The following is a 55,322-nucleotide window of genomic DNA, read 5'->3' as shown; positions in this document are numbered from 1 at the left end:
ATGCAGCCGGACGGCAGCGTGGTGAAGCTGCCCGCGCCCTGCGTGGACACCGGCATGGGCCTGGAGCGCCTGGCGGCCATCCTGCAGCACGTGCACAGCAACTACGAGATCGACATCTTCGAGAAGCTGATCGCCGCCGCCGCGCGCGAGACCGGTGAGAAGGACCTGAACAACCCGTCGCTGCGCGTCATCGCCGACCATGTCCGCGCCACCGCCTTCCTGGTCAGCGACGGCGTGATCCCCAGCAACGAAGGCCGCGGCTACGTTCAGCGCCGCATCATCCGCCGCGCCATCCGCCACGGCTACAAGCTGGGCCGCAAGCAGCCGTTCTTCCACAAGCTGGTGCCCGACCTGGTGAAGCTGATGGGCACCGCCTACCCGCGCCTGCAGGCGGAAGAAAAGCGCGTGATGGAAACGCTGAAGGCCGAGGAAGAGCGCTTCTTCGAGACGCTGGGCACGGGGATGGAGATCCTGGACGCCGCGCTGTCCTCCGTTCGGGCTGAGCCTGTCGAAGGCCGCGCCCAGGCTTCGACAGCCCGAACGGATGAGGTTGCACAGCGCGTTGCCCTTTCCCGGACCAAGGTCCTGCCCGGCGAAGTGGCGTTCAAGCTGCACGACACCTACGGCTTTCCGCTCGACCTGACGCAGGACGTGGGCCGCGAGCGCGGCTTCACCGTCGACACCGCGGGCTTCGACGCCGCGATGGAAAAGCAGAAGGCCGCGGGCCGCGCCGCTGGCAAGTTCAAGATGGACCGCGCGCTGGAATACACCGGCTCGGGCCACCCGTTCACCGGCTACGAGAGGCTGGAAGAGCCCGCGAAGGTGGTCGCCCTGTACAAGGACGGCACGCCCGTGCAGCAGCTCACGCGCGGTGAAGCCGGCGTCGTGGTGCTGGACACCACGCCGTTCTACGCCGAGTCCGGCGGCCAGGTGGGCGACAGCGGCGCGCTGGCGGCCGAAGGCGTGCAGTTCGGCGTGGAAGACACGCAGAAGATCAAGGCCGACGTGTACGGCCACCACGGCCAGATGTCGCAGGGCACGCTGAAGGTGGGCGACGCGGTGAAGGCGCAGGTGGACGTGGCGCGCCGCCAGGCCACCATGCGCAACCACAGCGTCACGCACCTGATGCACAAGGCGCTGCGCGAGGTGCTGGGCGGCCACGTGCAGCAGAAGGGCTCGCTGGTCGATGCCGACAAGACCCGTTTCGACTTCACCCACAACAGCCCGGTGAACGAAGACCAGGTGCGCGAGATCGAGCGCCGTGTGAACGAGGAAATCCTCGCCAACCAGCCGACGCTGGCGCGCGTGATGGACATCGAGGCCGCCAAGGCCACCGGCGCGATGATGCTGTTCGGCGAGAAGTACGGCGACACCGTGCGCGTGCTGGACATCGGCACCAGCCGCGAACTTTGCGGCGGCACGCATGTGCAGCGCACCGGCGACATCGGCCTGTTCAAGATCGTGAGCGAAGGCGGCGTGGCCGCCGGCATCCGCCGCGTGGAAGCGGTCACCGGTGCCAACGCGCTGGCCTACCTGCAGCAGGTGGAAGCCACGGTGCAGAGCGCCGCCGCGTCGCTGAAGGCGCCCGTGCCCGAGCTGCAGTCGCGCATCGGCCAGGTGCTGGAGCAGGTGCGCACGCTGGAAAAGGAAGTGGCGCAGCTCAAGGGCAAGCTGGCTTCCTCGCAGGGCGACGAGCTGGTGAGCCAGGCGGTGGAGGTCAAGGGCATCAAGGTGCTGGCTGCCACGCTGCAGGGCGCCGACGCGAAGACGCTGCGCGACACCATGGACAAGCTGAAGGACAAGCTCAAGACCGCGGCCATCGTGCTGGCGGCGGTGGACGGCGGCAAGGTGCAGATCGCCGCCGGCGTCACGGCCGACCGCATGGGCCAGGTGAAGGCCGGCGAGCTGGTGAACTTCGTCGCCCAGCAGGTGGGCGGCAAGGGCGGCGGCAAGCCCGACATGGCGATGGCCGGCGGCACCGACGCCAGCAAGCTGCCGGGCGCGCTGAAGTCGGTGCAGCAATGGGTGGCGGACCGCGCATGATGCAGGGCACCGAGCGGCTGACGCGCCGCGCGCTGGTCGCTTCGGCCGTGCTCGCGCCGTTCGCCGCGCTCGCGGCGCAGATCGACACCGCCCCGGGCACGCTGGCGGCCCTGTCGGTGGCCGACGCGGAAGGCCGCAAGGTGCCGGTGCCCGCCGCGGGCCGCGCCACCATCGTCAATTTCTGGGCCACCTGGTGCCCGCCGTGCCGGGCCGAGATGCCGCTGCTGCAATCGCTGCCGGACTTCTACGGCGACAAGCTGTCGCTGCAGCTGGTGAACTTCAAGGAGCGCCTGGCCACCGTGCAGAAGTACGTGCGCGAAGCCGGCTGGGCGCCGGGCCAGCCGCTGCTGCTCGACCCCATGGGCGAGGGCGCGGCGGCCTGGGGCGTCAAGCAATTCCCCACCACCGTGGGCTTCGATGCCCGCGGCCGCGCGCGCTGGCGCGTGCGCGGCGAATACGACTGGACCAGCCCGGAAGCCGCGCGGCTGGTCGAAAGCCTCTGGAGCTGACCATGCACAACCGCCGCGATTTCCTCACCGCCACCGGCAGCATCGCCGCCGGGCTGGCCCTGCCCACGCTCGCCACCGCGCAGGAGCGCCGCTTCCAGCCGCGGCAGGGCGGCTGGCGCACGTTCGAGCTCACCACCCGCGTGGAGCCCGCGCTGGCCCAGGGGGCCAGCCGCGTGTGGGTGCCCATCCCTTCGCTGGACACCGATTGGCAGCAGTCGCTGGAGAGCAGCTTCGCCACCAACGGCAGGGCCGAGCGCGTGTCCGATGGCGTGGAAGGCGCGCGCATGCTGCGCGTCGATTTCGACACGGCGGCGGCGCAGCCTTTTGTCGAGCTCACCACGCGCGTGCGCACCCGCGACCGTGCGGTGGACTGGTCGCATCGCCAGGCGGTGAAGGAAGACCGCGACACCCTGGCCCACGCGCTGCAGCCCACGACGCTGATCCCCACCGACGGCATCGTGCGCGACACGGCGCGCAAGGCGGTCGGCGACGCGCGCACCGACGAAGACAAGGTGCGCCGCCTGTACGACTGGGTGGTGGCCAACGCCTTCCGCGAACCCGCGGTGCGCGGCTGCGGCGAAGGCGACATCAAGACCATGCTGGAGACCGGCAACCTGGGCGGCAAGTGCGCGGACATCAACGCGCTGTTCGTCGGCCTGTGCCGTTCGGTGGGCGTGCCCGCGCACGACGTGTACGGCCTGCGCCTGGCGCCTTCGGCTTTTGGCTACAAGGAACTGGGCAGCAACTCCGCCAGCCTGAAGGGCGCGCAGCACTGCCGCGCCGAGGTGTTCCTGCAGTCGCGCGGCTGGGTGGCCATGGACCCGGCCGACGTCGCCAAGGTGATGCGCCAGGAAACGCCGCAGTGGATCAAGACGGTAGACCACCCCCTGGTGGCGCCGGTGTACCGCGGCCTGTACGGCGGCTGGGAAGGCAACTGGGTGGGCTACAACCGCGCGCACGACGTGCGCCTGCCCGGCTCGCGCCTGGGCCCGCTGGGTTTCATGATGTACCCGGTGGCCGAAGACGCGCAGGGGCGCTTCGATTCGTATGCGCCGGACGACTTCAAGTACCAGATTTCGGCGCGGGAATTGAAGGCCTGAAACGCGGGGTCCGCAGCGCAGAGGACGCAGAAATTCGCAGAGAACGCAGAGGAAAACCTCCAAAAGGTTTTTCTTTGCCTTCTCTGCGTCCTCTGCGAATTTCTGCGTCCTCTGCGCTGCGGACCCCGTATTCAGCAGTGCGCGTTCAGCGCACGACCTTCCCTTCGGCCGTGATGGTCACCAGGTCGATGGACCGCACGGAATCGCGCACGCCGGCACGCAGGTTGATGCGGAAGCCGCCCACGTCGTAGTCGGTCATCGACGCCATCGCCTTCTGCAGCGCGGCCTTGTCGCCGGGCTTGCCCGAGCGGCGCACGGCTTCCGAAAGGGTCTTCGCGGCGATGAAGCCTTCCAGGCTTTCGTACGACGCTGTCTGGTCGGAGTTGTCGATGGCGGCCAGGTATTCCTTGACGATGGGCGTGGCCGAGCTGCGCGGCGACGGCACGACCTGCGACACCACCACGCCGCTGATCTCCTTGCCCAGCGCCGCGAACAGCGGGTCGATGCCCACCACCGAGAAGTTCAGGAACGAGCCCACGTAGCCCGTCTTGCGCATCTTGCGGATGAAGGCGGCGGTGGAGTTGAACAGCGACACCTGGATGATGGCCTGCGGCTGCACCTTGCCCAGCGCGGCCACCGCGGCGTCGACCTTGTCGCTGTTGACCGGCACGAAGGCCGAGCCCACCAGCGGCGCCAGCTTCAGCTCCTGGATGGCCTGGTTGACGGCGGCCAGCCCCGCGCGGCCCATGGCGTCGTCCTCGGCCACCACGGCGATGCGCGTCTGCCCGAGCGTGGCGCAGTGCCGCACCATCTTGAAAGCCTCGTCGGCCATGCTGGGGCGCACGTGGAACACGCCGGAACCGGCTTCGCCACGCAGCGCGTCGGATGCGGCGAAGGGGGCGAAGAAGATCGCGCCTTCGTGCTTGGCCACCGCGGCGCCCGCTTCGGCGCTGGCGGTGCCGACGAACCCGAACAGCAGGTCGGCGCCGTCGGCCAGCAGCTTCTTGGCGTTCTCGCCGGCCTTCGCCGGCTGGTAACCGTCGTCGACCTGCCGCAGCTCGAAGGTGTAGCCCGGGTTGTTCTTGGCGCCGTTGAAGGCGTCGAAATACAGCTTGGAGCCGCCCGCGAAGGCCAGCCCGATCTGGTCAGCCGCGCCGGTGAGGGGCACCGACTGGCCCAGCACGATCTTGCGGCTGCCCTTGGCCTGCGCCAACGCGCCGGTGGCGGGCAGCCAGGCCAGCGCGCCCGCGGCGGCGGTGCCCAGCACGAATTGGCGTCTGCTTTCCATGGTCACTCCTTCGTCCTCTACCCGACAGCAATCTTGATGCCATACGCTAACCCGCCGCAAGCCGGCTGCAAACGGCGTGCGCGGCGGCCGTGGCCGTCATGCGGCTTTTTCACATGCCCGTGCGCGTGAAAACGACGTCCCACACGCCATGCCCCAGGCGCAGCCCGCGCTGCTCGAATTTGGTGAGCGGGCGGTACGGCGGCCGCGGCGCGAAACCCGCGGCAGTGTTGCGCAGCTGCGGCTCGCCAGCAAGCACTTCCAGCATCTGCTGCGCATAAGGCTCCCAGTCCGTGGCGCAGTGCAGGTAGCCGCCCGGCGCCAGCCGCGAGGCAAGGCGCGCCACCAGCGCCGGCTGGATCAGGCGGCGCTTGTGGTGGCGCAGCTTGTGCCACGGGTCCGGGAAGAAAACGTGCACGCCGGCGAGGGACGCGGGCGCCAGCATGTGGTCCAGCACCTCCACCGCGTCGTGCTGCACGATGCGGATGTTGGCCAGGCCCTGCTCGCCGATGCGCTTGAGCAGCGCGCCCACGCCGGGTTCGTGCACCTCGCAGCACAGGAAATTGTTGCCGGGCATCAGGCCCGCGATGTGCGCCGTGGCCTCGCCCATGCCGAAGCCGATCTCCAGGATGGTGGGCGCGGCACGGCCGAACGCCGACGCCAGGTCCACCGGCTGCGCCTGGTAAGGCAGCAGGTACTTGGGGCCCAGGGCGCCGAAGGCGCGCTTCTGGCCTTCGGTGGTGCGGCCGGCGCGGCGCACGAAACTGCGGATCGCCCGCGGGTGCGCCACGCCTTCGGGCGGCTGGCCCGCGGCGGCCGGCTCGGAATCGGTGTCTCTCACGCCCCCGATTGTAGAAAGGGCCACGCCCCCGCCCATCCGGCCAATGCACCATCGAGGGTGCAGCCGGCGGCGTGGCTCCGCAGCCCGAGCACGGCGGCAGCCGCATCCAGCGCCGCCAGCGGGTCGGCCAGGTCCAGCGCCTGCGCGCCGTTCTGCTTCGACAGCTTCTCGCCGTTGGCGCCCAGCACCAGCGGCGTGTGCAGGTACGACGGCGCTGGCAGGCCCAGGGCGCGCTGCAGCACGAGCTGGCGCGCGGTGTTGTCCGCGAGGTCTTCGCCGCGGACCACGTGGGTGATGGCCTGGGCGGCGTCATCCACCACCACGGCCAGTTGGTAGGCCCACAGGCCGTCGGCGCGCCGCAGGACGAAGTCACCCACGTCATGCGCGACATCTTGCGATTGCGGCCCCAGGCGACGATCGGTCCAGTGCACCATGCCGTGAGGCACGCGCAAGCGCCACGCGCGCGCCGGACGGCCATGCAGCCCATCGCGGCAGGTGCCGGGGTAGGGCGCTTCCTCGCCGCGGCGGCGCGGGCGCCCCAGCGCGATCAGCGCTTCCTCGATGTCCTTGCGCGAGCAGGCGCAGGGATAGGCGGCGCCCTTCGCGACCAGCGAATCCAGCGCGTCCTGGTAGGCGCTGCCACGGGTGGATTGCCACACGGGCGGTTCGTCGGGCCGCAGGCCACAGGCGTCCAGCTGCCGCAGGATTTCGCGGTCGGCGCCCGGCACGCAGCGCGGCGCGTCCACGTCCTCGATGCGCACCAGCCACCGGCCACCCTTGGCGCGGGCATCCAGCCAGCTGGCCAGCGCCGCCACCAGCGAGCCCGCATGCAGCGGCCCGGTGGGGGAGGGCGCGAAGCGCCCACGGTACGGCGCCATGGCGCGCTCTTCAGCCCTCGAGGGCGGCGAGGGCCAGTTCCAGCCCGGAGGCGAATGCGTGCTCGACGCGGTGGCCCAGGCACCAGTCGCCGCACAGGCCCAGTCCCACCTGCGAATCCCACAGGTGCGAGCGGCCCAGCGGCGTGAGCGTCTTGGCGTGCCGCCAGCGGCGCGCCTGCGTGTGCGCGGGCTGGGCGCGGATGCCGGTGATCTCGGCGAAAGCCTTCAGCAGTTTGGCCGTCACGCGCGCTTCGTCGTCGCCGAAATGCTCGGCCGACCAGGCGGGGCTGGCCTGCACGGTCCAGCGTTCCACCGGCTCGCGGCCCGGCTTCGTGGATTCGCGCGCCAGCCAGGCCACTCGGTGGTGGCTGCTGAGCGCGGCGTTCCATTGCGGGCCCAGCGGCGTGGTGCCGGCCTGCGGGAAAGCGAGCATCAAGGTCCAGCACGGCGCGATGTCCACCTGCGCCAGCTTCTGCGCGAACACGGGCGCCACACGCGACCGCTCCAGCAGCGCCGCGGCATGCGGCGCGGGAATGGCCAGCAGCACCGCGTCGAAGCCCGGTTCCACGTGCACGGCGCCTTGCGGGCCGGCCGTGCGCACCTGCCAGCGGCGCGTGTCCAGCGCGTCGGGTTCGATGCGCTCGGCAAACGTGTCCAGCGAGAGGGCGTCGGCCAGCGGGCGGGCCCATTCGCGGGGCAGCGCGTCCATGACGGGCGCGCCCACCCAGCGGGTCTGCGGCGAGGGCTCGGCGGCTTCGGCGATGCGGCCCAGCGGGTCGAGCACGCGCACGGCGTTGGTGTTCCAGGGCCGCACCGCGGCGGGCGTGGTTTCGAGTGCGCGGCGGAAGCGGTCGTCGCGCACGGTGAAGTACTGCGCGCCCGAATCGAAACTGCCGAAGGGCGAGGTGGCGCCGGCCATGCGGCCGCCCACCTGCGAAGCCTGCTCGAGCACGCGCACTTCGTGCCCGGCCTGGGCCAGCGTGCGGGCGCAGGCGATGCCGGCGAGGCCGGCGCCGATCACCGCGTAACGCCGCGGATGGGAGGGAGGTTTCGGCGCGCGGGAGGAGGAGGGCATCGCGCGCATTGTGGCATCAGGCCGACAGGGGCCCGGCGTGGCGGTCCAGCAGCGCGTGCCGCGTGGCCGCGCTTTCCAGCTGCTGCAGCCACCACTGCAGGCCGCGGCCGGGGCCGAGCGGGCCCGACTCGCGCCAGGCGTAGCTGGGGCGGACGATGCGCTGCGCGCGCTGAACCTGCCTGGTCACCAGGCGGCCCGTCTCCACGTAGGGCCGCACCATCGGTTCGGGGAGGAAGCCGGCGCCGATGCCCCGCAGCTGCGCGTCCAGCTTGGCGCGCATGGTGGGCACGGTGAACACGTCCTGCCCCGCGAGCAGGCCGAACGTCATGCCGCTGCCCTGCTGCACCGAGTCGGCGACCGCGACGGCGCGGTACTTCTGCACCAGTTCGTCGGGCAGCGGTTCGGGCTGCGAAGCCAGCGGGTGATGGGGGGCGACGACGAACACGAAGGGCACGTCGCCCAGCACGCGCGCGTGCAGGCCGGACACCTGGCCTTGCTCCACCAGCGCCACGCCCAGTGCCAGATCGGCGCCGCCGCTGGTCAACGCGGCCAGCGTGCCCGAGAGCGCCTCGTCGCGGATGCGCAGGCGCGTGTGCGGCGCCACCTCGAAGAAGGCCTGCGCCAGTTCCATCACCGTGCCGCAGGAAATGATGGCGTCCACGGCGATGGTGAGCTGCGATTCCCAGCCCGTGGCCACGCGGCGCACGCGGCTGGCCACCGCGTCGACTTCGCCCAGCAGCCGCTGGCCTTCGCGCAGCAGCTCGGCGCCGGCGTCGGTCAGGCGGGCCTGGCGCGAGGCGCGGTCGAACAGCAGCGCGTCGAGCGCATCCTCGATCTGCCGCACGCGGTAGGTGACGGCGCTGGGCACCAGCCCCAGCTCGCGCGCCGCGCCCGCGAAGCTGCCGGCGCGTTCCACGGCCTGCAGCAGCGCCAGCGCATCGGGGGTGAGGACATCGCGGGGCGTGGGCATCGCGAGAACCCGCGTCATTCCCGAGAAGGCGGGAATCCATGGCGTCCGCATTCGCAGCTCAAGCGCTGGAAGCCATGGATCCCCGCCGCCGCGGGGATGACGCCATATGTGTTCAAAGTTTTTGAATGATGCCATCAAAGCCGGGCCGCCGATGGGTTGGGGTGCGGCGCCTACAGTCTTTCCATCGACGGCGCATGCGGCGCCGGTTCAACGCAGGAGAGTCACATGCTCACCCTTCGCAAGTCCCAGGAACGCGGCCATGCCAACCACGGCTGGCTGGACAGCCACCACAGCTTCTCTTTCGCCAACTACTACGACCCCGAGCACATGGGCTGGGGCAACCTGCGCGTGATCAACGAAGACCGCATCGCCCCGGGCACCGGCTTCGGCACGCACGGCCACCGCGACATGGAGATCATCAGCTACGTGCTGGAGGGCAACCTCGCGCACAAGGACAGCATGGGCAACGTCAAGGGCATCCCGCCCGGCGACGTGCAGCGCATGAGCGCCGGCAGCGGCGTGATGCACAGCGAGTTCAACCATGCGCCGCAGCAGACCACGCACTTCCTGCAGATCTGGATCGAGCCCAACGTGCGCGGCATCCCGCCCAGCTACGAGCAGAAGACGTTCGGCGAAGGCGACAAGCGCGGCAAGCTGCGCCTGGTGGCTTCGCCCGACTCGGCGGAAGGCTCGGTGAAGATCCACGCCGATGCCCGGGTGTACGCGGGCCTGCTCGACGGCGCGGAAGCGGCGCAGCTGCAGCTGGCCGACGGCCGCAAGGGCTACGTGCACCTGGTGCGCGGCGAACTCGACGTCAACGGCAAGCCGCTGAAGGCCGGCGATGCCGCCCTGCTGGACGGCGAGACCCGCGTCGAGCTGAAGAACGGCAAGCAGGCCGAGGTGCTGGTGTTCGACCTGCAGCCCTGAGCAACCCAACGGGCGGGAACCAGTTCCGCCCGGCAGTTTCCAACCCTTTTCCCTTCCCAACGGAGATCCGAAGATGAGCACCCTCACCCGCAACCGTTACGAGACCGGCGCTGTCGGCAACCCAGCCGCGCAGGACGTCGCCACCCTCGTCGGTCGCATCCTGCTGTCCTGGCTGTTCATCCCGGCCGGCTTTTCCAAGCTGATGGGCTTTTCCGGCATCGTGGGCTACATCGCGTCCAAGGGCGTGCCGATGCCCGAGGTCTGCGCGGCCATCGCCATCGTCTTCGAGCTGGGCTTCGGCATCGCGCTGCTGCTGGGCATCAAGGGCCGCTGGGCCGCGCTGGGCCTGGCGTTCTTCGTCGCGATGATCACGCCCATCTTCCACAACTTCTGGGCCGTGCCCGAAGCCCAGAAGATGATGCAGATGCAGTCGTTCTGGAAGAACATCGCCGTCGTCGGCGGCCTGCTGTTCGTGTTCGCCTTCGGGCCCGGCCGCTGGAGCATCGACGGCCGCTCCGCCCGCTAACCTGCGATTCCCGTCCCCCCACCGTCCGGGCGCGTACACGCGCGCCCGGCGGGACAACTCATCCCTGAAAAGCCTCCCGCAGAAAGAAACATGGCCTCCATCGCAGTCGTCTACCACTCGGGCTACGGCCACACGCAGCGCCAGGCGCAAGCCGTGGCCGAGGGCGCGGATGCCCACCTCATCGCCATCGACGCCGACGGCAACCTGCCCGGCGGCGCGTGGGAGCAGCTCCAGGCCGCCGACGCCATCGTCTTCGGCTCGCCCACCTACATGGGCGGCCCCAGCTGGCAGTTCAAGAAGTTCGCCGACGCTTCGTCCAGGCCCTGGTTCAGCTCGGCCTGGAAGGACAAGCTGTTCGCCGGCTTCACCAACAGCGCCAGCACCATCGGCGACAAGACGAGCACGCTGAACTACTTCATGACGCTGGCCATGCAGCACGGCGGCGTGTGGGTGGGCACCGGCATGCTGCCGTCCAACGCCAAGGCCCACACCCGCGACGACCTGAACTGGATGGGCATCTGGAGCGGCGCCGCATCGGTGTCGCATTCGGACGCGTCGCCCGCCGAGATGCATGCCGGCGACCTGAAGTTCGCCACCGAGTTCGGCAAGCGCGTGCGCGCGGTGGCGGAACGCTGGGCGCGCAAGTAAGCTCTTGGCCATGCCCGTCGTCCAGCAACTCATCGGCCAAGAGAAAGACCTGGGGGGCGGCTTCAAGGTCCGCCGCCTGCTGCCGGCCGCCCGCCGGCGCAGCGTCGGGCCTTTCGTCTTCTTCGACCACTTCGGTCCCGTGACGGAACACCCGCAGGACCAGCACGACGTGCGGCCGCACCCGCACATCGGGCTGGCCACGGTGACCTACCTGTTCGAGGGCGCGATGATGCACCGCGACAGCCTGGGCAGCGTGCAGCGCATCGAGCCGGGCGCCATCAACTGGATGACCGCGGGCCGCGGCATCGTGCACTCCGAGCGCAAGCCCGACGAGCTGCGCGGCAGCGAATTCACCAACCACGGTTTGCAGTTGTGGGTGGCGTTGCCGGAAGCGCTGGAGGAGACGGAGCCTTCGTTCCAGCACACGCCGGCGGACGCGATCCCCGAAGTGTCGTTCGGGCCGGCGCGTGTGCGCGTGCTGGTCGGCGAAGCTTTCGGGCAGCGCTCGCCCGTTGTCCCCGCGTCGCCGACGGTCTACCTCGATGTTTCCGTGCCGGGCGGCGGCGAGTTCGACCTGCCGGCGCTGGCGCCCGAGCTGGCGGTGTACCCGGTGGCCGGAGAAGTCACGATCGACGGCGAGCCGCTGGCCCCGCACCAGATGCTGGTGCTGGAGCCGGGCCGCGACGCGCGCGTGTCCGCGCGGCCCGACGCGCGCTTCGTCGTGGTGGGTGGGGAAACCGTCGGCCCACGCTTCATGTACTGGAACTTCGTCTCCAGCCGCAAGGAGCGCATCCTGGAAGCCAGCGACGAGTGGGCCGCGCAGCGGTTCCCTTCGGTGCCCGGCGACGACGTCGAGTTCATCCCCCTGCCGCCGACGCGGTTCACGCCGCCTGAGCCGATGTCCTGAAGACGGGGTCCGCAACGCAAGGGCGCAGAGCGAGCGCAGAGGATGCAGAGAAGACAAGGAATGCCTTTTTGAGGTTTCCCTCTGCGAACTCTGCGCTCGCACTGCGTTCTCTGCGCTGCGGACCCCGCTTTCATCGGCCGTATGATCCGGCGCGATGCAAGCCTTGACCATCCTCACGCTTCCCGACTGGCTGGCGCTGGTGTGGTTCGGCGCCGTGTGGACCGGCTATGCGTGGTACTCGCGCCGCGCCATCCGCTCGCATTCGACGCTGCTGGCCGTCACCAACGCGTGGCGCCGCCGCTGGATGCTGCAGGCCACGTACCGCGACCCGCGCGTGGTCGACGGCGTGATCGTGCAGAGCCTGTCGTCCAGCCCTTCGTTCTTCGCCTCGGCCACGCTGATCATCATCGGCGGCCTGCTGGCCCTGCTGGGCACCACCGACAAGGCGGCCGACTTCGTGCGCGAGATCCCGTTCGCCGCCCGCACCACCATGCTGGTGTTCGAGATCAAGCTGCTGGTGGTCATGGCGATCTTCGTGTTCGCCTTCTTCCGCTTCACCTGGTCGATGCGCCAGTACACGTTCGCGGCGCTGGTGCTGGGCTCCATGCCCGAGGCGGTGGAATTCGCGCAGGGCAAGGCGGAGCGCGAAGGCTTCGCCGAGCGCGCGGGCACGCTGGTGGGCATGGCGGCGGAGACGTTCAACGACGGCATCCGGGCCTACTACTTCTCGTTCGCCACGCTGGCCTGGTTCTTCTCGCCGCTGGCCTTCGCCATCGGGGCGGCCGTGGTCGCTTGCGTGCTGTACGCGCGCGAGTTCAATTCGCAGGTGCTGCATCTGCTGCGTGACTAAGGCTTCCGCGGCACCAGCGCGGCGTCCAGTTCCTCGCGCCCGTCGAAGACGAAACAGCGGCCGTGGAAATGTGCGCCGCCGGTTTCCTCGAAGTACTTCAGGATGCCGCCTTCCAGCTGCCACACGTGCTGCACGCCGGCGGCCTGCATTGCCAGCGCGGCTTTTTCGCAGCGGATGCCGCCGGTACAGAAGCTCACCACGGTCTTGCCGGCCAGCTCGCCCGCGTGCTCGCGCAGCGCGTTGGGGAAATCGCTGAACTTGTTCAGGCGCCAGTCGATGGCGCCTTCGAAGGTGCCGCAATCCACCTCGAAGCCATTGCGCGTGTCCAGCGTCACGACCGGACGGCCTTCGTCGTCGTGGCCTTGGTCCAGCCAGCGCTGCAGCGTGCGTGACTCGACGGCCGGCGCGCGGCCGTCATGCGGAACGATGGCCGGCTGGTCCATGCGGATGATCTCGCGCTTGGCCTTGACCACGAGCTTGCGGAAAGGCACGTGCGCCGAAGTGCTGCGCTTGACCTCGAAGCCGGTGAAACCGGGTTCGGCGCGCAACACGCCGAGGAACGATTCGACACCTTTGGGCGAGCCGGCCAGCGACAGGTTGACGCCTTCGTGCGCCAGCAGCACCGTGCCCTTGAGCGAAACCGCCGACGCGGCGGCGTGCAGGCGCCCCTGCAGCGCGGCCGGATCGGCCACGGGCGCGAACCGGTAACCGGCGACGTTCAGAACCTCTTGCACCGTGCGATTTTAGGGAAGGTCCGCAGGGCCGCTTCCCTACAATCGACACCATGTTCGTCCACCTGCGCTTGCACACCGAGTTTTCCGTCGTCGACGGCACCAACCGCATCGACGACGTCGTGGAGGCGGCGGCGAAAGACGGCCAGCCCGCGCTGGGCATCACGGACTTCAACAACCTCTTCGGCGGCATCAAGTTCTACAAGGCCGCGCGCGGCGCGGGCGTGAAGCCGCTGGTGGGCGCCGAACTGCTGGTGCAGGGCTTCGCGACCGATGCGGCCATGACGTCGCGCATCGTGGTGCTGGTGCAGAACCGCACCGGCTACCTGAACCTGTGCGAACTGCTGGCGCGCGCGTGGACGCTGAACGTGGTGCGCGCGCAGGGCGCGTGCAAGGCGGAATGGCTGCGCGAACTGGGCGAAGGCCTGATCGTGCTGTCCGGCGCGCAGGCAGGCCCCGTGGGGCAGGCGCTGGTGCAGGGCGATGCCGCGCGCGCCAGCCAGGTGGCGCTGGAGCTGGCTTCCATCTTCCCGCACCGCTTCTATCTGGAACTGCAGCGTGCGGGCCGACCTGATGACGAGACGCACGTGGCCGCGGCGGTGCAGCTGGCCGCCAACCTGAAGCTGCCCGTGGTGGCTTCGCATCCCGTTCAGTTCACCGCGCCCGACGACTACGAATCGCACGAAGCGCGCGTCTGCATCTCCGAAGGCGAGATCCTGGGCAACCCGCGCCGCGTGCGCAAGTTCACGCGCGAGCAGTACTTCAAGCCGTCCGCCGAGATGGAAGCGCTGTTCGCCGACGTACCTTCGGCCGTCGCCAACACGCTGGAGATCGCCAAGCGCTGCAACCTGGTGCTGGACCTGGGCAAGCCGCGGCTGCCCAACTTCCCCACGCCCAACGGCATGCCGATCGAGGACTACTTCCGGCACGCGTCGCATGAAGGCCTGGTGGAACGCATGGCCCACCTGTACCCCGATGCGGCGCAGCGCGGGAAGGAGATGCCGCGTTACGTGGAGCGGCTGGAGTTCGAGATCAACACCATCCTGAAGATGGGGTTCCCGGGCTACTTCCTGATCGTGGGCGACTTCATCAACTGGGCCAAGAACAACGGCTGCCCGGTGGGCCCGGGCCGCGGCTCGGGTGCCGGTTCGCTGGTGGCGTACGCGCTGAAGATCACCGACCTGGACCCGCTGCAGTACAACCTGCTGTTCGAGCGCTTCCTGAACCCGGAGCGCGTGTCGATGCCCGACTTCGACATCGACTTCTGCCAGGCCAACCGCGACCGCGTCATCGAGTACGTCAAGGACAAGTACGGGCGCGAGGCGGTGAGCCAGATCGCCACTTTCGGCACCATGGCCGCGCGCGCGGCCATCCGCGACGTGGGCCGCGTGCTGGACATGAGCTACACGTTCTGCGACGGCATCAGCAAGCTGATCCCCAACAAGCCGGGGCAGCACATCACCATCGCCGAGGCGATCAAGGTGGAGCCCATCCTGGCCGAGCGGCTGGACCGGGAAGACGAGGTCAAGACGCTGCTGGCCTTCGCGCAGAAGCTGGAGGGCATGACGCGCAACGTGGGCATGCACGCGGGCGGCGTGCTCATCGCCCCCGGCAAGCTGACCGATTTCACGCCGCTGTACCAGCAGCCGGGCAGCGACTCCGCGGTGAGCCAGTACGACAAGGACGACGTGGAGGCCGCGGGCCTGGTGAAGTTCGACTTCCTGGGCCTGGCCACGCTGACCATCCTGGAGATCGCCAAGGAGTTCATTCGCGCGCGCCACAAGGGACGGGAAGACTTCGTGTTCGAGAACGTGCCGCTGGACGACGCGCGCACGTACAAGCTCTTCGCCGACGGCAAGACCGAAGCCGTGTTCCAGTTCGAATCGCGCGGCATGCAGGGCATGCTGCGCGACGCGCGGCCCACGCGGCTGGAAGACCTGATCGCGCTGAACGCCCTGTACCGCCCGGGTCCCATGGACCTGATCCCCAGCTTCGTCGCGCGCAAGCACGGCCGCGAGGAAGTGGAGTACCCGCACCCGCTGGTGTCGGAGATGCTCTCGGAAACCTACGGGATCATGGTCTACCAGGAGCAGGTGATGCAGACGGCGCAGATCCTGGGCGGCTACACGCTGGGCGGCGCCGACCTGTTGCGCCGGGCCATGGGCAAGAAGAAGGCCGAGGAGATGGCCAAGCACCGCGAGATCTTCCGCGAGGGCGCCGCGAAGAACGGCATCGCGACGGAGAAGGCGGACGAGATCTTCGACCTGATGGAGAAGTTCGCGGGCTACGGCTTCAACAAGTCGCACGCCGCCGCGTACTCGCTGCTGGCCTACCACACGGGCTGGCTGAAGGTGCACTACACGGCCGAGTTCTTCTGCTCGAACATGACCGTGGAAATGGACAACACCGACAAGCTCAAGGTGCTGTTCGAGGACGCGATGAAGCACTTCGGGCTCTCGTTCGAGCCGCCCGACGTCAACCGCGGCGTGTACCGTTTCGAGCCGGTGTCGGACAAGGTCATCCGCTACGGCCTGGGCGCGGTGAAGGGCACCGGCCAGTTGGCCATCGAGTGCATCGTGCGCGCGCGCGAAGAAGGCGGGCCGTTCAAGAGCCTGTTCGACTTCTGTTGCCGCGTCGACCGCACGCGCATCAACAAGCGCACGGTGGAAGCGCTGATCAAGGCCGGCGCCTTCGATGCGCTGCAGCTCAATCGCGCCGCGCTGGTCGCGTCCATCGACCGCGCCTTCGACTTCGCCAACGCCGCCGAAGCCAACGCCAACCAGGGCGGCCTGTTCGACATGGGCGACTCGCATGCCGCCAGCACGCAGGAGCCGCCGCTGGTGGAAGCCATGCCCTGGGGCGTGAAGGAGAGGCTGACTTTCGAGAAGACGGCCGTCGGCTTCTACCTCTCGGGCCACCTGTTCGACGAGGTGGCGATGGAGGTGCGGCGCTTCGTGCGCACGGCCATCGACGACCTGGTGGACAGCCGCGAACCGCAGCTGCTGGCCGGCATCGTCAGCGACTTCCGCGTGATCAACGGGCAGCGCGGCAAGCTGGCCCTGTTCAAGCTGGACGACAAGTCGGGCGTGATCGAGGCCACCGCCGACGAGAACGTGATCAACGCCAACCGCAACCTGCTCAAGGACGACGAACTGGTCATCGTGCAGGGCCGCCTGCAGCCGGACCGCTTCTCCGGCGGCTACCGCCTGCAGGTGCAGCAGGCGTGGGACCTGGCGACGGCGCGCTGCCGCTTCGGCAAGTTCCTGCGCGTGGCCGTCAACGGCAAGGCGCCGGACGTGCAGCGGCTGGTGCGCGAATTCCCGGCGCGGCGCGAGCAGACGGAGCAGGGCGAACTGGTGCGCGGCCTGCCCGTGCGCCTGGCCTTGCGCCGCGACAACGCGGTGGCGGAACTGCAGCTGGGCGAGGTGGCGCGCTTCTACCCGACGGATGCCGCGCTGGCCAGCTGGATGGCGCAGGCCGACGGCGGGCAGGCGCAGATCGTTTACGACGCGGGCTGAGGCTAGCCCCGCACATACCGTGTCATTCCGGCGAACGCCGGAATCCACCTCCTGCACGTCGAGCGCGCACGTCTGAGGTGGGGAGATGGATGCCGGGCCAAGCCCGGCAAGACAGGGTTGGGGGAGGGTGCCCGCGCGTTCAGCGCTTGGGCCGCATCTTCACCGGGAAGTCCTGCTCGTAGTGTCCGTCCACGTCGGCAGGGATGCGTTCGCTGCGCTCGATGGCGCGCACGGCCGCTTCATCCCACGCAGGGTTGCCGCTGGAGCGGATGAGCCTCGCGCTGAGGATGAAGCCGGAAGGCGACACCTTCACCTGCACCTCCGCTTCCGGATTGCCGGAGATGGTTTCCACGCCGCCGGGGAACACCACGTTGCGCTGGAAGATGGCGGACAGGCGGCCGGCGTAGCTGGCGCTGGGGCCGGTGGATCGCATTGCCGTGCCGGAGGCGTCGCGTGCGCCCGTCGCGCCGGCCAGGCCCTGGATGCGGCGCAGGTTCTCTTCGCGCAGCTTGGCCACGCGCTGCTCGTCTTCCTGCTGGCGGCGCGTCTTCGCCTGGTCTTCCTTCTTCTTCGCCTCCGCAGCCAGCTTTTCCTGCTCCTTGCGGCGGGCGGCTTCTTCTTCCTTCTTCTTCTGCGCCGCGGCCTGGCGCTTCTCGGCTTCCTGCCGGCGCGCCTCTTCCTGCGCGGCGCGCTGCTTCTCGCGTTCCAGGGCGATGTCGGCTTCGCGCTGCGCGGGTGGTGGAGCGGGTGTCGGCGCGGGGGCCGGCGGCGGTGGGGGCGCGGGCGGCGGCTCCGCCGGGCGCGGCGCGGCTTGCTGCACGGTGTTGGACCACAGCTCGGCCTCGACGGCGACGGTGGCGTCGTCGCGCTTCCACTTCAGGCCCCAGCTGAGGCCCAGCACCAGCACGGCGTGCGCCAGCAGCGCCAGGCCGATGGAGCGCGGCAGCCCGCCCTCGTGGGGCGGCAGGAATTCCGGACGTCCGCTGGCGTGCATGCGGTCAGCGGGCCAGTTGCACCGACAGGCCCACGCGCTGCACGCCGGCGCGCTGCAGCGTGTCCATCACCATGACCACCGTCTCGTACTTGACGGAGCGGTCGGCGCTGATCACCACGGCCACGGAACCGGGCGGCTGGCCTGCCTGCGCGCCGACGATGGCGCCGGCCAGGCCGGCCAGCGACATCGAGCGCGATTCGGTGCCCGACTTGAGCACCAGCTTCTCGTCCTTGCCGATCACGACTTCCAGCTTGCGGTCTGGCTGGCGGTTGGCCTTGCCCACGCTGGGCAGGTCGATCAGGCTGGGCGTGATGAGCGGCGCGGTGACCATGAAGATGATCAGCAGCACCAGCATCACGTCGATGAACGGGACCATGTTGATCTCGTTGATCGTGCGGCGGCCTCGGCCGCGGGACACCACGCTGGGCATGTCAGTGCCCCGGCATCGTGCCGCCCACCGCGGCGCTGATGTTGCGCTGGAGGATGTTGGAGAACTCCTCGATGAAGGTCTCCAGCTTGATGGCCACGCGGTCGATGTCGCGCGCGAAGCGGTTGTACGCCACCACCGCGGGAATGGCCGCGAACAGGCCGATGGCCGTGGCCACCAGCGCTTCGGCGATGCCGGGTGCCACCGTGGCCAGCGTCACCTGCTGCAGGCTGGCCAGGCCGGTGAAGGCGTGCATGATGCCCCATACCGTGCCGAACAGGCCGACGTAAGGTGACACCGAGCCCACGGAGGCCAGGAACGACAGGTGCGATTCCACCGCGTCCACCTCGCGCTGGTAGCTGGCGCGCATGGCGCGCCGCGCGCCGTCCAGCAGCGTGCCGGGGTCGGCGATGCGCCTTTCGCGCAGCTTCTGGTATTCGCGCATGCCGCTGGCGAAGATGCGTTCCATGGGGCCGGCGGTCCTGGCGTTCTGCGCCGCGCTGGCGAACAGCTCGTTCAGGCTGGTGCCCGACCAGAACTCGCGTTCGAAGTCTTCGTTGAGCGACTTCACTCGCTTCAGGGAGAACAGCTTGCCGAAGATGGCGGCCCAGCTGGCGACGGAAACCGCCACCAGCAGCGCCATGACGAGCTGCACCACCCAGCTGGCGCCCAGCACGAGCTGGACGATGGAGAGGTCCTGGTTCATCGGTTGAGTGCTTCTAGGATCATCGGGGGGATTCTGGCAGGCCTCAGCGTGGCGGCTTCGACCCAGCCGATGCGGATGGTGCCCTCGGCCAGGACCTGGCCGCCAGGCTGTTGCAGAGCTTGCTGTTCGATCGTCATGGACGCCCGTCCAGCCGATTGGAGCTGGGCCGTGGCCAGAAGTTCGTCGTCCAGCATGGCCGGGCGAAGATAGCGCACCGCCGTTTCGGCGACGACGAAGATGCCGCCGGTGGCTTCCCGCAGCTTCGACTGCTCCAGGCCCAGCGAGCGCAGCCATTCGGTGCGCGCCCGCTCGAAGAATTTCAGGTAGTTGGCGTAGAAGACGATGCCGCCCGCGTCGGTGTCTTCCCAGTACACCCGGATGGGGAACGCGAACGCGCGGCCCGCCATCAGGGCGCCATCTCCTTGAGCCGCTGGACCGCTTCGCGCAGGTGTTCCATGCTGCTGGCGGTGGAGAATCGGATGAAGTTCGCGGTCTGCGCCGTGCCGAAGTCGCGGCCCGGCGTGACGGCCACGTGGGCACGCTTCATGATTTCGAACGCCATCTCCCAGCTGCTGCCGATGCCCAGCTTGCGGCACCACGAGGAGCAGTCGGCCCAGGCGTAGAGCGCGCCATCGGGCACCACCGGCACCGTCAGGCCCAATTCGTTCAGCGCCGGGATGAAGAAGTCGCGGCGCGCCTTGAATTCCGCGCGGCGCCGCTCGTACTCGGCGATGCTTTCCGGCTCGAAGCAGGCGAGGGCCGCGTGCTGCGACACCGTGCTGGGGCAGATGAACAGGTTCTGCGCCAGGCGCTCCAGCACCGGCACCAGCGCGGGCGGCACCACCAGCCAGCCCAGGCGCCAGCCGGTCATGTTGAAGTACTTGGAAAAGCTGTTGACGCTGACCACGTCGTCGCCCAGCGCCAGCGCCGACTGGCCGAAGCGCTCGTCGTACGACAGGCCCAGGTAGATCTCGTCCAGCAGCGTGATGCCGCCTCGCGCCTTCACCACTTCATGGATGCGGCGCAGTTCCGCCGGATCGATGGACGTGCCGGTGGGGTTGGAAGGCGAGGCCAGCAGCACGCCGCGCGTGCGCTCGTTCCAGTGCGACTCGACCTGCGCGGCCGAAAGCTGGAAGCGGTCCTGCGCGGTGGTCGGGACCAGCACCGCCGTGCCTTCCGCGGCGCTGACGAAGTGCCGGTTGCAGGGGTAGCTGGGATCCGGCATCAGGATCTCGTCGCCGGCTTCCACCAGCGCCAGGCAGGCGAGCTGCAGCGCGGCGGAAGCGCCTGCGGTGACCACGATGCGCGATGCGGGCACGTCGAGGTGGAAGCGCTGGCGGTACCAGCCGCCGATGCGCTCGCGCAGCGAATCCAGGCCCATCGCGTTGGTGTACTGCGTGTGGCCGGCGCTCACCGCGCGGGCCGCGGCTTCGCGCACCAGCGGGGGCGCGGTGAAGTCGGGTTCGCCGATGTTCAGGAAGATCATCGGCCTGTCGCTGCGGGCGACGTCGCGCGCCAGCTGCTGCGCGGCCTTGGCCACTTCCATCACGTAGAACGGCTCGATGCGCTCGGCGCGGCGGGCGATGCGCAGGTTCACGGTCGCGCCTTTCCGGCCGCCTTGTCGGCTTCGACTTCCGCCGCGCGCAGCTTCGGGGCCAGGCCGTTGAGCACGCCGTTGACGTACTTGTGGCCGTCGGTGCCGCCGAACTCCTTGGCGAGTTCCACGCACTCGTTGATGACCACGCGCCAGGGCACGTCGGCCGCGTGCTGGAATTCCCACACGCCGATCCACATCACCGCGTGCTCGATGGGCGAGATCTCGGCCAGTTTGCGATCGAGCAAGGGGACGATGAGTTCGTCCAGCGCCTGCGCGTTTTCGATGCAGCCGTGCAGCAGCGCGTCGTAGTGCGCCGAGTCGGCCTTGTGGAAGCCGGCCAGGTCGCGCGTGAAATGGTCGATGGCGGTGGCGTCGTTGCGGCCCACCAGGTGCTGGTACAGCGCCTGCAGCGCGAATTCGCGCGCGCGCGTGCGGCCCGACTTGGCCGATGCCTTGCGCGCGCCGGTGGCGGTGCGGCCGGGCGCGCGGGGCGGCAGCTTGCGTTCTTCTTCCATCACAGCCCGTCCAGCAGGTTGGCCATCTCCACCACCACGCGCGCGGCGTCCACGCCCTTTTCGGTCTGGCGCGCGATGGCCTGCTCGAGGTTCTCGGTGGTGAGGATGACGTTGGCGACGGGCAGCTGGTAGTCCAGGCTGACGCGCGTGACGCCGGCGGCCGATTCGTTGGCCACCAGCTCGAAGTGGTAGGTCTCGCCGCGGATCACGCAGCCCAGCGCCACCAGGGCGTCGTACTTGCCCTTCTCGGCCAGCGCCTGCAGCGCCACCGGCACTTCCAGCGCGCCGGGGACCCGCACGTGGTCGATGTCACGCGGTGCCACGCCCAGGCGGGCGAGTTCGTCCTTGCAGGCCTGCGCCAGCGCGTTGGTGATGCTCTCGTTCCAGCGGGCCTGGACGATGCCGATGCACAGGCCTTCGCCCTGCAGGTGATCGGCCTTGCCTTTTTCGGCGCCAAACATTCGTTCGTTCTTTCCTTGTTTATTTCGCGTCCGGCGCCAGGTGGCCGGTGATCTCGAGGCCGTAGCCCGCCATGCTGGGCAGGCGGCGCGGCGTGCCCAGCAGCGTCATGCGGTGCACGCCGCAATCGCGCAGGATCTGCGCGCCTATGCCGTAGGTGCGCAGGTCCATGCGGCCGCGCTCGGGCGCCTGCGCGGCGCGCGCGGTGCCTTCGAACTGCGCCAGCAGCTGGCCGGCCGACTCGCCGCAATTGAGCAGCACCGCGACCCCGCGGCCCGCCCTGGCGATGTGCTGCAGGCTGGCGTCCAGGCTCCACGAATGCATGGCGCGGCCGGTTTCCAGCGCGTCCAGCACCGACAGCGGCTCGTGCACGCGCACGGGGATGGATTCGCCGGCGCCCCATTCGCCCTTCACCAGCGCCAGGTGCAGGCCCTGGCTGGGCTGGTCGTGCCAGGCGTGCGCGGTGAAGGTGCCGTAGGCCGTCTGCAGCGTGCGCGTGCCGACCTTCTTCACCAGCGATTCGTTGCGGCTGCGGTACTCGATCAGGTCGGCGATGGTGCCGATCTTCAGGCCGTGTCCGGCGGCGAACACCTGCAGGTCCGGCAGGCGGGCCATGGTGCCGTCGTCCTTCATCACCTCGCAGATCACGGCCGCGGGCGTCAGGCCCGCCATGGTGGCCAGGTCGCAGCCGGCTTCGGTGTGGCCGGCTCGCATCAGCACGCCGCCGTCCACCGCCTGCAGCGGAAAGATGTGGCCCGGCTGCACCAGGTCTTCGGCCTTCGCGTCGCGCGCGACGGCGGCCTGCACGGTGCGGGCGCGGTCGGCGGCGGAGATGCCGGTGGTGACGCCTTCGGCGGCCTCGATGGAGACCGTGAACGCGGTGCCCATCTTCGTGCCGTTGCGCGCCACCATGGGCGGCAGGCGCAGGCGCTCGCAGCGTTCGCGCGACAGCGTCAGGCAGATCAGGCCGCGGCCGAAGCGGGCCATGAAGTTGATGGCTTCGGGCGTGACGTGGTCGGCGGCCAGGACCAGGTCGCCTTCGTTCTCGCGGTCTTCTTCGTCGACCAGGATGACCATGCGGCCGGCCTTGATCTCGGCGACGACCTCCTCGACGGGCGAGATGCCCACGGTGGGCGCGCTCATGCGGCTTCCTTCGCGGCGGCGGGCGCCAGCATGCGCTCGACGTAGCGCGCAATGAGGTCGATCTCCAGGTTCACGCGGCTGCCGGCGCGCAGCGCGTGCAGCGCGGTGTTCTGCACGGTGTGGGGGACGAGGTTGATGCTGAGCTCGCAGCCTTCGGCGAGGTCCTTCACCTGGTTCACGGTGAGGCTGACGCCGTTGACGGTGACCGAGCCCTTGTAGGCCAGGTACTTCGCGAGGAAGGCGGGCGCGAGGATGCGCAGCTCGTGGCTTTCGCCCACGGGCTCGAACCGCGTGACGGTGCCGATGCCGTCCACGTGGCCGGACACGATGTGGCCGCCCAGGCGGTCGTGCGCGCGCAGCGCCTTTTCCAGGTTGATGGGGCCGGGTTCGGCCAGGCCGCTGGTCTTGTCCAGCGATTCGGCGGAGACGTCGACGGTGAAGGCGTTGCGGGACGGATCGAGGGTGGTGACGGTCATGCAGGCGCCGTTGAGCGCGATGCTGTCCCCCAGGCCCACGTCCTCCAGGTAGCCGGCGGGTGCCTCGACCGTCAGGCGCTTGCCGTGCGAGGCCGAGCCGCCGAGGCCGTGGACGGCGGCGATGCGCCCCACGCCGGTGATGATTCCGGTGAACATCCCCGCATTTTCGCAGGGATCGGAACCGGGCCTCCGCGTGACGGTCCGGCAGCCCTGCGGCAGGCCGGGCACGGGTGGCACTAGAAGGCGTCGCGGCCGCGCACGCGCGCGAGGATGCGCAGGTCCGGGCCGATGGGCTCGACGGACGTGAAATCGAGCATGGTCGCGTCGTCCAGCTTCGCCAGCGGGCCGAACGCCGCCATCTCCCGGCCCGCCCCCAGCAGCCTGGGCGCCAGGTACACCAGGAATTCGTCGACCAGTCCTTCGCGGACCAGCGAGCCATTCAGCTTGTGGCCGGCCTCGACGTGCAGTTCGTTCACTCCGCGCTTGCCCAGGTCGCGCAAGAGGGCCGCGAGGTCCACCTTGCCGTTCGGGCCGGGCAGGGCGATCACTTCGGCACCGAGCGCGCGCACCTTGTCCGCGCGGGCCGCATCGGCCTGCGCCGTGTAGATCCAGAGGCGCCGTCCGGGCTGGAACAGGCGCGCGCTGGCGGGCAGTTCCAGCCGGCTGTCGACCAGCACGACGTCGGGCTGGCGCGGCGCCGGCGCCATGCGCACGTCCAGCCGGGGATCGTCTTCCAGCACCGTGCCGATGCCGGTGAGCACGGCGCCCGCGCGGGCGCGCCAGGCGTGGCCGTCGGCGCGCGCGGGCTCCTGCGTGATCCACTGGCTGGTGCCGTCGGGCAGGGCGGTGCGGCCATCCAGCGAGGCCGCGACCTTCAGCCGCACCCAGGGCGTGCCGCGCACCATGCGGCTGAAGAAGCCGAGGTTCAGCTCGCGCGTTTCGGCGGCGCCGCCGCCCACGTCCACTTGCACGCCGGCAGCACGAAGGCGTTCGAAGCCCTGGCCGGCCACCAGCGGGTTGGGGTCCTGGCAGGAGGCGACCACGCGTGCGATGCCCGCGGCCACCAGCGCATCGCAGCAGGGGCCGGTGCGGCCGTGGTGCGAGCACGGTTCGAGCGTCACGTAGGCGGTGGCGCCCGCCACGTCGTGGCCGGCGGCCTTCGCCGCGCGCAGGGCGACGATCTCGGCGTGCGGTCCGCCTGCCTGCTGCGTGTGGCCTTCGCCCAGCACCGTGCCGTCGGACCGCGCGATGACGCAGCCCACGCGCGGGTTGGGCTCGCTCAGGCCGATGGACTTGCGGGCCAGCTCAAGCGCCCGGCGGATGAAGGGATGGGTTTCGGGAGGCATCGCTCGGCGCGATGCTACCGCCCCGCGCCGGGCCCGAACTCGACTTCGATGCGGATGAACGCGGGCACCGGCACCGCTTCGCGCTGGCCCGGCGAGAACCTGGCGGCCAGGAACGCCTTCTGGATCTCGGCTTCGAAGGGTTTCGGCACGTCGGCGCTGTCCATGCGCACGCGGCGAACCTGGCCGCCCGCGTCGATGAACAACCCGACCTTGACTCGCCGCTGCGTGGTGTCGTCCACGCCGTCGGGGTAGGGCACCTGCACGTCGGACTGGGGCCGCGGCGGCACCGTGAGCTGGTCGCGCGTGAAGTACTGGACGCTGTCGGGGTCGCCGGGCGAGGCCGCCTGGCTTGCAGGCGCGGCGTCCGCTGCGTCGCGCGCTGCCGGCGCTTCGGCCGTCCTCGACGGCGTGGGCTGGGCGGCGGGTTCCGCTTTGGCGAGGGACGGGGGCTCGGGAGCAGCGGCCGGCGGCTCCTGGGACGGCAGGATGGCCTGGGCCACCGACGCCAGCCTCACGTGCAGCGAGCGGGCGCCTTCCGGGGTGAAGCTGGGCGCGCCGGCGCGGTGCAGCGGCGCGAGCAGCAGCGCCGCATGGGCTGCCACCGCGACGGCCAGCGCCAGCCGCAGCGGCGGCTGGTCCAGCGGGCTCAGTCGGTCAGTTCCCGCCATGACGAGCGGCGCAGGTTCGCCGGATCGACCGGAGCGGTCTGGTTCTCGGTCAGGATCTCCGACTTGGACGTGGTCGTCAGCGTCGTGATCGAGCCGTTGGTCAGCTGCACGGTCGTCAAGCCCTGGATCAGCACGTTGCCCACGTACTTGCCCGCCACGCCCGTGGTGGCCTTCGCGTCGCCCGTGTTGAGCCGGTAGATGAACGACTCGCCGCCGACGGTGCAGGCGCTGTTGTTGGGCAGGATGCTGCCGATGGTGACGAAGTTCAGAACGATCTCGGGGTCGACCGACACGCGTTCGCCGCCGACCGGGAAGTCGACGTACCAGCCGTACTTGGTGCCCCAGTCGATCGCGGCATTGGTGATGTCGCGGCCCTTCACGCCGTTGGCGTCCGTGGTCACCGTCATCGTCTGCCGCACCAGCGACGTGGTGGCGCGGATGCCGCCCGACGTGCCCCAGCTGAGGCTGCTGGCGGTCAGCGGGTCGCGGATGACGTAAAGCGAGTTCACCGTGGTGTCGGCCAGGTCGCTGCTGCCCAGGTAACGGCCAGTCGCGACGACCACTGCCGGGTAGGGCGTGCCGTTGTAGTTGATCTCCACCATGCCGGGCTTGGTGGTGATGCTTTGCGCAGCGCCGCCGGGTGCCGTCAGCTGGGCCAGCAGGAACGCTTCGCGGCCGGACGGCGGCACGAGGTCATCGAGGTCGAAGCGCCACACGTTGCCCAGCAGGTCGCCGGCGTAGAAGCGCTTGGCCTTGTTCTCCTCGACCGAGTCCACCCAGGCGTTCAGCTTGCCGAGGCCGCTGGGCGTGCTGGCGTTGCCGGCGGCGGTGCCGTCCGGGTACATGGTCGGCAGGGTGAGGATCGACTGGCCGGTGTTCGCGTTCAGCACGAACAGCCGCCCGTTGCCGTCGCCCGTGGTGCCGCCGCTGTTGGTGATGTTGTTGTTGTAGCCGGAGGTGAACACCACCACCCACGTGTTGTCGGCGCGCTTGGTGATGATCGGGTTGCCGAACGTCAGGCCCAGGTTGGCGTCGTCCTTGTTGCTGAACTCCCAGAGGAATTTGGGGTTTGCGGGGTCGGTGACGTCCAGCGCGTAGTAGCCGCGGCCTCCGCCGTTCAGGCCGCCGATCACGATGGTCTTCCAGCCGGGCGAGGAGCCGCCGCTGACGTAGATGTCGCCCATGACGGGCGAACCGTCGACGTAGAACGCGTGGCTGGCGCCGTAGGCCGTGTCCGCCAGCTTGTACAGGTTCGGCAGCACGGACGAGGGCATGAAGGCCCAGCGCTCGTCGCCGGTGGTGCGGTCGAACGCGTGCAGCATGCCGTCGTTGGCGGCCGAGAGCACCACCGCCGTGCGGCTGGCGTTGTTCGTCACGTACGTCTGGTAGTTGTTCTCGGTGTACTTGAAGGCCGGCTTGCCGACGAACAGCGGCGACGCGCTGATGATGTCGCCCAGCACCGAATCGCGGCTGCGATAGTAGCCCTGCGTCTGGTCGCCGCGCAGGAAGTTCACCAGGTTGGCCGCGCTGTTGGCGGACGTCGTGTCGGCCGCCGACAGCGTGGCGCACTGCTGCGGCGCGCCCGAGCCGGCCGCCGCGCTGATCTTGCTGCAGAAGTTGGTGAAGTTGGCGATGTAGTTGTCGGTCGTCAGGTTGGCGGTGTTGAACGCCCTCAGCGTCGGGCCGCCCGAAGGGTTCGGGTACAGGATGGTGCGGGTGCCCGGCGCCTTGGCGTCCAGCTGCGTCTTGGCGGACCAGACCGGCGTGGTGGACACGGTGCCCAGGTCGGGGTCGATGCGGAAGGACAGCAGGTCGCCCGTCCACTTCACCGAGGTGAACTGGGCCAGGAACACGTCGTTGTCGCCTTGCACCGGGTTCAGCGAGCTGGTGGACGCCGCCGCGGCCGTGCCCGTCACGGCCTTGATCGCCTCCAGTGCGCCGGTCAGCGCGGTGGCCAGGCTGGTGGGGTCGCCGGCGCTGAAGTACTGGCCGCGGCCGTTCACCGCGGCGTGCCACAGGTCGTCGATGTTCTCGGCGCTCTTGCCGGACCCGGCGAGAGGCCAGTTGATGGTGCGGTTGAGGATGTTGACGAAATCGCCCGAGGTCTGCGTGAGGTAGTTGGGGTCGAAGTTCAGCGTGCCGCCGACGCCCAGGCCGAGCGTGAAGGTGGTCATGTGCTGCCAGGCCGCCACGTCGCCGCCGGAGTGCTGGGCGTTGTCCGCGTTGCCGGGCACGTTGTTGGTGCAGACGTCGCTGTTGAGCGCGCCGGTGCAGTTGTTCAGCGTCGAGTCGCGCAGGTCCGTCTTGTAGTAATACATCGCCACGTCGGCGAGGGTGTTGGAGGCGCCGCCGGTGACGGTGGCCGCGCTGGTGCTGATGACGTGGGCGCTTTCCGAAGTCGCGACCACCGGCGTCGACGCGGTGAGGGCGGTGTTGGTCACGGTGGGGCCTGCGTTGGTCGGGCCGGCCGGGGTTCTGGTGGTGGTGGTCGTCGTGCCGACGGTCACCGGCGTGGTATCGGCCGGTGTCGTGGCCGTGCAGGACCCGAGCGTCACGGTGGCGGACGGACTGGCCGCGCGGACCCAGGCCGTGGTGGTCGTGCCGTTGGACACCGTGCTGGTCGACGTCGATACCGTCGTGCTGCCCGGCGTGTTGGTGACGACGGCCGTGCCGGGGTTGTTGCTGGACGTGCCCTGCGACGTCGTCGGCGTGCCCGCGACGCCGTCGATCTCGGTGGTGGTCTTGGTCCACGGCGTGGTGTTGGTGCCGGTGGTGACCGCGGTGCGCACCGACGTGACGCTGGTCGCCGTGACGCTGGTAAACGTCGAGCTGCCGACGACGTCGCTGGTCTGCGTCCACTGGCGCGTCACCTTGCCTTGGCCGACCGGGCAGCTGGCCGAACCTGCGATGGCCACCTGGTAGGTGCCGCTTGGGTTGCCGGGGCGCGATGAGAGGACGTAGGTGAAGCGGTCGGCGTTCACGACGGTGATCGCTATGCCGGTGGCGCCATAGCTGGTGCCATTGGTGTCGGTGATGGTGACCGTGTCTCCGGCGAGGAAGCCGTGGGCCGTGAGGTTGACCGTCACCACGCAATTGGGCGCGCAGCCGCCGCTGGGACGAACGAACGAACTGCTGCCGACGTTCTTGCGGGTCAGGAGGTCGGACGTCGTGTTCTGCTGTCCCCGGATGGGCGCAAGCGTGGTCGTCGACGTCGTCACGGTGGATGTCGTCAGCTGCGGCGTGACGTCCGTCGTCGTGGTGACGACGGTGATGGTCCAGTTTTCGGTGATCGTCCTCGTGCTGGTCTCACCGTCCGCCATCGGGCGAGCGGTGCCGCTGCCGTCCTGCTGTCCCACGGTGGTGGCGTTGTCCAGCCGGTAGGGGCCGTACAGGGCACCGGCCGTGGTGGACTCGGACCCGGTATTCCAGTAGCCGTCCGTGGAGAGGATGGCGTAGTTGCGCTGGCACGAGTACTGGATGGGGTCCACGGTCTGGCCGGACGCCTTCTTGGCGTAGTACTGGCCGGCCTTGGACAGCGCGCCGCGAAGGGGCGTGTTGCTGCCCGGGCTGGCGGCGAACAGCTTGGTGTAGAACGAACTCTTCTGGGTCGCGTCGAAGTCGGCGATGTCAAGGAAGTTGGCGCCCGAAGCGGCGGAGCGCTCGTTGATGGTGGTGTAGCCCACGCGGTACCGCGAGTCCAGGTTGGCGAACGCGCGGCTCGCGCTGGATTGCATCATTAGGATGCGCGTGCGGTAGAACGTGTACCAGTTGGCGTAGTTCTGCGCTTCCGTGGACGAGGCCGTGACGCTGACCGCGGTGAACACGCTGGAGCCCGGCGTGGAGCCCACGGCGCTGTTGCACTCGCTGTAGAACGTCGTGTTGGTGATCACGCCGCTGGAGTTGTACGTGTAGCCCAGCGCCTTCTGCGTGCCGGTGTACCTGTAGTAGGTGGGCGAGGACGGCACGCCGCCGCCGATGCGCGGGCTGGAGAAGCTGCCGGTGCCTTCCATGAAGCCGACGCTGATGTCGACCACCAGCGTGCCGGCCGTGCTGCTGGTCCTGGTCCAGCTGACCACCTCACCGGTGAAGAACCGGTTGCTGTCGCCGCTCTGGAAAATGGTGACGGCCTGCTCCGGCTGGTAGGTCGTGGTCGTGAAGCTGGTGCCCGTGATGGTGAAAGTCATCGTGCCGTCCAGCGTGGTGGGCATGGTGACGGTGCCCGAGATGGTCCGCTGGTTGGACGTCTGCGTGGTGGGGTTCGACAGCGACGTGATGACCGACTGGCTGGCGTTGGCCTGGGTTGTGCCGTCCGCGTTCTTGGGCGGCGTGTACACCACGTTCGGGTTGTAGGCCACGCCGTTGCACTGGTAGGACTTCTTGCCGTACTTCGTGCTGCTGAAGTTCGCGGGATCAGGCAGGTAGTCCCACGCCATCGAGCCCGAGTCGTCCAGGATGAACATCAGGTTCGGCTTGACCTGGTTGGCGGACGAGGTGAACAGCGGCGCCGTCGCGATATCGGTGGCGGCGGCCAGGCCCGCGAAGGCCGTCAGCAGCACGCCGAGCGTGGCGCGCAGCAGGGTGGAGCGTTTGAGCATTGTTCTGGCCCCTGGTTAGAAGTGCACCATGGTTTCGGTGTAGCTGACGGTGTTGCGCGGCCCGAGGACGCGCACCAGCACTTGGTAGTAGGGCGTGGTGGTGGCGCTGACGATCTTGCCGCCCGGCTTGAGCTCTCCGCGCTCGCTGCTGGACGAACTGGAGGTGGACGACGGCCGCAGGCAGACGTTGCCCGTGGCGGACGTGCCGGGCAGCGTGCACAGGCGAACGATCACGTACTGCACCTGGTTGCCGTTCACGTTGGTGCCGCTGGCCGGCACCATCGAGCAATCCGTGCGGTTGGCGGCGGGCACGCCCAGGCAGTCGCCGTCCCAGTTGATCAGCGTCCACTTGTCGGTGGACGACGTCCTGTTGCCCGTGGCATCCAGGCGCGCGGGCATCGCCGCGTAGTAGCCGTTGGGCGCGGAGTCCGCGTTCAGCAGGGCGTTGTTGACGTTGGCCTGCAGCCAGGTGATGGCCTGCTCCGCGCCGGTGTTGCTGGCCTGCAGGGTGTCCTGCTTGAAGCTGAGGTTGCCCATGATCAGCGCCCCGGTGTCCACGGAGCGGGTCAGGGCGACCGCCGCGAAGCCGAGCACCACCATCGCCATCAGGGCGAACAGCAGGGAGACGCCGCGCTGCAGGCGCCGCAAGGGAGAGCGGTGAAGGCGGTTCATCATCCGTTCCAGATCTGGTTGCGAAGCGGCACGACCGTGTCGAAGACCTTGTAGCGGTAGTGCTTCCAGTCGGCGTCCCCGACGCCGGGATTCATGCACGAGGCCACGCCGGGCACCACGAGCCCGGTGCCTTCCCAGGTGGGGCAGGCCGTGGTGACCATGTCCTTCTCGTACTGGCCGCTGCGCGCGACGATGGCCAGGCGCACCGCCACCACCTGGCGCCAGCCGGCGTTGGTGGTGGGCGTGACGTTGTCCCAGGTGTCGACGCTGCCGTTGTTGTCGGTGTCCTTGCCGTACTGCGCCTTCAGGTTGACGATGCCGGGGAACATCTCGTTGGCGCCGGAGTAGGAGGGCGATCCGTCGGTGGTGCTGATCGTCAGGCTGTTCTGGCGCAGCGACCCGTTGTTGACGTCGTAGATGCGATGGATGGGCGCGCCGAGGTTGACCACGAAATGGCCGTCCGTGTACGTGTTGGCCAGGGCGGCGCCGTTCCAGAGATTGGTGGCGCCGCGCGTGACCGTGGTGCCGCTGGGCACCGCGGTGGCCTGGAACAGGTCGCACACGTTGTTGCCGCCGATGACGGCCACCAGCAGGTCGCCCGACGACACGGGCGTGCCGCCGCTGTCGTTCAACGGGCCGTCGATGCCCATCGTGCTGGCCAGCGGCATGCTCGTCGCCGTCGACCCGGGGGACGTGACGCGCAGCGGCAGGGCGTAGTTGCGCTTGCCGCTGCCGAGCACCGCGATGGTGTCGGGAGCGCCGCCGGCGCCGGCCTTGATCACCACCGGCACCAGGAACGCCGGGAAGGTGGCCGACGTCATCGAGTTCTCGAAGTTGGCGGCCGTCAGCGAAGCGGCGATGCTGGTGTCCGTGGTCACCGCGGCGGGGTAGGTGCGGTTGATCAGGCAACCCAGCGAAGTGTTGCTGGCCGCGAAGCCGTAGCCCGCCGGCTGCATGGCGCGGCCGATGGTGTCCAGCGCCAGCGCGCCGTTGACCTGGGCGTCCGAGCCGGACACGGTGGTCCGCTTCTGGCCTTCGAAGCTGACCAGCACCTGCGTGACGGCCAGCGTGGCGATCAGCCCGATCGCCAGGCCCACCATCAGTTCGATGAGGGTGAAGCCGCGCTGCGCGCCGGCGCGCTTACTTGATGGACGTGTTGAGCACATAGGTGCGCGTTCCTTCGCTCGGCGGTGACCAGGTGATGGTGAGCTGCACGCTGCCGGTACTGGGCGTCGCGGTGATGGAGGCCTGACCCACCGGCAGGGTCGTCGCCACCTTGTTGACCCAGGCCGCGCAGGTGGTGTTGGTGCAGACCGTGGCGGGCGTGGTGGTGTAGTTGCCCATGTTGGCGCGGTCCAGCCACATGCGGCTGACCACCTCGTTCGCGAGGTAGGCGGCGTCGCCGCGCGCCTTGGCCGTGGTCTGCGCCTTGGTCATGCTGGCCTGCAGCCCGACCAGGCCGAGGATGCCGATGGCGAACAGCAGGATGCCGACGAGCGCCTCGATCAGCGCGACGCCGCGCTGCGCGGAACGGCGGGAAGGATGGCGGGATGAGCGGGCCATGGGTCCTCGCGTCAGAAGGTGGTGGCGCAGGCGCGCGTGTCGGTGCTGCCTACGTCGCGGTCGCACATGCGCACGCCGCCACCGGCGGAGATTTCCACCCGGAGTTGCCGGGCGCCCGACTGCTGGTGGGTGATGTTGATGCGGCCGATGGGCGCGCTGCCGGTGTTGACCGGCAGGCCGAAGCCGTTGAAGGTCACCGAGCTCACGGCGTTGCCACCGGCATCGGCCGCGGCCACGGTGAGGTTCGACGCGCGGTTGGCTTGCAGCTCCACGATGCGCGGGTCGGACGTCGGCGAAGGGGCCACGTTGCACTTGGTCGCCGGGTTGTCCAGCGAAACCACCCAGGAGCCGGACGCGGCGGAAAGCGTGCAGGTGGCGTCGGGCGTGCCGACCGCGGGCGTCACCAGCCAGAAGGTGACGTTGCGATTTCGCTTGAGCGCTTCGGCCCGGGCCTTCTGCACGCCGTTCTGCAGCGACTCGGCCAGCGCGCGCGTCTGCGTGTTGCGGATGAGCTCCGCGACGCTGGGGAAACCCAGCCCGAGGATCAATGCCAGCACGGCAACGGCCAGCATCACCTCCACGAGGCTGAAGCCGAGGGCGCGCCGACGCATGGTCAGCACTCCGATCCCTTGACCAGCCAGCACTGCTTGCCGGTCACGGTGGCGCCCTTGAACGAGGTGGTGGACTGCACGTTGGCTTCGGTCAGCGTGTAGACGTGACCCGCGGCGGCGGTGCCGGTCTTGCCGGTGGCGGTGAGCGTGTAGGCGTTGGGGCCGGCCGCGGCGGTGCCGGTGGCCACGCAGCTGAAGTCGAAGTACTTGCGGCCGGTGGGCGCGAAGTTGTTCCAGTTCGGGGCGCTGGTGCCGTTCGCGCAGAGGCCGCCGTTGCTGGTGCCGTAGTTCCGGTAGTCCTGGAAGTACTGCTCCAGCTTCACCCGGTAGTCCGACAGGTAATTGAACCCTTCGGTGAGCGCGCCGCGGCGGATGTAGTCGTTGTAGGCCGGCAGCGCGACGGCGGCCAGGATCGCGATGATGGCCACCGTGATCATCAGTTCGATGAGTGTGAAGCCGCGGTTGCGGGCGGGGCGGGGTAGGCGCACAGGGGGTCCTCTGGCAAGGTAAGTTGGCGCGAATGCTCAGTCAGGGCCCTTGGCAACGCAACGCGGGATGGCTCAGCGGTTATCCGGAGACGACGGGCGGCGCCAGCTCTTCGGAACTTGCTTACGCCGGTTAGGGGACGCGCGTATCGGACGTCATTCCTAGCATCCGCCGCCATGAAGAAAGTCCGCGCGCATTGCCCGGCGCCGCGGTGCGGCGGCGCTTCCCTGCTGGAACTGGTGGCCACTCTGGCGGTACTGGCCGTCGTGCTGGGTCTGGGTGTGCCGCAGATGGCGGCCTGGGCGCAATCATCGCAACTGGCCGGCTTTTCCAACACGCTGCTGTTCGACCTGTACCTGGCCCGCAGCGAGGCGATCAAGCGCAACGTGCGGGTCGCCCTGTGCACATCCGCCGACGGCGAAACGTGCAGCGGCCTGGGCGGCTGGGAGCAGGGCCTGATCGTGTTCCAGGACACCAACCAGAACGCGGTGCGCGACCCCGGCGAGCCGGTGCTGCACCGCGAGGCGGCATTGCCCGCGGGCTGGCGGGCCAGTGGCAACCAGCCCGTGCGGCGTTACGTTTCGTTCACGCCCATGGGGCTCACGCGCCTGGAATCCGGCGGCTTCCAGGCCGGCACCATCACGCTGTGCAGGGCGTCGGAAGGGCCCGCGGAGGCGCGCCAGATCGTGGTGAACAACGGCGGCCGGCCGCGCACGCAGCGGGTGCAGGTGGCCGTGTGCTGAGACGGGGGGAACGTCCGGCGGCTAGCGCCGGATCTCGTCCACCATCGTCTTGAATTCGTCGATGTCCTCGAAGCTGCGGTAGACGCTGGCGAAGCGCACGTAGCCCACCTTGTCCAGCTTCTTCAGTTCGCGCATCACCAGCTCGCCGATGCGGTTGGACGGCACCTCGCGCTGGCCCAGGTTGAGCAGCTTCTCCTCGATGCGCTCCACCGCGGCGTCGATCTGCTCGGTGCTGACCGGGCGCTTGCGCAGCGCCAGGTTCAGCGAGCCGAGCAGCTTGGCGCGTTCGTACTCGATGCGCCGGCCGTCTTTCTTCACCACCGCGGGGAAGTTGACCTCCGGCCGCTCATAGGTGGTGAAGCGCTTCTCGCAGTGGGCGCACTGGCGCCGGCGGCGGATGAAGTCGCCGTCCTCGGCCACGCGCGTCTCCACCACCTGGGTGTCGGCATGGCCGCAGAACGGGCACTTCATCGTGTCAGCGGTAGACCGGGAAGCGGCGGGTGAGGGCGTTCACCTTCTCGCGCACCGCGGCGATGTTGTTCGCGTCGCGCGGGTTGTCCAGCACGTCGGCGATCAGGTGGGCGGTCTGGCGCGCTTCCTCTTCCTTGAAGCCGCGGGTGGTCATGGCCGGGGTGCCGATGCGCACGCCGCTGGTGACCATGGGCTTTTCCGGGTCGTTGGGGATCGCGTTCTTGTTGATGGTCATGTGGGCGTCGCCCAGCACGGCCTCGGCTTCCTTGCCGGTGATGCCCTTGGCCCGCAGGTCCACCAGCATCACGTGGCTTTCGGTGCGGCCGCTGACGATGCGCAGGCCGCGCTCGGTCAGCGTCTGCGCCACTACCTGGGCGTTCTTCACCACCTGCTGCTGGTAGGCCTTGAACTCGGGCGACAGCGCTTCCTTGAAGGCCACGGCCTTCGCGGCGATGACATGCATCAGCGGGCCGCCCTGCAGGCCGGGGAAGATGGCGCTGTTGATCGCCTTCTCATGTTCGGACTTCATCAGGATGATGCCGCCGCGCGGGCCGCGCAGGCTCTTGTGGGTGGTGGAGGTCACCACGTCGGCGTGCGGCACCGGGTTGGGGTACTGGCCCGCGGCGACGAGGCCGGCGTAGTGGGCCATGTCCACCATGAAGATCGCGCCGATCTCCTTGGCCACCTTCGCGAACCGCTCGAAGTCGATGCGCAGCGAGTAGGCGGACGCGCCCGCGATGATCAGCTTGGGCCGCGTCTCGCGCGCCTTGCGCTCCATCGCCTCGTAGTCGATCTCTTCTTTCGCGTCCAGGCCGTAGGACACGACGTTGAACCACTTGCCGCTCATGTTCAGCGCCATGCCGTGGGTGAGGTGGCCGCCTTCGGCCAGGCTCATGCCCATGATGGTGTCGCCGGGCTTGAGGAAGGCCAGGAACACGGCTTCGTTGGCCTGTGCGCCCGAGTGCGGCTGCACGTTGGCGGCGGCCGCGCCGAACAGCTGCTTGACGCGGTCGATGGCCAGCTGCTCGGCGACGTCGACGTTCTCGCAGCCGCCGTAGTAGCGCTTGCCGGGGTAGCCCTCGGCGTACTTGTTCGTGAGCTGCGTGCCCTGGGCGGCCATGACGGCCGGCGAGGCGTAGTTCTCGCTCGCGATCAGCTCGATGTGCTCTTCCTGCCGCTTGTTCTCGGCGGTGATGGCGGCCCAGAGCTCGGGGTCGGTTTGCTCGATGAGGATGTTGCGTTGGTACATGCGGCAGTCCTTCCAGACATTGGTCCCTGTGATGCACAAGGGCTGCCCAGGCGAACGGCTGATCGCCGGCTTTGCCGGCGGCACGCTTCCCAGTGGTGCCCCACGTCGGCGCGGGCGGCCCGGTACGGGCGCCGCGCCTATCGCCAGTCGCGTGCGGGGGACAGTGTAGCCGAGGGGCGGGAGGTGGCGCGCGCTCAGGACCGCGACAGGGCCGCGATCTTCTCCGGGTCCGCGGGGACGCGGACCGGCTCCACCGGCGCCTGGCTGGGCGCCAGGGTGCGGATGACCGGCGAGGCCGGCGCCGTGACCGGGGCGGCGGGCGGCAGCACCGGCACGTTGCGGCCGGCGGCGACCTGCTGCAGGCGGCCGTGTTCGGCCATCACCTTCTCGGCGTAGCCGCCGTCGTCCGTCATCAGCGCGGCGCCGACGTAGAACTTCAGGCCGCCTTGCAGCGAGCCGGCGCGCTGGATGCATTCCTGCAGCACCTTCACGCCGACGCGCAGGTTGGTCACGGGGTCGAAGGCGGCCAGCTTGCCGCCGAAGATCTCGTACTTTTCCTTGTGCACGCCGGTCATCACCTGCATCAGGCCCTGGGCACCGACCGGGCTCTGGGCGAACGGGTTGAAGCCGGATTCCACGGCCATCACGGCCAGGATCAGGGTGGGGTCCAGCTTGGACCGCTGGCCGATCTCGTAAGCCTCCGCCACCAGCGCGCTGACCGGCTCGGGGGCGACGCGGTACTTGCGGCTGAGCCAGTAGGCGACGGCCGCCTGCTGCTTGGGCAAATCTTGCGGATTGGCCGCGGTGGCGCGATCGATGGCGTCCAGCTCGGGCACCATGCCCAGGGCGGCCACCTGGCGGGCCTGCAGCCAGCCCATCAGCTGGGCTTCGCCGGCCTGCCGCAGGTCCGGACGGGCGGCCAGGATGCCGAGCGCCAGGACCACGGCCAGGCCCACCAGGGCGAAGCCGTTGTGCGTGATCTCGAAAAAGCCTTCCGCCACATCGCCCGTGAAGGTCTTCAGGGCGTGGGCAACTTTTCCTGACGCTGTCATAGCACTTCCTTTCTACGCGCGGACCTGCTTCACGGTTGCCCTATGGGCAATCCGGATCAGGTTCCTCGTTTGGATTGGTACGCCATCGAAAGACCGGGGCTCCTTTCAGGGCCTGCGACAGTGATTCGACTTCGCCGGGGTCGGCAGCGGTTCGGGTTGTCCCTAGGCTCAAGCAGGGACGGCGCGAATTCTAGGAGGCCGCCAAATATCGAGTCAAGAATAAAAATCGGTGACTTTATGCAAATTGATGCACTTGGATGAGCAAATTTACGCCGGCTGAGCCAGCCAGGCTCGTCGGACGATAGCGCCCGCTCACGTGGGAAAGCTCGGACAGGCTGGGGCACGCTTGTCAATGCAAACCGCGCAATCGCGCCGGGCGGCGCCATTGAAATCGGTGCCTTGAAATGCCGGGCAGGGTCCTCTAACGTGATCGCACCCGAGCAATCGGGTCGCTTGTGCCGGGATTCCCGTCGCGTTTCCCGCGCCGGCCCCGGTCCTTCCTGGGGGCAATCCCTTGCTCCCGGTGCCGCCGGGACTTTGACCTCCCGCGGTACGCCCAGACGGTCGGCCTTGCGCCGCCGTCAAGCCCGGCAGACTGGCTGAAGGCCGCCTGCCGGGCTTTCTGTTTTGCGCCGCCGGTCCGGCGCTTCCCGATTCGCGGCGAGAATACGCGCCCCGCCCGGTGCTCCCGGGTGCGACGACCCACGCAAGTAATAGAGCAGTGACCCAGACCACCCTCAAATCTCCCGATACCCAGGCCCTCGACGCCTTGACCGGCGGCGCCTTCTCCGCGCCCACCTCCGGCGAGCGCGCCGCGCGCGTGCGCGAATGGCTGGCGTCCAACCCCAGCGCCGAACAGATGCAGGAGGTCTTCCGCGAGCTCAGCGCTCGCGACAAGGGCGCCGCCAAGCCGCTGCGCGAGAAGCTGGACGAACTGAAGCGCGCGCGCGGCCAGGAAGCGATCGCCGCCGAGTGGTCGCAGAAGGCCGAATCGCTGCTGGCGCAGCCGCGCCTGAACATCGCCGACGCGATGGCCTGGCAGCGCGATGCGGCAAAGGCCGGCGCGCCGCTCAGCCGCGAGCCGCTGGCCGGCCTGAAGGCGCAGCTGGCCGACCGCATCAAGGGGATCGAGGACCTGCAGCACCGGGTGCAGGTGCAGCGCGAAGCCGCGGTGCTGCTGGCCCAGCGCATCGAGGTGCTTTCCACCAAGTCGTGGAAGGACGCGCAAGCCGCCTCCGACGCCCTGCGCGCCGACGTGCCCGAGTGGCAGACGCAGGCCCAGGCGCTGGTGGAAGACGCCAACTGGGCGAGCGTGGACGCACGCTTCCCGCCGCTGCTGGACGCTTCGCGCAACCAGCTGCAGGTGGTGTGGGAAGCTTTCCAGAGCGCGCTGGCGCAAGCCATCGCGGCCGACACCGATGCCGCCGCGGCGCTGCCGCCGGTGCCCGTGTGGGCCGACGAGCTGCGCGCCGCGCGCGGCCTGCCCGCGGAAGCGCCGCTCAAGGCGCCCAAGCCCAAGGCCGATCCGGAGCAGAAGGCCAAGGCGTCCGAAGCGGTGACCGCGGCGCTGCAGAAGCTGGAGCAGGAGATCGCGCAGGGCCACGGCAAGGCCACGGCCGGTGCCGCAACGGCGCTGCGCAACGCGCTGAAGGAAAACGGCAAGCTGGTCGACGACAAGCTGGAAGGCCAGGCCCACGCGGCACTGGCCGCGGCCGGTGAACTGGAAGGCTGGCAGCGCTGGCGCGCCGACCAGCTGCGCCAGGAACTGGTGGCCAAGGCCGAAGCGCTGTTCGAAACCGTTCCGGCGCCTGCGGCCAAGCCCGCGCCTGAGGCGCCTGCAGTTGAAACGCCCGCGCCCGACACGCCCGCGGCGGAAGGCGATGGGGCCGCCGCTGCACCGGCGCCTGCTCCCGCACCCGCACCTGCGGAAGCCGCGCCGGTGCGCAAGCCGAAGTTCGGCGGCCGCAAGATGCAGGAGCAACTGCGTGCGCTGCGCGAGCAGTGGAAGCAGGTGGACCAGGGCGGCCCGCCCAACCACGCGCTGTGGAAGCGCTTCGACGAAGCGTGCAACGAGGCGCACAAGGTCGTCGAAGCCTGGCTGGACAAGGTGAAGGCCGAGGCCGCCGAGTCGCGCTCGCACCGCCTCGCGCTGATCGAGGAACTGAAGACGTGGGCGGGGCAGAACGCCCAGCCCGCGCAAGGCGACTGGAAGGCGTTCAACCGCGCCATCCACCAGTTCGAGTCGCGCTGGCGCGAAGCCGGCCACCTGAGCGAGAAGGCGTTCGCCGAGTTGCAGCCGCAATGGAAGCAGGCGCTGCAGGCGGCCGAGGCGCCGCTGGCCTCCGCCCAGAAGCAGAGCCTGGAGCGCCGGCACGCGATGATCGAGGAAGCGCAGGTGCTGGGCGCCGCCCCGCAGCTGCGCATCGACGCCGTCAAGGCGCTGCAGCAGCGCTGGCAGGCCGAAGCGCAGGGCGTGCCGCTGGAGCGCAAGCAGGAACAGAAGCTGTGGGACGCTTTCCGCAAGCCGATCGACGAGGCGTTCCAGCGCAAGACGCAGGAACGCGAGAAGGCGGCCGCATCGCTCAGCGAACGCGACCGCGCGGTGCTGGAAGCGTCCAAGGCGCTGGAATCCGCCAACGCCGGCGGCGACGCGCAGCGCATCCGCACCGCGATGGCGGCGCTGGATGCCGCGCTGAAGGGCCAGGCGCAGGCGCGCGCCGAGCAGGCTGCCGAAGCGGCCGCCGCCGTGCCTGCACCGGCAGCGGCAGCCACCGAAGCCACGCCGTCCGACGAGGCAGCCGCCTCACCGGCCGAAGGCACGGAAGCCGCCGCACCCGCGCCGGCACCGAAACCCGCGCCCAAGCCCGTCATCGCCATGCGCGGCGACGACCGCCCGGGCGCCAAGCGGCCCGAGCAGGCGGTCCCGTCGCGGCCGGGCCGTCCCGGCGACAAGCGCGGCCCCGGCGGCCCGGGTGCCGGCCGGTTCGGCGATCGCCGCGATGGACGCGACAGCCGTGACAGCCGCGATGCGCGCGGCGGCGGGCGCTTTGGCGACCGCGCATTCGAGGACCGTGGCCCGCGCCTGGGCGACGTCGCTTTCCGCGCCCAGCGCGATGCGCTGGATCACGCGCAGCAGACGCTGCGCAAGCTGGCCGCGCAGGCGCATGGCGAAGCCCTCACGCAGCTGCTGGCCGCGTGGGAGCAGCGTGCCCCCGATCAAGTGCCTTCGCAAAACGAGCTGGGCCGCTCGGTGACGCCGGCCATCCGCGGCAGCTGGACCAAGGCGTTGCAATCGCCCGCTTCCGGCGACGCCGGCGAAGCGCTGCTCCGCCTGGAGATCGCCGCCGAGGCGCCCACGCCCGCCGACCAGATCGCCGCGCGCCGCCAGCTGCAGCTGCAGCTGCTGACGCGGCGCAACGATCCGGCGCCCGCCCAGACCTGGGGCGAGGACGCGGCGCGCGTGCTGGCCAGCGCGCACGACGCGGGCGTCGCGCGGCGCCTGCAGAACGTGCTGAAAGTGCTGCTGCGCGGCTGAGCGCCGCTCAGGCGGGCGGCCGGAAGAAGCCGTCGAACAAGGCGAGGAGGGCAGGGAACTCCTCGCCGAACTTCGCCCGGTTGATGAAATAGGCCTCGCCCGCGACGGCGAAGAACTCGCCCGGATTCTCGGCGCCGTACGGGTCCAGCCAGGTCGGCTCGCCGCCGAAACGCTCGGCGATCACCACGCGCTCGCGGAAGCGCTCGTACTCCGCTTCCATCACGGCCTTCCACGCGCGGCGCTGCCGCGGGGGCAAGGGCGGGCACCCGTCCGGTTTCCCATCGCGCATGTCGATCTTGTGGATGAACTCGTGCACGACGACGTTGTACGCGGAGCCGGTCGCTTCGCCCGCCGCCTGCACGTCGCGCCAGCTGAGCATCACGGGCCCGCGATCCATCGCCTCGCCCGCCAGCACCTCGTCCCACTCGTGCACCACGCCGGCTTCGTCCTCGGCGCGGCGCCGCGCCACCACCTGGTCGGCGTGCACCACGATGCCGACGAAGTCGTCGTACCAGGACAGGCCCAGGCGCAGCACGGGCAGCACCGCCTGCGCGGCGATGGCCACGGCGATCTCGTCGGTGATGGCCAGGCCTTGCGCGCCGTGGAATTCCTTGCCGCGCAGGAACTCCGCCGCCAGCGCGCGCAGGCGCGGTTCGTCGCCTTCGGGCTGCGAGGCGAGGAATGGGTAGGAGGACAACACGCCTTGCCAGAGCGTGTCGGGGATCGGCGGCGGCGGGCGCCGCCTGCGCCACCAGCCGAACATCAGGCCAGCGGCAGGCGCCGCGCCGTGCCATCCGCCGACAGGCGCAGGACGTCGGCGCGCGGCGGCTGCGCGGCGAGGTCCCAATCGCTCAGCACGATGCGGCGCAGGCCGCCGCCCAGGTCGTGATCGCCAGGGCGGTGGGTGTGGCCATGCACGAGCGTAGTGGCGTGCGCGGCACCCAGCCACCCTCGTGCTTCAGGGGCGTCGACGTCGGCGTAAGTCGCGCCGCTGCGCTTGCGGTCTTCGCTCTCGGCGCGCAGCGAACGCGCCAGCGCCTGCCGCTCCGGCAGCGGCCGCGACAGCAGCTCGCGCTGCCACTGCGGATCGCGCACGCGGGCGCGGAAGCGCAGGTACTCGGTGTCGCCCAGGCACAGCGCGTCGCCGTGGCTGAGCAGCCAGCGCGCGGTGCCGAATGCGAGCACGGTGGGATCCGCGAGCAGTTGCACGCCCGTCGCCTGGCTGAACGCTTCGCCGACGAGGAAGTCGCGGTTGCCGTGCATGAAGAAGACGGGGCGCCGCTGCGCCGCCTGGCGCAGCACCTGCGCGCAATCCGCTTCGAAGCCGGGCTGCGCCAGCACGTCGTCGCCGGGCCAGGCTTCGAACAGGTCGCCCAGGATGAACACCGCGTCGGCCGCGGTGTCTTCCAGAAGCAGGCGTCGCCAGGCCTGCGCGGTGGCCGGCTCGGCGGCCTGGAGGTGAAGGTCGGAGAGGAGGTCGGCCGAGCGCCAGCGCGGCCCGGCCGCGAGTTCGGGGATGTGCGCCGGCGCCACCCGCCCGTCAGACCACGACGGCCTTCTCGATGACGACGTCTTCCTGTGGCACGTCGTCGTGGAAGCCCTTGCGGCCGGTCTTCACGCCCTTGATCTTGTCGACCACGTCGGTGCCCGACACGACCTTGCCGAACACGGCGTAGCCCCAGCCCTGCGCGCTGGGCGCGGTGTGGTTGAGGAACTCGTTGTCGGCGACGTTGACGAAGAACTGCGCCGTGGCCGAGTGCGGCGCGTTGGTGCGCGCCATGGCGACCGTGTACTTGGCGTTCTTCAGGCCGTTGTTGGCTTCGTTCTCGATCGGCGCGTCGGTGGGCTTCTGGGTCATGCCGGGCTCGAAGCCGCCGCCCTGGACCATGAAGCCGTTGATCACGCGGTGGAAGATGGTGCGGTCGTAGTGGCCCTTCTTCACGTACGCGAGGAAGTTCTCCACCGACTTGGGCGCCTTGTCGGCGTCCAGCTCGAGGGTGATGACGCCCTGGGTGGTGTGCAGTTCGACCTTGGGATTGCTCATGTTGTCTTTCCTTGTGATCACTTGGCCAGCGTGGCGGACTGGATGACGACCGGCGTGGCCGGCACGTTCTGGAACGGGCCCATGTTGCCGGTGGGCACGCCCTTGATCTTGTCGATGGTGTCCATGCCGGAGACCACCTTGCCGAACACCGTGTAGCCGTAGCCGTCGGGCAGCGGCGCGTTGAGGTTGCGGTTGTCGGCGACGTTGACGAAGAACTGCGCGGTGGCGGAGTTCGGGTTGGCGGTGCGCGCCATCGCGACGGTGTACTTGTCGTTCTTCAGGCCGTTGCCGGCCTCCAGCGGCACCGGCGCGCGCGTGGGCTTCTGCTGCATCTGGGGCGTGAAGCCGCCGCCCTGCACCATGAAGCCGTCGATCACGCGGTGGAAGATGGTGCCGTCGTAGTGCTTGTCGCGCACGTACTGCAGGAAGTTCTCGACCGTCTTGGGCGCCTTGTCGGGGAACAGCTCGACCACGAAGTCACCCTGCGAGGTGGCGAACTTCACCTTGGGCGCATCCTGCGCGGCGGCGGGCAGCCAGGCCGCCAGCGAAAAGGTCAGCAGGGCCGCGGCGCGGCGCGTGAAGACGGGGATCAACCGATCACTCCTTCGAAAAAGATCTTCCATTGGTTGCCGGTGCGCAGCCAGTACTGGCGCTTGACCGGTCCGGTGCGCTCGCCCTCGGGCACCTCGCCGAAGGTTACCACCATGGTGTCGGCCGAATCGGTCCAGCGCAGGTACGACACGTCCTTGAGCTGCACGTCGCGGCCGTGCGCGCGGCCGAGTTCGGCGCGCACCTGCGGCAGCCAGTCGGCTAGCGGCTTGCCGTTGGCGGAGAAGTCGGGCGCATAGAAGCCCAGCAGCCTGTTGAGGTCGCCGCTGGCCTTGGCCGCGCGCCATGCGCCCAGCGTGTCCGAGAACGGCTTGCCTTCGGCTTCCAGCTGCTGCGGCGCCACCCACTTGAGCGACGGCGCGATCACGACGGGCGTGCTGCGCACTTCGACGGTGCGGATGATGCGGTCGAGGTCCGGGTTGGCCAGCACCACGCAGCCGTCGGTGGCCTTGGGCGCGCGGGAGAACTGCGCGGGCGGCGTGCCGTGCAGCCAGATGCCGCCGCCGGTCTTGCCGCGGCGCGCGTCGTACGGGTTGGGGTAGTTGATCGGCAAGGCGCCGACGCCGTAGAAGTCCTTGAGCGTCTTGGGGTCGAGGTTGCTGGTGACGTAGTACACGCCCAGCGGCGTGCGCAGGTCGCCTTCGCTCGCCTTCTCGATGCCCAGCTTGCCGACCGAGATGTAGTAGTCGCCCAGCAGCTTCAGGCCGGTGGGCGTGTTCTCGAACAGGTACAGGCGTGCGCGCGAGGCGTCCACCGCGATCGCGTGCTTGCTGCGCGGGGCCAGCTGCAGGAACTGCGAGGGCACCGCGCCGGCGGGCGGGCGCTCGCGCAGCGCGCGGATGCGCAGCAGCGACTCTTCCCGCAGATCCGCCAGCGACTGCGCGCCGGTGGGTCCGGCCGTTTCCTGCACGTCGCCCACGCCGCGTACCGGCCGCGTGCGCGCGGCCAGCAGGTCGCCGTAGACCAGCTGCGCCAGCTGGAAATTGGGGTGGTCATGCACCAGCGATTCGGCGTGCGCCAGCGCTTCGCGCATCTGGCCGGCGCCGATCAGCTTGTAGACGTCGAGCAGCCGTGCTTCCGTTTCGCCGTCGCGCGCGAGCGGTGCCATCGCGGTGGTGCGGTGGTGCGGCGCGGGCTTTTCCTTTTTCTTGTGGCGCGTGACGCCGGACGCCGGCGCGCAGGCCAGCGCGGCGCACAGCAAAGCCGCGCACCAGGGTGCGCGGCGAATGTGGTGGAACAGGGATCGGGGGTTCAAACTGCTGGGCCCTCGCGGCCGGCACGGCGGCCGGGGGATGTCAGCCGGTGCTTTCGCGGACGATCAGCCAGCGGTCGCCGACCTTGTGCAGTTCCAGCGTCTTGCGGCTGCTGACGTTGAGCGAGTCGGCGCTGTAGGCCTGCTTGAACTTCGCGGTGGCCTTGCTGCCGTTGACGGACACGTTCAGGTCGGACAGGCGCACCGAGATGCGCGACTTGCCGACGATGCGGCTGCGGCGCTCTTCTTCCCAGGCCTGGCGCGACTGGCCGCCCGGCGGATCGAACTCCTTGCCATACGAAGCCAGGTAGCCGGGCACGTCCTTGGACGACCAGGCAGCCGCCCAAGCCGTGACGGCGGCTTGCACTTCACGCGAGGCATCGGCGCCGGCCGCGGGTGCAGGAGCGGGCGCCTTGGCCGGTGCCGCGGGAGCAGCCGCCGGCGCCATGGCAGGAGCGGGCGCCGGCGCGGCCGCGGGCGCCTTCGCCACTTGCGTGGCGGGAGCGGGTGCAGCAGCGGCGGGAGTCGTGGGTTTCACGCCCTTGGCGCCCGGCGCGAACAGTTCGCGGATCAGCGCCAGCTTGGGCTGCACCGTGCTGTTGCCCGCGTCCAGCTGCAGCGCCTTGCTGTAAGCCTGGCTGGCCAGCTTGGCGTACACGTCGCCGAGGTTCTCGTGCGCGGTGGCGTAGCTGGGATTGGTGCGGATGGCCATCTCGAGGGCCGCGCGCGCCTTGTCGAACTGGCTGGTGCTGGCGTACAGCACGGCCAGGTTGTTGTACGGCTCGGGCAGTTCGGGGTAGTCCTCGGTGAGCTTGGTGAACGCCGCGATGGCGTCCTGCGTCTTGCCCGATTCGGTGAGGATCACGCCCTTGAGGAAGCGCATCTGCGGGTCGCGCGGCTTGGCGGCCAGGTACTGGTCGGCCTTGGCCAGCGCGTCGGCATGGCGGCCCGAACGCAGCAGCTGGTTGACGTCGGCGTAGTCGTCGGCCAGCGCGAGGGCGGGCCCGGCCAGGGCCGCGACCAGCGCGAGCAGGCGCAGCGAGCGCGGAAGCGGACTCGTGGAACGGGGGCGGACGTGCGACATGGAGGCCTCGGAAAGCGCGTACGGTGGGCCCCGGGACAGGGCTATATACTGCGGGCCGATTGTACCGGGCACCTCGACGGTGGCCCGCGAAAAGACCCGAGAAGACACCCCGACCTCGCGCCGCCGCCGCGGCAGCGCAGGCGCCCCGAAGACCCATGAGCCTGCGCATCTACAACACGCTGACGCGTGCCTTGGAGGACTTCGCCCCGCTGCAGCCCGGGCACGTGCGGATGTACGTGTGCGGCATCACCGTCTACGACTTCTGCCACGTGGGGCACGCGCGGTCCGCCGTGGCGTTCGACCTCGTGCAGCGCTGGCTGCGGGCGAGCGGGCTGCGGGTGACGTTCGTGCGCAACATCACCGACATCGACGACAAGATCATCCGCCGCGCCGTGGAAAACAACGAACCCGTGCGGTCGTTGACGGACCGCATGATCGCGGCGATGTACGAGGACTTCGACGCGCTGGGCATCGAACGCCCCACGCACGATCCCCGCGCCACCGACTACGTGCCGCAGATGCTGGACATCGTCCGCAAACTGGAAGACAAGGGCCTGGCCTACCGCGGCGACGGCGACGTCAACTACGCGGTGCGGCGCTTCCCCGGCTACGGAAAGCTGTCCGGCAAGTCGCTCGACGAGCTGCACGCCGGCGAACGCGTGGCGGTGATGGACGGCAAGGAAGATCCGCTGGACTTCGTGCTGTGGAAGGCGTCCAAGCCCACCGAGCCCGCCGACGCCAAGTGGGACAGCCGCTATGGCCCGGGCCGCCCCGGCTGGCACATCGAGTGCTCGGCGATGGCCGGCAGCCTGCTGGGCGACACCTTCGACATCCACGGCGGCGGCGCCGACCTGACGTTCCCGCACCACGAGAACGAGATCGCGCAGAGCGAAGGCGCCAACGGCGTGCCGCTGGCGAAGGTGTGGATGCACAACGGCTTCGTCAACGTCGACAACGAGAAGATGTCCAAGTCGCTGGGCAACTTCTTCACCATCCGCGAGGTGCTGGGGACGTTCGACGCCGAGACGTTGCGCTTCTTCATCGTCCGCACCCATTACCGCAGCCCGCTGAACTACAGCGACGTGCACCTGGACGACGCGCGCGGCGCGCTGCGGCGGCTGTACACGGCGCTGGCCTCGGTCGTGCCCGCGCAGGCCGGCATCGACTGGTCCGACCCGCATGCCGCGCGCTTCAAGGCCGCGATGGACAACGACTTCGGCACGCCCGAAGCCGTGGCCGTGCTGTTCGAGCTGGCCGCGGAAGCGAATCGCACCAAGTCGGCGCAAGCCGCCGGCCTGCTGAAGGCGCTGGGTGGCGTGCTGGGCATCCTGCAAGGCGACCCACAGGCTTTCCTGCGCAGCGGCGCCGCGCTGGACGAAGCGACCATCCAGCAACGCATCGACGAGCGCGCCGCCGCCAAGAAGGCGAAGGACTTCGCGCTGGCCGACCGCATTCGCAAGGAACTGCTGGAGCAGGGCATCGTGCTGAAGGACTCGCCCACCGGCACCACCTGGGAGGCCGCGCCGTGAACGATGCCACCGGCTCGCCGGTGCAGTTCGTCAAGCCAGACTACTGGGACGAGGCCTGCAGGCACCTGTCGCGCAAGGACCGGGTGATGAAGCGCATCATTCCGCAGTTCGGCGACGCCTGCCTGCAGTCGCGCGGCGATCCGTTCACCACGCTCGCGCGCAGCATCGTGGGCCAGCAGATCTCGGTGAAGGCCGCGCAGAGCGTGTGGGACAAGTTCGCGAAGCTGCCGCGCCGCATGACGCCGGACAACGTGCTCCGGCTGAAGGTCGACGACATGCAGGCCGCGGGCCTGTCGGCGCGCAAGATCGAGTACCTGGTCGACCTGGCGCTGCACTTCGACTCCGGTGCCATCGACGTGGAAGCGTGGAAGGCGATGAGCGACGAGGACATCATCGCCGAGCTGGTCGGCATCCGCGGCATCGGCCGCTGGACCGCCGAGATGTTCCTCATCTTCCACCTGATGCGCCCCAACGTGCTGCCGCTGGACGACATCGGCCTGATCAACGGCATCAGCCGCAACTATTTCTCCGGCGACCCCGTCAGCCGCAGCGACGCGCGCGAAGTGGCCCAGGCATGGGAGCCCTTCTGCAGCGTGGCGACTTGGTATATTTGGCGGTCGCTCGACCCGCTGCCCGTCGACTACTGACGAGGCAGCGCAGAACATCAGACAAGGAGCCTCAGCCTTGGCGAAGAAAACCTTCCTGGACTTCGAGCAGCCGATCGCCGAACTTGAAACCAAGATCGACGAACTGCGCTACGTCCAGACCGAATCGGCCGTCGACATTTCCGAGGAGATCGACCAGCTCTCCAAGAAGAGCCAGCAGCTGACCAAGGACATCTACAGCCAGCTCACGCCGTGGCAGATCACCAAGATCGCGCGCCACCCGGAGCGGCCTTACACGCTCGACTACGTGAACGAATGCTTCACCGACTTCGTCGAGCTTCACGGCGACCGTCACTTCGCCGACGACCTGTCCATCGTCGGCGGCCTGGCCCGCTTCAACGGCAACGCCTGCGTCGTGCTCGGCCACCAGAAGGGCCGCGACACCAAGGAGCGCGCGGCGCGCAACTTCGGCATGAGCCGCCCCGAGGGCTATCGCAAGGCGCTGCGGCTGATGAAGACCGCGGAGAAATTCAAGCTGCCGGTGTTCACCTTCGTCGACACGCCCGGCGCGTACCCGGGCATCGACGCCGAGGAGCGCGGCCAGTCCGAAGCCATCGGCCGCAACATCTACGAGATGGCGCAGCTGGAAGTGCCCATCATCACCACGGTGATCGGCGAAGGCGGCTCCGGCGGCGCGCTGGCCATCTCGGTGGCCGACCAAGTGCTGATGCTGCAGTACTCCATCTACTCGGTCATCAGCCCCGAAGGCTGCGCGTCCATCCTCTGGAAGACGTCCGAGAAGGCGCAGGAAGCGGCCGATGCGATGGGCATCACCGCGCACCGGCTGAAGGCGCTGGGCCTGGTGGACAAGATCGTCAGCGAGCCGGTCGGCGGCGCGCACCGCGACCACAAGCAGATGGCGGCCTTCCTCAAGCGCGCGCTGAACGAAGCCTGGCGCCAGGTCGCGGACCTGAAGCCGCGCGAGCTGCTGGATAGGCGCTACGAGCGGCTGCAAAGCTATGGCCGCTTCACCGACACCAAGGCCGAAGCGGGCCGCTGAACCGGGCGCCGTCCCGGGCATCCACCCCGCGCTGGCGCCGCTGCAGGCGCTGGATCCGCCGCTACCCCTGGCCGTCGCCTACAGCGGCGGTGCCGACTCCACCTTCCTGCTGCTGGCCGCCTCTTGGCTCTGGCCCGGGCAGGTGCGCGCGCTGCACGTGCACCACGGGCTGCAATCGGCGGCCGACGATTTCGAGAGCCACTGCGTGCAACTGTGCGAAAAGCTCGGCGTGCCGCTGGACGTGCGCCGCGTGCAGGCCCGGCATGCGCCGGGCGAGAGTCCCGAAGATGCCGCACGCGTGGCGCGCTACGCAGCCCTTGCGGCGGCCGCGCATGAAGCCGGCTCCGCATGCGTGCTGCTGGGCCAGCACGCCGACGACCAGGCCGAGACGCTGCTGCTGGCGCTGTCGCGCGGCGCGGGCCTGCCCGGGCTGGCCGCCATGCCGCAGCGCTTCGAGCGCCACGGCATGACTTTCCTTCGCCCCTTGCTCACGCTGCCCGGCGCGGTGCTGCGGCAATGCCTGGTGGAGCAGGGCGCCGGTTTCGTCGAAGACCCGAGCAACACCGACACGCGTTTCACCCGCAACCGCATCCGCCATCGGCTGCTGCCGGCGCTGGAAGAGGCTTTCCCCGGTTTCCGCGAGACGTTCGCCCGCTCAGCGCGTCACGCGGCGCAGGCGCAGGCGCTGCTGGAGGAAGTGGCGGCGCAGGATCTCGCGGCCATGGGAAGCGAGCCGGCGATCGCTGCATTGCAGCGGTTGTCCGAAGCCCGGCAGGCCAACCTGCTGCGGCATTGGCTGCGCACGGTTCACTCGCAGGCCGCCAGCGCGGCGCAGCTGGACGAACTGCTGGCCCAGGTGCGCGACTGCACCACACGCGGCCACCGGCTGCGGCTGAAGGTCGGGCGCGGGTACGTCGTGCGCAACGGCGAGCACCTGCAGTTCGAACCCGGCTGAGCGCGCGGCACCCTCGCCGCGCCGGAAGAGCCGGGTTTTCCCGCAGGTAAAATGCGCAGTTCCCCTCAGTGGCGCGCCGGCGGCAAGCCGGCCGGGCCCTTCTTTCGCTTCCTTCCATGGCATTGATCGTTCACAAGTACGGCGGCACGTCGATGGGCTCGACCGAGCGCATCCGCAACGTCGCCAAGCGGGTCGCCAAATGGGCGCGCGCCGGCCACCAGATGGTGGTGGTGCCCAGCGCCATGAGCGGCGAGACCAACCGGCTGCTCGGCCTGGCCAAGGAGCTGGCGCCCGCCAAGCCCGGCGACGCCTACCTGCGTGAGCTGGACATGCTGGGCTCCACCGGCGAGCAGGTGTCGGTGGGCCTACTGTCCATCGCGTTGCAGGCCGAAGGCCTGGAGGCGGTCAGCTACGCCGGCTGGCAGGTGCCCGTGCGTACCAACAGCGCGTACACCAAGGCGCGCATCGAATCGATCGACGACGTGAAGGTGCGCAAGGACCTGGCCGCGGGCAAAGTGGTCGTCATCACCGGCTTCCAGGGCATCGACGACCACGGCCACATCACCACGCTGGGCCGCGGCGGCAGCGACACGTCCGCGGTGGCCGTGGCCGCCGCGATGAAGGCGGCCGAATGCCTGATCTACACCGACGTGGACGGCGTCTACACGACCGACCCGCGCGTGGTGCCCGAAGCGCGCCGCCTGCACACCGTGAGCTTCGAGGAGATGCTCGAGATGGCATCCATGGGCTCCAAGGTGCTGCAGATCCGCAGCGTCGAATTCGCCGGCAAGTACAAGGTGCCGCTGCGCGTGCTCTCCAGCTTCACGCCCTGGGACATCCCGATCGAGGAAGAGGCCAAGTCCGGCACCCTGATCACTTTCGAGGAAGACGAACAAATGGAACAAGCCGTCGTTTCCGGCATCGCTTTCAACCGCGACGAAGCCAAGGTGTCGATCCTGGGCGTGCCCGACAAGCCCGGCATCGCCTACAACATCCTGGGCGCGGTGGCGGACGCCAACATCGAGGTCGACGTCATCATCCAGAACCTGTCCAAGGACGGGAAGACCGACTTCAGCTTCACCGTGCACCGCAACGACTACGCGCGCACGGTGGACCTGCTCAAGGGCACGGTGCTGCCCACGCTGGGCACCGACCGCATCGAGGGCGACACGCGCATCTGCAAGGTGAGCATCGTCGGCATTGGCATGCGCAGCCACGTGGGCATCGCCAGCAAGATGTTCCGCGCTCTGGCCGAGGAGGGCATCAACATCCAGATGATCTCCACCAGCGAGATCAAGACTTCCGTCGTCATCGACGAGAAGTACATGGAGCTGGCGGTGCGCGCGCTGCACCGCGCTTTCGATCTCGACCAGCCCGTCTCGGCCTGAAAGGGCCATCGCGGCGGCACTGCAGAGTGAATGCTTGGGGCATAATTCGCCCTGCGCAGGAAACGTGACCGAGAGGCCGAAGGTGCTCCCCTGCTAAGGGAGTATGCGGTGTAGAGCCGCATCGAGGGTTCGAATCCCTCCGTTTCCGCCAGAAACCAGAAGCCCGCCACTTGGCGGGCTTCGTCGTTTTGGCGGGCGGAGGGATGAGCACCCTCGGCAGAGGGTTCGCTCGCGCCAAAAGCAGAGGCCGCCCTCGGGCGGCCTCGCACTCTGGATCGGCGGCGCCTCAAGCCTGCCGCTTGCCTTGCACTCTCGAAGCCAGCAACGGCTGCGTCACGGCGGCGGCATTGCTCACGCCCTGCGGGTTGCCCGCGGCGCGGCCGCCCAGGTTGGGCGGCAACTGCAGCCCGTACGAAGCCGCGGTCACGGCCAGGATGACGGGCACGCGCTGAAGCATCGAGCTGGTTCTCCGTTCGGTCATGTTTCGCTCCTCTAACTGCTTGGAGCCTTCCAGTATTGGGTCAAAACATGACGGTTCGACGACCCACATTGAGCTTCACGCAACAAATGGAACGCCGCCGACCGGTCGAGTCGGACTTGTCCGACAGCGATGTCAGCCTTCGTCGTCGATCGACGCGCTCCAGCGGTCGCCCCAGCCGCGCTGGGCTTCTTCCAGGTCGCGGCGGCCCCGCTTGGTGGGCCGCCCGTGCTCGATCGACAGCGCCGGCTCGCGCGCGAAGCGCCGCTGCTGCGCCGCTTCGTCCCGCGCCTTCAGGCTCTCGGCCGTTTCCTCGTAGAGCTGCTGCGCCACGGGCGCCGGCCCGCGCACGGACGACAGGCCCTTGACGACCACGGTGCGCGTGACCGCTTCGCGCCGCACCGACACGGTGTCGCCCACCTTCACCTCGCAGGCGGCCTTGGCTTCCTGCCCGTTGATCGCGACCCGGCCCTTGCCGATCTCTTCCGCCGCCAGCGTGCGCGTCTTGTAGAAGCGCGCGCTCCACAGCCACTTGTCAATCCGCAGCTTGTCCATCGGCCTCCATTGTGGCGAGCGGCAGCCGGACCGTGGCATCCAGGCCCGTTACCTGCCCGCGCTGCACGCGGTTGTCCAGCACGATGCCGCCGCCCAGCGCCTGCACGATCTCATGGCAGATCGCCAGGCCGAGCCCCGAGCCGCCGCGCACGTCGCCTGCGGCGAAGGGCTGGAACAGCCGCTCGCGCAGTTCGGCCGGGATGCCGGGGCCGCTGTCGGCGATGGTCAGCGCGGCCCAGCGGCCATCGCTCACCACGCGCACGGCCAGCGCGCCGCCGGGCCGGCAGTGGCGCACGGCGTTGTGCAGCAGGTTGCGCGTCAGCTCGCGCAGCATCCAGTCGTGCGCCCGCACGCGCGCGGGTGTGGTCGCGAGCTCGAAGTCCAGGTCGCGCTCGGCCATCAAGGGCGAGACGTCCAGCGCCACCGAACGCACCACCTCCGGGAAGTCCAGCACCGGCGCATCGGACTGCAGGCGCAGCTGCTCGACCTTGGCCAGCGACAGCATCTGGTTGGCCAGTGCCGTGGCGCGCTCGACCGTCAGGCCGACTTCCTGCAGCGCCTGCCGCGCTTCCACGTCGCCGCGCATCGCGGACTGCACCTGCACCTTCAGCACCGCCAGCGGCGTGCGCAGCTGGTGCGCGGTGTCGCGCACGAAGCGCTTCTGGTTGTCCAGCAGCCGCTGCAGCCGGTCCATCACCTGGTTGGTGGCGTCCACCAGCGGCAGCAGCTCGCGCGGCGCGTCGGGCGCGGACAGCGGCGTCAAGTCGTTCTCGCTGCGGGCCTGCAGGCGCGCGGAGAGGCGGCGGACGGGGCGCGTCGCGCGCTGCACGACCACCACCACGACGAGGGCGATCACCGCCACCAGCAACGCCTGGTGCCACAGCGTGTCGAACAGGATCTGGCGCGCCAGCGTGCGGCGCAGCTCCAGCGTCTCGGCGACCTGCACCACCGCCATGCCGCGCCCCTGGGGGCTGGCCACCGGCTGCAGCAGCACGGCCACGCGCACGTCGCTGTCGCGGAAGCGGTCGTCGTAGAAGTCCACCAGGGCCGCATACGGCGGCTTGGCCGGCAGCTCGCCGCGCCAGAACGGCAGGTCGGGAAAGCCCGACACCAGTTCGCCGCGCTGGCTGGACACGCGGTAGAAGAGGCGGCTGCGGTTGTCCGCCTCGAAGGCTTCCAGCGCGGAGTAGGGCACCGTCGCGCGCAGCTTCGCGTCGGCGTCCCAGCCTTCCACGTCCAGCTGCTCGCCGATGACCTTGGCGGACGCGAGCAGCGTGCGGTCGTACGCGGTGTTGGCCGCCGCCAGAGCCTGCCGGTACAGGCTGACGCCGTTCAGCGCGATCAGCAGCAGCACCGGCAGCAGGATGCCCAGCAGCAAATAACGGCGCAGCGAGAGGGTGCGTGGCGGCTGCGGCTTCATCCGGCCTTCAGCAGGTAGCCCAGGCCGCGCAGCGTCATCAGCGTGGCGCCGGTGCCCGCGAGCTTCTTGCGCAGCCGGTAGGCCACCACTTCCACCGCTTCGGTCTGCACGTCGGGTTCGCCGGGGAACACCAGTTCGAACAGGCGCTCCTTCGCCACAGCGTGGCCCGGCCGCGCGGCCAGCGCCTGCAGCAGCGCGGACTCGCGCGGCGTGAGTTCCAGCACCTGGCCGCGCACGTAGAACGCGCCGTTGGCGGTGTCGAAGCGCAAGTCACCGATGTCGATGCCGGACGAGGCGGACGTCGCGGCCGGCGCGCGGCGGCGTCCCAGCGCGCGCAGCCGCGCTTCCAGCTCGTCCAGGTCGAAGGGCTTGGGCAGGTAGTCGTCGGCGCCGGCGTTGAGCCCCAGCACGCGGTCGCCCACGGTGCCGCGCGCGGTGAGCAGCAGCACCGGCGTGGCCAGGCCCTCGGCGCGGGCGCGTTCCAGCACCTGCAGGCCGTCGAGGTTGGGCAGGCTCAGGTCCAGCACCACCACGTCGGGATGGAAGGCGCGCCAGGCGGCCAGGGCCAGCGCGCCGTCGCCGCAGGTCTGCACCTGCAGGCCGCGGCGCGACAGCGAGCGCTCCAGCGCGGCGCGCATGGATGCGTCGTCTTCGACCAGCAGCAACTTCATTGGCAAGGCGGGGAGGGTAACGGATGCGGCGGATGGGTTCGCGGTCCGTAGTTTCCCCAATCTGCCGGACAGCCGATTGACAGGCGGCCGGCGCATCATCGCCCGGGTTCCCCAGTCCAACGCAAGGAGATAACAAATGAGACGAGACGAGTTCCTGCGCGCCGTGGCCGCCCTGGCTGCCGCTGGCGCGCTGCCGCTGTCGGCCCGTGCGGCCGCCAACCTGAAGATGATGATCCCGGCCAACCCCGGCGGCGGCTGGGACACCACCGGCCGCGCGCTCGGCAAGGCGCTGCAGGAAGCCAAGGCGGCCGACAGTGTGACCTACGAGAACAAGGGCGGCGCCGCCGGCGCGCTGGGCCTGGCGCAGTTCGTCAACGCCAGCAAGGGCGACGGCAACGCGCTGATGGTGATGGGCGCGGTGATGCTGGGCGGCATCATCACCGGCAAGCCGCCGGTGAGCCTGTCGCAGGCCACGCCCATCGCGCGCCTGACCAGCGAATACAACGTGTTCGTGCTGCCGGCCAACTCGCCGTTCAAGACCATGAAGGACGTGGTCGAGCAGCTGAAGAAGGACCCGGGCAGCGTGAAGTGGGGCGGCGGCTCGCGCGGCTCCACCGAGCACATCGCCGCGGCCATGATCGCGCAGAAGGTCGGCGTCGACCCGGCCAAGATCAACTATGTCGCGTTCCGCGGGGGCGGCGAGGCCACCGCGGCCATCCTGGGCGGCAACGTCACCGTCGGCGGCAGCGGCTTCTCGGAGTTCGCCGAGTACATCAAGGCCGGCAAGATGAAGCCCATCGCCGTGACTTCGCCCAAGCGGCTGAACGACGTGCCCACGCTGAAGGAGCAGGGCATCGACGTGGAGATCGGCAACTGGCGCGGTGTGTACGGCGCGCCCAACATCACCGACGCGCAGCGCAAGGCCCTCACCGACTTGGTGCTGGCGGCGCTGAAGACCAAGTCGTGGCAGGAATCGCTGGAGAAGAACGACTGGACGCCCGCGGTGCTGTCCGGCCCGGCGTTCGACAAGTTCGTCGACGACGAGTTCGCCAGCCTGCGCGCCACGATGGCGAAGTCCGGAATGATCTGACCGCCGCAGCGGCCAGACGCAGGACGCCCGGCCCCGGCCGGGCGTTTTTGCGGGCGCGCCGCGAAAGGATCGTGATGAACGAGAACACCTCCTCCTCGCGCACGCCGCAGGCCCTGGTGGGCGGCGGCGTGCTGCTGATCGGCCTGGCCCTGGCGGCCGGCGCCGTGAGCATCCCCGGTGGCGCCGGTTACGGCGGCGTCGGGCCCAACTTCCTGCCGTGGATGATCGCCGGCATGCTGGTGCTGTGCGGCGTGCTGATCGTGCGCGAAGCGTTCACCGGCGGCTACCGCAACCGGGAAGAGCCTTCGGGCGCGGCCAACGCATGGTGGCCCGGCCTGGTGTGGGTGTCGGCCGGCATGCTGGCCAACGCGGCGCTGATCACGCTGCTGGGCTTCATCCTCAGCTGCAGCCTGTGCTACCTGCTGGCGGTGCAGGGCCTGCGCCGCGCGATGCAGCAGCCCGCCAC

At 69.5% G+C, this 55,322-nt stretch carries 54 protein-coding genes, 1 tRNA gene and 1 riboswitch (2 of these 56 only partly in view); of the genes, 19 read left to right on the top strand and 36 right to left on the bottom strand.

What is annotated here, in order from left to right:
* The 3 genes in view from alaS to EZ216_RS06275 are tightly spaced (at most 2 nt apart) and all read left to right on the top strand, a layout consistent with a single transcriptional unit that may run on beyond the window.
* Nucleotides 1–2,043, top strand: partial view of an alanine--tRNA ligase gene (gene alaS, locus EZ216_RS06285; RefSeq protein WP_135248827.1) — the 3' portion only. It extends 669 nt beyond the left edge of the window; only the last 2,043 of its 2,712 coding nucleotides appear in the window; its start codon lies beyond the left edge, outside the window; it ends in the stop codon at nt 2,041–2,043.
* Nucleotides 2,040–2,552, top strand: a complete 513-nt coding sequence (locus EZ216_RS06280; protein WP_167772836.1) for a TlpA family protein disulfide reductase — start codon at nt 2,040–2,042, stop codon at nt 2,550–2,552. Before alaS ends, EZ216_RS06280 begins: the two co-directional genes overlap by 4 nt.
* 2 nt (nt 2,553–2,554) lie before the next feature.
* Nucleotides 2,555–3,652, top strand: coding sequence for a transglutaminase-like domain-containing protein (locus EZ216_RS06275; protein WP_135248823.1), 1,098 nt, complete (start codon nt 2,555–2,557; stop codon nt 3,650–3,652).
* Nucleotides 3,653–3,797: 145 nt separating this feature from the next.
* Here EZ216_RS06275 and EZ216_RS06270 read toward each other — a convergent pair whose 3' ends face one another.
* The 5 genes from EZ216_RS06270 to EZ216_RS06250 all read right to left on the bottom strand — a co-directional run bounded on the left by EZ216_RS06270 (nt 3,798) and on the right by EZ216_RS06250 (nt 8,701).
* Entirely contained in the window at nt 3,798–4,940 is a 1,143-nt protein-coding gene (locus EZ216_RS06270; protein ID WP_135248821.1) for an ABC transporter substrate-binding protein, read from the bottom strand.
* 109 nt (nt 4,941–5,049) lie between these two features.
* Complete coding sequence (gene trmB, locus EZ216_RS06265) at nt 5,050–5,814, bottom strand: tRNA (guanosine(46)-N7)-methyltransferase TrmB (protein ID WP_135248819.1); 765 nt, start codon at nt 5,812–5,814, stop codon at nt 5,050–5,052.
* Entirely contained in the window at nt 5,775–6,656 is an 882-nt protein-coding gene (gluQRS, locus tag EZ216_RS06260; protein WP_135248817.1) for a tRNA glutamyl-Q(34) synthetase GluQRS, read from the bottom strand. The genes trmB and gluQRS overlap by 40 nt, the downstream gene beginning before the upstream one ends.
* Nucleotides 6,657–6,666: 10 nt before the next feature.
* Nucleotides 6,667–7,731 (bottom strand): NAD(P)/FAD-dependent oxidoreductase, encoded by a 1,065-nt coding sequence (locus tag EZ216_RS06255; protein ID WP_135248815.1) that lies wholly within the window; start codon nt 7,729–7,731, stop codon nt 6,667–6,669.
* Nucleotides 7,732–7,747: 16 nt separating this feature from the next.
* Nucleotides 7,748–8,701: a LysR family transcriptional regulator gene (locus EZ216_RS06250; RefSeq protein WP_135248813.1), complete on the bottom strand. Its 954-nt coding sequence runs from the start codon at nt 8,699–8,701 to the stop codon at nt 7,748–7,750.
* Nucleotides 8,702–8,926: 225 nt separating this feature from the next.
* Here EZ216_RS06250 and EZ216_RS06245 point away from each other — a divergent pair, with 225 nt between their 5' ends.
* The 5 genes from EZ216_RS06245 to EZ216_RS06225 all read left to right on the top strand — a co-directional run bounded on the left by EZ216_RS06245 (nt 8,927) and on the right by EZ216_RS06225 (nt 12,559).
* Nucleotides 8,927–9,628, top strand: a complete 702-nt coding sequence (locus tag EZ216_RS06245; RefSeq protein ID WP_135248809.1) for a pirin family protein — start codon at nt 8,927–8,929, stop codon at nt 9,626–9,628.
* A 73-nt stretch (nt 9,629–9,701) separates the two neighbouring features.
* Entirely contained in the window at nt 9,702–10,154 is a 453-nt protein-coding gene (locus tag EZ216_RS06240; RefSeq protein ID WP_135248807.1) for a DoxX family protein, read from the top strand.
* 90 nt (nt 10,155–10,244) lie between these two features.
* Entirely contained in the window at nt 10,245–10,802 is a 558-nt protein-coding gene (locus tag EZ216_RS06235; protein ID WP_135248805.1) for a flavodoxin family protein, read from the top strand.
* A 10-nt stretch (nt 10,803–10,812) separates the two neighbouring features.
* A complete protein-coding gene (locus tag EZ216_RS06230; RefSeq protein WP_135248803.1) occupies nt 10,813–11,709 on the top strand; it encodes a pirin family protein in 897 nt (298 codons plus the stop codon).
* Nucleotides 11,710–11,863: 154 nt separating this feature from the next.
* A complete protein-coding gene (locus tag EZ216_RS06225) occupies nt 11,864–12,559 on the top strand; it encodes a DUF599 domain-containing protein (protein WP_135248801.1) in 696 nt (231 codons plus the stop codon).
* Here the strand turns inward: EZ216_RS06225 and EZ216_RS06220 are convergent.
* Nucleotides 12,556–13,293, bottom strand: a complete 738-nt coding sequence (locus tag EZ216_RS06220; RefSeq protein ID WP_135248799.1) for a sulfurtransferase — start codon at nt 13,291–13,293, stop codon at nt 12,556–12,558. The two genes, EZ216_RS06225 and EZ216_RS06220, sit on opposite strands and share 4 nt — an antisense overlap.
* Before the next feature lie 50 nt (nt 13,294–13,343).
* Between EZ216_RS06220 and dnaE the strand changes: the two genes are divergently transcribed.
* Nucleotides 13,344–16,808, top strand: a complete 3,465-nt coding sequence (gene dnaE, locus EZ216_RS06215) for a DNA polymerase III subunit alpha (RefSeq protein ID WP_135248797.1) — start codon at nt 13,344–13,346, stop codon at nt 16,806–16,808.
* Between the two features lie 139 nt (nt 16,809–16,947).
* Here the strand turns inward: dnaE and tolA are convergent, their stop codons facing one another.
* The 17 genes from tolA to EZ216_RS06130 all read right to left on the bottom strand — a co-directional run bounded on the left by tolA (nt 16,948) and on the right by EZ216_RS06130 (nt 33,068).
* Nucleotides 16,948–17,802, bottom strand: coding sequence for a cell envelope integrity protein TolA (gene tolA, locus EZ216_RS06210; protein ID WP_135248795.1), 855 nt, complete (start codon nt 17,800–17,802; stop codon nt 16,948–16,950).
* A 4-nt stretch (nt 17,803–17,806) separates the two neighbouring features.
* Nucleotides 17,807–18,232 carry a biopolymer transporter ExbD gene (locus EZ216_RS06205; RefSeq protein ID WP_135248793.1) on the bottom strand — a complete coding sequence of 142 codons (426 nt, stop codon included), beginning with the start codon at nt 18,230–18,232 and terminating at the stop codon, nt 17,807–17,809.
* A 1-nt stretch (nt 18,233) separates the two neighbouring features.
* A complete protein-coding gene (gene tolQ, locus EZ216_RS06200) occupies nt 18,234–18,935 on the bottom strand; it encodes a protein TolQ (protein ID WP_135248791.1) in 702 nt (233 codons plus the stop codon).
* Nucleotides 18,932–19,342 (bottom strand): tol-pal system-associated acyl-CoA thioesterase, encoded by a 411-nt coding sequence (gene ybgC, locus EZ216_RS06195; RefSeq protein ID WP_135248789.1) that lies wholly within the window; start codon nt 19,340–19,342, stop codon nt 18,932–18,934. The genes tolQ and ybgC overlap by 4 nt, the downstream gene beginning before the upstream one ends.
* Nucleotides 19,342–20,526, bottom strand: a complete 1,185-nt coding sequence (locus EZ216_RS06190; protein WP_135249133.1) for a pyridoxal phosphate-dependent aminotransferase — start codon at nt 20,524–20,526, stop codon at nt 19,342–19,344. Before EZ216_RS06190 ends, ybgC begins: the two co-directional genes overlap by 1 nt.
* A gap of 2 nt (nt 20,527–20,528) precedes the next feature.
* Complete coding sequence (gene nusB, locus EZ216_RS06185; RefSeq protein ID WP_135248787.1) at nt 20,529–21,047, bottom strand: transcription antitermination factor NusB; 519 nt, start codon at nt 21,045–21,047, stop codon at nt 20,529–20,531.
* Complete coding sequence (ribH, locus tag EZ216_RS06180) at nt 21,047–21,508, bottom strand: 6,7-dimethyl-8-ribityllumazine synthase (RefSeq protein WP_135248785.1); 462 nt, start codon at nt 21,506–21,508, stop codon at nt 21,047–21,049. Before ribH ends, nusB begins: the two co-directional genes overlap by 1 nt.
* Before the next feature lie 19 nt (nt 21,509–21,527).
* Nucleotides 21,528–22,649 (bottom strand): bifunctional 3,4-dihydroxy-2-butanone-4-phosphate synthase/GTP cyclohydrolase II, encoded by a 1,122-nt coding sequence (ribBA, locus tag EZ216_RS06175; protein ID WP_135248783.1) that lies wholly within the window; start codon nt 22,647–22,649, stop codon nt 21,528–21,530.
* Nucleotides 22,646–23,281: a riboflavin synthase gene (locus EZ216_RS06170; RefSeq protein WP_135248781.1), complete on the bottom strand. Its 636-nt coding sequence runs from the start codon at nt 23,279–23,281 to the stop codon at nt 22,646–22,648. The genes ribBA and EZ216_RS06170 overlap by 4 nt, the downstream gene beginning before the upstream one ends.
* Nucleotides 23,282–23,361: 80 nt before the next feature.
* Nucleotides 23,362–24,471, bottom strand: a complete 1,110-nt coding sequence (gene ribD / locus EZ216_RS06165; protein WP_135248779.1) for a bifunctional diaminohydroxyphosphoribosylaminopyrimidine deaminase/5-amino-6-(5-phosphoribosylamino)uracil reductase RibD — start codon at nt 24,469–24,471, stop codon at nt 23,362–23,364.
* Nucleotides 24,472–24,485: 14 nt separating this feature from the next.
* Nucleotides 24,486–25,139 (bottom strand): energy transducer TonB family protein, encoded by a 654-nt coding sequence (locus EZ216_RS06160; RefSeq protein WP_135248777.1) that lies wholly within the window; start codon nt 25,137–25,139, stop codon nt 24,486–24,488.
* Nucleotides 25,118–29,734, bottom strand: coding sequence for a PilC/PilY family type IV pilus protein (locus EZ216_RS06155; RefSeq protein ID WP_135248775.1), 4,617 nt, complete (start codon nt 29,732–29,734; stop codon nt 25,118–25,120). Before EZ216_RS06155 ends, EZ216_RS06160 begins: the two co-directional genes overlap by 22 nt.
* 15 nt (nt 29,735–29,749) lie before the next feature.
* On the bottom strand, nt 29,750–30,406 hold the full coding sequence (locus tag EZ216_RS06150; protein WP_135248773.1) for a pilus assembly PilX family protein: 657 nt from the start codon (nt 30,404–30,406) through the stop codon (nt 29,750–29,752).
* A complete protein-coding gene (locus EZ216_RS06145) occupies nt 30,406–31,572 on the bottom strand; it encodes a PilW family protein (RefSeq protein WP_135249132.1) in 1,167 nt (388 codons plus the stop codon). The genes EZ216_RS06150 and EZ216_RS06145 overlap by 1 nt, the downstream gene beginning before the upstream one ends.
* A complete protein-coding gene (locus tag EZ216_RS06140) occupies nt 31,547–31,969 on the bottom strand; it encodes a type IV pilus modification PilV family protein (protein ID WP_135248771.1) in 423 nt (140 codons plus the stop codon). Before EZ216_RS06140 ends, EZ216_RS06145 begins: the two co-directional genes overlap by 26 nt.
* A gap of 11 nt (nt 31,970–31,980) precedes the next feature.
* On the bottom strand, nt 31,981–32,580 hold the full coding sequence (locus EZ216_RS06135; RefSeq protein ID WP_135249131.1) for a GspH/FimT family pseudopilin: 600 nt from the start codon (nt 32,578–32,580) through the stop codon (nt 31,981–31,983).
* 2 nt (nt 32,581–32,582) lie between these two features.
* Nucleotides 32,583–33,068 carry a type IV pilin protein gene (locus EZ216_RS06130; protein ID WP_275405134.1) on the bottom strand — a complete coding sequence of 162 codons (486 nt, stop codon included), beginning with the start codon at nt 33,066–33,068 and terminating at the stop codon, nt 32,583–32,585.
* Nucleotides 33,069–33,242: 174 nt separating this feature from the next.
* On the opposite strand from EZ216_RS06130, the gene EZ216_RS06125 reads away from it, so the two are divergent.
* A complete protein-coding gene (locus EZ216_RS06125) occupies nt 33,243–33,809 on the top strand; it encodes a GspH/FimT family pseudopilin (protein WP_135248767.1) in 567 nt (188 codons plus the stop codon).
* 21 nt (nt 33,810–33,830) lie between these two features.
* Here EZ216_RS06125 and nrdR read toward each other — a convergent pair whose 3' ends face one another.
* From nrdR to EZ216_RS06110, 3 genes are all read right to left on the bottom strand, one after another.
* Nucleotides 33,831–34,280 carry a transcriptional regulator NrdR gene (gene nrdR / locus EZ216_RS06120; RefSeq protein WP_135248765.1) on the bottom strand — a complete coding sequence of 150 codons (450 nt, stop codon included), beginning with the start codon at nt 34,278–34,280 and terminating at the stop codon, nt 33,831–33,833.
* 4 nt (nt 34,281–34,284) lie between these two features.
* A complete protein-coding gene (glyA, locus tag EZ216_RS06115; protein ID WP_135248764.1) occupies nt 34,285–35,529 on the bottom strand; it encodes a serine hydroxymethyltransferase in 1,245 nt (414 codons plus the stop codon).
* A gap of 37 nt (nt 35,530–35,566) precedes the next feature.
* Nucleotides 35,567–35,690, bottom strand: a riboswitch (ZMP/ZTP riboswitch).
* A 33-nt stretch (nt 35,691–35,723) separates the two neighbouring features.
* Nucleotides 35,724–36,581 carry a lytic transglycosylase domain-containing protein gene (locus EZ216_RS06110; protein WP_135248762.1) on the bottom strand — a complete coding sequence of 286 codons (858 nt, stop codon included), beginning with the start codon at nt 36,579–36,581 and terminating at the stop codon, nt 35,724–35,726.
* Nucleotides 36,582–37,302: 721 nt separating this feature from the next.
* Between EZ216_RS06110 and EZ216_RS06105 the strand changes: the two genes are divergently transcribed.
* Nucleotides 37,303–40,116 carry a DUF349 domain-containing protein gene (locus tag EZ216_RS06105; RefSeq protein WP_135248760.1) on the top strand — a complete coding sequence of 938 codons (2,814 nt, stop codon included), beginning with the start codon at nt 37,303–37,305 and terminating at the stop codon, nt 40,114–40,116.
* A 7-nt stretch (nt 40,117–40,123) separates the two neighbouring features.
* Here the strand turns inward: EZ216_RS06105 and EZ216_RS06100 are convergent, their stop codons facing one another.
* The 6 genes from EZ216_RS06100 to EZ216_RS06075 are packed head-to-tail and all read right to left on the bottom strand — an operon-like array spanning nt 40,124 to nt 45,105.
* Nucleotides 40,124–40,879: a M90 family metallopeptidase gene (locus tag EZ216_RS06100; protein WP_135248758.1), complete on the bottom strand. Its 756-nt coding sequence runs from the start codon at nt 40,877–40,879 to the stop codon at nt 40,124–40,126.
* Entirely contained in the window at nt 40,879–41,649 is a 771-nt protein-coding gene (locus tag EZ216_RS06095) for a UDP-2,3-diacylglucosamine diphosphatase (protein ID WP_135248756.1), read from the bottom strand. The genes EZ216_RS06100 and EZ216_RS06095 overlap by 1 nt, the downstream gene beginning before the upstream one ends.
* Nucleotides 41,650–41,656: 7 nt before the next feature.
* Nucleotides 41,657–42,160, bottom strand: a complete 504-nt coding sequence (locus EZ216_RS06090) for a peptidylprolyl isomerase (protein ID WP_135248755.1) — start codon at nt 42,158–42,160, stop codon at nt 41,657–41,659.
* A 17-nt stretch (nt 42,161–42,177) separates the two neighbouring features.
* The gene (locus EZ216_RS06085; protein WP_439126719.1) at nt 42,178–42,720 is read right to left on the bottom strand and encodes a peptidylprolyl isomerase; all 543 of its coding nucleotides are present in this window, start codon (nt 42,718–42,720) and stop codon (nt 42,178–42,180) included.
* A 29-nt stretch (nt 42,721–42,749) separates the two neighbouring features.
* Nucleotides 42,750–44,024: a L,D-transpeptidase family protein gene (locus EZ216_RS06080; protein ID WP_239024278.1), complete on the bottom strand. Its 1,275-nt coding sequence runs from the start codon at nt 44,022–44,024 to the stop codon at nt 42,750–42,752.
* Nucleotides 44,025–44,064: 40 nt separating this feature from the next.
* A complete protein-coding gene (locus EZ216_RS06075; protein WP_135248753.1) occupies nt 44,065–45,105 on the bottom strand; it encodes a L,D-transpeptidase Cds6 family protein in 1,041 nt (346 codons plus the stop codon).
* Between the two features lie 155 nt (nt 45,106–45,260).
* Between EZ216_RS06075 and cysS the strand changes: the two genes are divergently transcribed.
* The 6 genes from cysS to EZ216_RS06045 all read left to right on the top strand — a co-directional run bounded on the left by cysS (nt 45,261) and on the right by EZ216_RS06045 (nt 50,793).
* Nucleotides 45,261–46,634, top strand: a complete 1,374-nt coding sequence (gene cysS / locus EZ216_RS06070) for a cysteine--tRNA ligase (protein ID WP_135248752.1) — start codon at nt 45,261–45,263, stop codon at nt 46,632–46,634.
* Nucleotides 46,631–47,281, top strand: coding sequence for a DNA-3-methyladenine glycosylase family protein (locus tag EZ216_RS06065; RefSeq protein WP_239024277.1), 651 nt, complete (start codon nt 46,631–46,633; stop codon nt 47,279–47,281). The genes cysS and EZ216_RS06065 overlap by 4 nt, the downstream gene beginning before the upstream one ends.
* Nucleotides 47,282–47,318: 37 nt before the next feature.
* Complete coding sequence (locus EZ216_RS06060; protein WP_135248750.1) at nt 47,319–48,299, top strand: acetyl-CoA carboxylase carboxyltransferase subunit alpha; 981 nt, start codon at nt 47,319–47,321, stop codon at nt 48,297–48,299.
* Nucleotides 48,259–49,254, top strand: coding sequence for a tRNA lysidine(34) synthetase TilS (tilS, locus tag EZ216_RS06055; RefSeq protein ID WP_135248748.1), 996 nt, complete (start codon nt 48,259–48,261; stop codon nt 49,252–49,254). Before EZ216_RS06060 ends, tilS begins: the two co-directional genes overlap by 41 nt.
* A 116-nt stretch (nt 49,255–49,370) precedes the next feature.
* Nucleotides 49,371–50,642: an aspartate kinase gene (locus EZ216_RS06050; RefSeq protein WP_135248746.1), complete on the top strand. Its 1,272-nt coding sequence runs from the start codon at nt 49,371–49,373 to the stop codon at nt 50,640–50,642.
* Nucleotides 50,643–50,700: 58 nt separating this feature from the next.
* A tRNA-Ser gene (locus tag EZ216_RS06045) sits at nt 50,701–50,793 on the top strand.
* 135 nt (nt 50,794–50,928) lie between these two features.
* Here the strand turns inward: EZ216_RS06045 and EZ216_RS06040 are convergent.
* From EZ216_RS06040 to EZ216_RS06025, 4 genes are all read right to left on the bottom strand, one after another.
* Nucleotides 50,929–51,123 (bottom strand): hypothetical protein, encoded by a 195-nt coding sequence (locus EZ216_RS06040; protein WP_135248744.1) that lies wholly within the window; start codon nt 51,121–51,123, stop codon nt 50,929–50,931.
* A gap of 132 nt (nt 51,124–51,255) precedes the next feature.
* Nucleotides 51,256–51,675 carry an RNA-binding S4 domain-containing protein gene (locus tag EZ216_RS06035; RefSeq protein ID WP_135248742.1) on the bottom strand — a complete coding sequence of 140 codons (420 nt, stop codon included), beginning with the start codon at nt 51,673–51,675 and terminating at the stop codon, nt 51,256–51,258.
* Nucleotides 51,656–53,095 carry a sensor histidine kinase gene (locus EZ216_RS06030; RefSeq protein WP_135248740.1) on the bottom strand — a complete coding sequence of 480 codons (1,440 nt, stop codon included), beginning with the start codon at nt 53,093–53,095 and terminating at the stop codon, nt 51,656–51,658. The genes EZ216_RS06035 and EZ216_RS06030 overlap by 20 nt, the downstream gene beginning before the upstream one ends.
* Complete coding sequence (locus tag EZ216_RS06025) at nt 53,092–53,766, bottom strand: response regulator transcription factor (protein ID WP_135248738.1); 675 nt, start codon at nt 53,764–53,766, stop codon at nt 53,092–53,094. Before EZ216_RS06025 ends, EZ216_RS06030 begins: the two co-directional genes overlap by 4 nt.
* A 136-nt stretch (nt 53,767–53,902) precedes the next feature.
* Between EZ216_RS06025 and EZ216_RS06020 the strand changes: the two genes are divergently transcribed.
* Complete coding sequence (locus EZ216_RS06020) at nt 53,903–54,856, top strand: Bug family tripartite tricarboxylate transporter substrate binding protein (protein WP_135248736.1); 954 nt, start codon at nt 53,903–53,905, stop codon at nt 54,854–54,856.
* Between the two features lie 74 nt (nt 54,857–54,930).
* A protein-coding gene (locus EZ216_RS06015; protein ID WP_135248734.1) for a tripartite tricarboxylate transporter TctB family protein crosses the window boundary here: on the top strand, nt 54,931–55,322 show its 5' portion. 127 nt of this gene lie beyond the right edge of the window; the window shows 392 of its 519 coding nt (coding positions 1–392); its start codon is at nt 54,931–54,933; the stop codon falls past the right edge of the window.

It is taken from the genome of Ramlibacter humi, from assembly GCF_004681975.1.
In the GTDB taxonomy this organism is placed as follows: Bacteria; Pseudomonadota; Gammaproteobacteria; order Burkholderiales; family Burkholderiaceae_C; genus Ramlibacter; species Ramlibacter humi.
Note: the sequence above shows the minus strand (reverse complement) of the source record. Positions and strands in the feature narration are given on the sequence as shown.

Bases quoted from the DNA above. Each gene is read 5' to 3' on its own strand.
- EZ216_RS06135 (WP_135249131.1), bottom strand. From the start codon at position 32,580: ATGCGTCGGCGCGCCCTCGGCTTCAGCCTCGTGGAGGTGATGCTGGCC.
- EZ216_RS06035 (WP_135248742.1), bottom strand. From the start codon at position 51,675: ATGGACAAGCTGCGGATTGACAAGTGGCTGTGGAGCGCGCGCTTCTAC.
- EZ216_RS06250 (WP_135248813.1), bottom strand. From the start codon at position 8,701: ATGCCCACGCCCCGCGATGTCCTCACCCCCGATGCGCTGGCGCTGCTG.
- tolA (WP_135248795.1), bottom strand. From the start codon at position 17,802: ATGCACGCCAGCGGACGTCCGGAATTCCTGCCGCCCCACGAGGGCGGG.
- ribBA (WP_135248783.1), bottom strand. From the start codon at position 22,649: ATGAGCGCGCCCACCGTGGGCATCTCGCCCGTCGAGGAGGTCGTCGCC.
- EZ216_RS06020 (WP_135248736.1), top strand. From the start codon at position 53,903: ATGAGACGAGACGAGTTCCTGCGCGCCGTGGCCGCCCTGGCTGCCGCT.
- EZ216_RS06100 (WP_135248758.1), bottom strand. From the start codon at position 40,879: ATGTTCGGCTGGTGGCGCAGGCGGCGCCCGCCGCCGCCGATCCCCGAC.
- EZ216_RS06050 (WP_135248746.1), top strand. From the start codon at position 49,371: ATGGCATTGATCGTTCACAAGTACGGCGGCACGTCGATGGGCTCGACC.
- EZ216_RS06160 (WP_135248777.1), bottom strand. From the start codon at position 25,139: ATGGCGGGAACTGACCGACTGAGCCCGCTGGACCAGCCGCCGCTGCGG.
- EZ216_RS06030 (WP_135248740.1), bottom strand. From the start codon at position 53,095: ATGAAGCCGCAGCCGCCACGCACCCTCTCGCTGCGCCGTTATTTGCTG.
- nusB (WP_135248787.1), bottom strand. From the start codon at position 21,047: ATGGAAGAAGAACGCAAGCTGCCGCCCCGCGCGCCCGGCCGCACCGCC.
- EZ216_RS06240 (WP_135248807.1), top strand. From the start codon at position 9,702: ATGAGCACCCTCACCCGCAACCGTTACGAGACCGGCGCTGTCGGCAAC.
- dnaE (WP_135248797.1), top strand. From the start codon at position 13,344: ATGTTCGTCCACCTGCGCTTGCACACCGAGTTTTCCGTCGTCGACGGC.
- tolQ (WP_135248791.1), bottom strand. From the start codon at position 18,935: ATGAACCAGGACCTCTCCATCGTCCAGCTCGTGCTGGGCGCCAGCTGG.
- EZ216_RS06155 (WP_135248775.1), bottom strand. From the start codon at position 29,734: ATGCTCAAACGCTCCACCCTGCTGCGCGCCACGCTCGGCGTGCTGCTG.
- EZ216_RS06090 (WP_135248755.1), bottom strand. From the start codon at position 42,160: ATGAGCAATCCCAAGGTCGAACTGCACACCACCCAGGGCGTCATCACC.
- EZ216_RS06075 (WP_135248753.1), bottom strand. From the start codon at position 45,105: ATGTCGCACGTCCGCCCCCGTTCCACGAGTCCGCTTCCGCGCTCGCTG.
- ybgC (WP_135248789.1), bottom strand. From the start codon at position 19,342: ATGGCGGGCCGCGCGTTCGCGTTCCCCATCCGGGTGTACTGGGAAGAC.
- cysS (WP_135248752.1), top strand. From the start codon at position 45,261: ATGAGCCTGCGCATCTACAACACGCTGACGCGTGCCTTGGAGGACTTC.
- gluQRS (WP_135248817.1), bottom strand. From the start codon at position 6,656: ATGGCGCCGTACCGTGGGCGCTTCGCGCCCTCCCCCACCGGGCCGCTG.
- EZ216_RS06230 (WP_135248803.1), top strand. From the start codon at position 10,813: ATGCCCGTCGTCCAGCAACTCATCGGCCAAGAGAAAGACCTGGGGGGC.
- EZ216_RS06235 (WP_135248805.1), top strand. From the start codon at position 10,245: ATGGCCTCCATCGCAGTCGTCTACCACTCGGGCTACGGCCACACGCAG.
- EZ216_RS06280 (WP_167772836.1), top strand. From the start codon at position 2,040: ATGATGCAGGGCACCGAGCGGCTGACGCGCCGCGCGCTGGTCGCTTCG.
- ribH (WP_135248785.1), bottom strand. From the start codon at position 21,508: ATGTTTGGCGCCGAAAAAGGCAAGGCCGATCACCTGCAGGGCGAAGGC.
- EZ216_RS06170 (WP_135248781.1), bottom strand. From the start codon at position 23,281: ATGTTCACCGGAATCATCACCGGCGTGGGGCGCATCGCCGCCGTCCAC.
- ribD (WP_135248779.1), bottom strand. From the start codon at position 24,471: ATGCCTCCCGAAACCCATCCCTTCATCCGCCGGGCGCTTGAGCTGGCC.
- glyA (WP_135248764.1), bottom strand. From the start codon at position 35,529: ATGTACCAACGCAACATCCTCATCGAGCAAACCGACCCCGAGCTCTGG.
- trmB (WP_135248819.1), bottom strand. From the start codon at position 5,814: ATGGGCGGGGGCGTGGCCCTTTCTACAATCGGGGGCGTGAGAGACACC.
- EZ216_RS06255 (WP_135248815.1), bottom strand. From the start codon at position 7,731: ATGCCCTCCTCCTCCCGCGCGCCGAAACCTCCCTCCCATCCGCGGCGT.
- EZ216_RS06025 (WP_135248738.1), bottom strand. From the start codon at position 53,766: ATGAAGTTGCTGCTGGTCGAAGACGACGCATCCATGCGCGCCGCGCTG.
- EZ216_RS06275 (WP_135248823.1), top strand. From the start codon at position 2,555: ATGCACAACCGCCGCGATTTCCTCACCGCCACCGGCAGCATCGCCGCC.
- nrdR (WP_135248765.1), bottom strand. From the start codon at position 34,280: ATGAAGTGCCCGTTCTGCGGCCATGCCGACACCCAGGTGGTGGAGACG.
- EZ216_RS06245 (WP_135248809.1), top strand. From the start codon at position 8,927: ATGCTCACCCTTCGCAAGTCCCAGGAACGCGGCCATGCCAACCACGGC.
- EZ216_RS06140 (WP_135248771.1), bottom strand. From the start codon at position 31,969: ATGGCCCGCTCATCCCGCCATCCTTCCCGCCGTTCCGCGCAGCGCGGC.
- EZ216_RS06110 (WP_135248762.1), bottom strand. From the start codon at position 36,581: ATGACAGCGTCAGGAAAAGTTGCCCACGCCCTGAAGACCTTCACGGGC.
- EZ216_RS06270 (WP_135248821.1), bottom strand. From the start codon at position 4,940: ATGGAAAGCAGACGCCAATTCGTGCTGGGCACCGCCGCCGCGGGCGCG.
- EZ216_RS06125 (WP_135248767.1), top strand. From the start codon at position 33,243: ATGAAGAAAGTCCGCGCGCATTGCCCGGCGCCGCGGTGCGGCGGCGCT.
- EZ216_RS06150 (WP_135248773.1), bottom strand. From the start codon at position 30,406: ATGAACCGCCTTCACCGCTCTCCCTTGCGGCGCCTGCAGCGCGGCGTC.
- EZ216_RS06145 (WP_135249132.1), bottom strand. From the start codon at position 31,572: ATGTGCTCAACACGTCCATCAAGTAAGCGCGCCGGCGCGCAGCGCGGC.
- EZ216_RS06205 (WP_135248793.1), bottom strand. From the start codon at position 18,232: ATGCCCAGCGTGGTGTCCCGCGGCCGAGGCCGCCGCACGATCAACGAG.
- tilS (WP_135248748.1), top strand. From the start codon at position 48,259: ATGGCCGCTTCACCGACACCAAGGCCGAAGCGGGCCGCTGAACCGGGC.
- EZ216_RS06225 (WP_135248801.1), top strand. From the start codon at position 11,864: ATGCAAGCCTTGACCATCCTCACGCTTCCCGACTGGCTGGCGCTGGTG.
- EZ216_RS06040 (WP_135248744.1), bottom strand. From the start codon at position 51,123: ATGACCGAACGGAGAACCAGCTCGATGCTTCAGCGCGTGCCCGTCATC.